This window comes from Chromobacterium sp. FG89 (assembly GCF_057808735.1).
The window spans coordinates 1-55,358 of record NZ_JBMDIQ010000022.1 but is presented as its reverse complement, the minus strand read 5'-3'; the positions used below and the strand labels follow the sequence as shown (position 1 = coordinate 55,358).

The window sequence follows — 55,358 nt, the reverse complement described above, 5'->3', positions numbered from 1 at the left end:
AGCGCTCGCGCTTGGCGCGCTGCGCCAAGGCGATGTCGTCCTCCGAGCGATCCAGCCGCGCCAGCAAATGCAGGCCGCAGGCCGGCACGTCGAAACTCATCCGCTCGCCGAACGCTTGCCGCAGACTGGCGATCACCAGCTCGCGGCGCTGCGCGTAGGCGGAGCGCATCTTGCGCAGATGGCGGATGAAGTGGCCCTCCTGCATGAAATCCACCACCACCCCCTGATTCAACAACGGGCAGCCGTCGTGCCAGGTATGGCAGGCGGCGTTGAAGCGCGTCAGCAGGGGCTTGGGCACCACCAGATAGGCCAGGCGCAGCGCCGGGCTCAGCACCTTGCTGAAGCTGCCGACGTAGAGCACGTTGTCGTTGGCCCCCAGGCTGGCCAGCGCCGGCTGCGGCCGGCCGTCGTAGCGGTATTCGCTGTCGTAATCGTCTTCGATGATGAAGGCGTTGTTGTGCTCGGCCCAGGCCAGCAGTTCCAGACGCCGCACCAGGGACAGCGACACTCCCAGCGGGCTTTGATGCGCCGGGGTCACCAGCGCGAAACGGGCGTGCGGCGCCCTCTCCTTGGCGACGGCCACCTGCATGCCGTCCCGGTCCACCGGCACCGGCACCAGCTCCGCGCCCATTTCCGCCATCAGGTGGCGGCTGGGCGGGAAGCAGGGATCTTCAATCCACACCTGGTCCAGCGGCCGCAGCAGGGTGCGGCCGATCAAATTCAGCGCGCCGCGGTAGCCGGCGGTGATGAAGACCTGTTGCGGCGAGCAGTCCAGCCCGCGCGACAGGTGCAGATAGGCGGCGATGGCCTCGCGCAGCGGCCCGTAGCCGGCCGGCTGAGGGTAGGACAGAAAACGGTTTTGCAGCCGCAGCTGGCGGGTGTTCAGGCTGGCCCAAAGCTTGCGCGGGAACAGGTCCAGCGCCGGCAAGCCCAGTTGATAGGGCAGGGGCTGCCAGTCGGAGGCGGAATCGAATAAGGACAGGCTGGCCGGACGCGGCGCCGGCGCGTCCGCCGGGCGGGGCTGCTGCATGCGCACTTCCGCCAGCCGCGGCGACACCACGGTGCCGGCCTGGCCGCGCGCCTCCAGATAACCTTCGCCTATCAATAATTCGTAAGCCAATTCCACGGTATTGCGCGACACTTGCAGCTCGCCGGCCAGCGCGCGTATGGACGGCACCCGTTGTCCCGGCGTCAGGCTGCCCTGGCTGATGGCCTGGATGAAGCGTTGATACACTTGGCGGTACAGCGGCAGCGCGTCGTCCTGACTGGATAGCTCCGGGGCGGCAAGGCCGGCGCTCACGTCGGCGCTCCCGCGCGCGGACAGGGGGATAAGAAGGGGGCTTGCGGCAACTGAGGCATGGCGGCTTCCTGAAAGCGGTTTAGTTTGAAAGTCGATAGCCGTTGCAGAATCAATTCTGACATTTGCTGTCATCATTAAAAACAAAACAATATGCCTATGTCAAATTAAGATTCCGCGGCCGCGCCCTCAGACCGGGGAAACATCCGCCCGGCGCGGCGGTCAAGCATTAGACGCGACGAATTCATTGAGGCAAGGAGAGCAGTGTGTTGACCATGGGGTTTCTGAGCTGGTTGTTCGGCGATGAGAATCTGATGTCCCTGCTGGCGCAGAACTGGGCGCTGGGGGTGTGGATCGTGGCCGCCATCGTGTTTTGCGAAACCGGCCTGGTGGTCTTGCCCTTCCTGCCCGGCGACGGACTCCTGTTCGCCACCGGCGCCTTGCTGGGCGCGCAGGGCGTGTCGCCCTGGTGGCCGATGGGGCTGATCACGCTGGCGGCCATCCTGGGGGATTTGTTGAATTACAGCATCGGCCGTTCCGCCCTGGGGCAGACGCTGATCCGGCGCGGCTGGGTCAAGCCCCAGCATCTGGCCAAGACCCAGGCTTTTTTCGACCGCTACGGCGCGCCCACCATCACCATTGGCCGTTTTGTGCCCATCGTGCGCACGGTGGCGCCGTTTCTGGCCGGCTTGTCCGGCATGTGTCCGCGCCGTTTCGCCTGCTACAACGTGTTGGGCGCGGTGATCTGGTGCGGCGGGCTGGTGTCCATGGGCTACTGGCTGGGAGCGATTCCGTGGGTGCAGGACAATATGCTGTGGCTGGTGCTGGGCATGGTCGCGCTGCTCTTGCTGCCGCCCTTGTGGCAGTGGCGGCGCAGCCGCCGGAACGGCTGATTCCGGCTCAGCGCGGTCCGAGCAGCTGTTGCAGCGCGGCCGCCGCGGGCGCGCCCTGGATTTTTTGCAGCCGGCCCTGGGCGTCGCGGTAGAAGGAGGCCGGGGTGGCGAACACGCCGAAGCGCTCCATCAGCCGCTGGTTGACCGCCAGTTTGGCGCCGACGGCGGCCGGCGGCTTGGCCAGCGGCCGCACCGAATCGCCGGCTTCGTGGCGCGCCAGCGCGGCGGCCGGGTCCGGCGCGGCCAGGAGGGCGGCGGCCTTGGCTGGGCTGTCCTCGGCCAGCAGGCCCACCAGGATGTGGCGGATCTGGACCTTGCCGGCCTGGACCCAGGGCCGGGCGTCCCGCCAGAGCTGCCGGCAATACGGGCAGTTGGGATCGGTGAAGGTGTAGACCACGCGCGGGGCCCCGTCCTTGCCGTCGGCGATCCAGTGGCTGCTTTCCAACTGCCGCCACAGCGCGGCGCCGAACTGCCGGTCCAGCAGCTCGGGTTTCCATTTGTCGCCGCGGGCGTCGGTGACGTTGCCGACGATGGCCTGTCGGCCGTCCGGGGTCAGGTAGACGGCCTGCGGCCGGCCCAGGTAGAGCGCGGCGTAGCCGGTCAGGCCGGAGGGGCCGGGAAAGCTGCTCAGGACTTCATAGCCCTGGGCTTCCAGCGCCTGAATGGGCGCCGGCCAGGCTTGGGGCGGCGCGGCGTGGGCGCTCAGGCTCAGCCAGAGCGCCAGCGGCGCCAGGCCGCGGATCAGCGGTGCGTTCATGTTTATTCCTTGGAAGCGGGCGCGCCGCCCAGCAATTGCAGCTTGCTGGCCAGAGTGGCTTCGGACAGTTCGCCCAGATGTATGGTTTGCAATTGGCCGTGGGCGTCGAAAAACAGCGTGGTGGGCAGCGCCGCCGAGCCGTACTCCCGGCCCAGGGCGCCGGCCGGGTCCAGCAGCACATGCCGGAGCCGAAGCGGCTGCTTGTGGAAAAACTCGCGCACCGCGACTTCGTCCTCGCCCTGGTTGGCGAAGACGAAGCGCACGTCGGTCCTTTGCCGCTGGGCGTCTTGCAGCAGCGGCATTTCCCGCAGGCAGGGCGGGCACCAGCTGGCCCAGAGATTGAGCACCATGGGCTTGCCGCCGGCCAGCGCCGGCAGCGAGGCCGGGGCGCCGTCCAGTTGCGGCAGCACGCGGGCGGACAGCGAGGCCTTGGTTCGCCCTTCTTGCAGCGCCGCGCCGCCGGCCCAGACCAGCGCGCCGCTCAGGATGGCGACGGCCAGCGGACGGCGCAGCTCCGGCCGACGCCAGCCGCGCCACGCGGCCAGGGCGAGCGCGGCGGCGACGCCGGCCCAGGGCAGGAAGCCGCCGTCGCGCAGATCCAGCACCGCCAGCGGCCGCTGCGAGTACAGCGAAAACCAGTACAGGACGAAGCCGACGCGTGCGGCGACGAAGCCCCACAGCAGCATGTCGTTGAGGTGGGCCGCCACGCTGACGCGGCGGCCGCGGCCGGCGAGCAGGCCGGCGCCGTGGGCGGCGAGCCAGGCGGCGGCGATGATGGCCAGGCTGACCGGAATGGCCAGCGGGCCAAGGTTGAAAGCAAGCATGGTTCAGTCCTGTGCCGCGCGGAGCGGGGTGGCGGAGGCTATTTTTTTAAACGTTTGAATAGACTGGGTCCTTTCCAAAAGATTCAGCGGGCCCGCCGCGCCTGGCTCAGGCGTTCGAGAAAGGCGTCCGGGCCCAGCGCGCCGACGATGCGCTGGGCGCGGCGCTCCTGGCCGTCCGGGCCGATCAGCAACAGCGTGGGCGGTCCTATCACCTGGCGCGAGGCCAGCAGCGCGGCGCTGTCCGGGCCGGATTCGGTCACGTCGGGCCGCAGCAGCGTCATGCCGGCCAGCGCTTGTCGCACGAGGGGATCGCCAAACACCTTGTGCTCGATTTCCTTGCAGGCCACGCACCAGTCGGCGTAGTAGTCCACCAGCGCCCAGCGGCCTTGGCGCGCGGCCTCGTCCAGGCCCTGTTGCAGCGCGCGGACATCGCGCACGGTGACGAAGCCGAGTTGTTCCATGTCGGTGGCGGGCGCGGCCGCGGAGGAGACGAAGGCGAGCGGCCGCAGCGGATCGCTTTGCCCGGCGGCCGCGCCGATCAGCATCGCCGCGGCCCACAGGCCCAGCAGCGCCGCCGCGCCGCGCAGCGTCCATTGGCCGGGGCTGGCGCGCCAGGGCCGGCTCAGCGTCAGCAGGCCGACGGCGACGGCGAACAGCCAGGCGCCCCACAAGGCCAGGCTGGCCGCCGGGGGCAGCACGCGGTCGAGGAACCAGATGGCCATGCCCAGCAGCAGGAAGCCGAACACCGCTTTGACCCGGTTCATCCACAGGCCGGGACGCGGCAGCAGTTTGGCCCCCAGCGCGCCCACCAGCAAGAGCGGCACGCCCATGCCCAGGCCCATGGCCAGCAAGGCCAGGCCGCCTTTGAGCACGTCGCCGCTGTCGCTGATGTAGAGCAGGGCGCCGGCCAGCGGCGCGGTCATGCAGGGGCCCACCAGCAAGGCGGACAGCACGCCCATCGCCGCCGCGCCGCCCAGGGTGCCGCCGCGCTGGCGCTGGCTGGCCATGGCCAGCCGGTCGCGCAGCGCAGCCGGCAATTGCAGCTCGTAAACGCCGAACATGGCCAGCGCCAGCAGGATGAACAGCGCGGCGAACAGGCCCAGCGCCCACGGCGTTTGCAGCGCGGCCTGCAGATTGGCGCCCATGCTGGCGGCCAGCGCGCCCAGCGCCGCGTAGGTCAGCGCCATCGGCAGCACAAAGGCCAGCGCCAGGACCAGGCCGCGTCGCGGCGTGGCGCCGCTGCCGACGATCAGGCTGCTGAGAATGGGCACCATGGGCAGCACGCAGGGGGTGAAGGTCATCAGCAGGCCCAGGCTGAAGAAGGCCAGCAAGACCCAGCCGACGCCGGATTGCGCCAGCCGCGCCGCCAGCGCCTGGTCTTCGCCCAGGGCCGGCGCGGCGGGGGCCGTGCCGACAAGCCCCGCCGTGGCGGTTTTAACGGCCTGGCCGCCGCCGGACAGCTCGACGACGCGATGCTGCGGCGGATAGCACAGCCCGGCTTCGGCGCAGCCCTGCCAGCTCAGCGCGAGGCGGCGCGCCTGGCCGGCCCGCACCAGCAGTTCCAGCCGCTGGTAATACACCTCGGATTCGCCAAAGAATTCATCATGGATGGTCTTGCCGGCCGGCATCGCCGGCGGGGGAACGCTGCCGGCGGGTTCGGCCGCGATCTTGATATTTTTGCGATACAAATAATAGCCGTCGCGGATGTCCCAGCGCAGGCGGACCTGGCCGTCGCCCAGCTCGCTGACGCTGAGGCGAAAGGCCTGTTCCGGCGGCAGAAAGCCGGTTTGCGCCTGGACGGCGGGCATCCAGAGGAAAAGCAGCAGCAACAGGCTGCGGAAAATAAGCGGCATTGCGGTCTCCATGGCGATGAATGCCCACAGCCTGGGCGCCGGGGATTAAGCCGCCGTTAACAATGGGATAATCCGTTGCCGGCAAGCTGGCGGCGACAAGGAGACGGGAATGCGGGTGTTATTGGTGGAAGACAATGAGTTGATCGCGCTGGGCATCGTCGCCGGGCTGCGCGCCCACGGCCTGACGGTGGACGCGGTGGGCAGCGCGGCCCAGGCCGAGGCGGCGCTGGCGACGCTGGACGCCGATTTGATGATTCTGGACCTGGGGCTGCCGGACGAGGACGGCATGCGCTTGCTGGCGCGCTTGCGCGCGCGCGGCGCGGCGTTGCCGGTGCTGGTGTTGACCGCGCGCGACGCGGTGGAAGACCGGGTGGCCGGCCTGCGCGCTGGCGCGGACGATTATCTGCTCAAGCCCTTTGATCTGGACGAACTGGTGGCGAGGCTGCACGCCTTGCGCCGCCGCGCCGCCGGGCGTTGCGTGGACGTGATCGAGGACGGCCCGCTGCGGCTGGATCCGATGCGCGGCGAAGTCTGGCTGCACGGCCGGCCGGTGGCGCTGGCGCGCCGCGAACTGGCGCTGTTGGCGGCCTTGATGCAGGCGCGGGAGCGGATTCTCAGCGCCGAGCAGCTAAAAGACCGGCTCTACGATTACAGCGAAGAAATCGAAAGCAACGCCCTGAACGTGCACATCCACCATTTGCGGCGCAAGCTGGGGCCGGCGGTGGTGGAGACGGTGCGCGGCCTGGGCTACCGCTACGGCAGGGCCGGCGAATGAGCTTGCGTCTGCGCCTGCTGTTATGGATAGGGGTGTCGCTGTGCCTGCTGTGGGGCGGCGTGGCGGCCTGGACGCTGCATGATCTGGACCGGCAGATGCGGCTGACGCTGGACCGGCGGCTGGCGATGTCGGCGCAGATGGTGGCCGGCCTGATGGAGCAATTGCCGGCGCCGCCGCCGCGCGCCGTGCCGCGTTTCGAGGGCATAGGCGCCGGCATCGCGTGCCAGATTGTTTCCGTGCGCGGCGAGGTGCTGGCGCGCACGCCGGGCGCGCCGGATACCCGCGCGGACCCGGCGCCGGGCTATGCCGAGCAAACCCTGCGCGGCGAGCGCTGGCGCAGCTATACGGTGGTGGCCAACGGCTTGCGGGTGACCACGGCGGACCGGCTGACCGAACGCGAGGCGATGTTGACGGATATCCGCTGGGCCGCCGCCGTGCCCTTCATCGCGGCCCTGGCCGGCAGCCTGGTGGCCTTGTGGCTGGGCGTGAGCCGGGGGCTGCGGCCGCTGGAGCGGTTGCGCCGCGCCTTGGCGCGCCGCGCGCCGGAAGCGCTGGAGCCGGTGGCCACTCAGGGTTTGCCGCGCGACGTGCTGCCGCTGGCGGACAGCCTGAATCAGCTCTTGCGGCGCGTTGGCGAAGCGCTGCAACGCGAGCGGCGTCTGACCAGCGACGCCGCCCATGAGCTGCGCACCCCGCTGACGGCGATCAAGACGCATCTGCAAGTGGCGCGCATCACCCAGGGGCCGGACGCGGCGCAGGCGCTGGCCCACGCCGCCGAGGGGGCGGAACGCTTGCAGAACACCCTGGGGCAGTTGCTGATGCTGGCGCGGCTGGAAGGGGCTTTCGATTGGGAGGAAGGCCCTCCGGCCTGCGCCGACGAGGTGGCGCGGCTGGCGATGCGCGACGCGGAGCCCGCGCCGCCGCGGCGCATTGTCTGCGCTCCGCTGCCGGAGGCCGCGCTGGCCTTGCCCCAGGCGCTGGCGGCCACCGCGCTGCGCAATCTGCTGGACAACGCCTTGCGGTATTCGCCGCCGGACGCTCCGGTGCGTTTGGAGGCTGCGCTGTGCGAGAAGGGCTTGCGCTTTGAAATCCGCGATCAGGGGCCGGGGCTGACGGCGGACCAGCGCGAACAGGCCGCGCAGCGCTTTTGGCGCGGGCGGCATGCCGGCGCCGGCAGCGGCCTGGGCCTGTCCATCGTCACCGCGATCGCCGGGCGCTTTGGCGGCCGCCTGGAACTGCTGGCCGGGGAGGAGGGCGGGCTATGCGCCGCCCTGACGCTGCCGGTGCTCAGAAGCTCTTCATAGCCTGCCGCGCTTCGCCGGACGCGACGCGGCGAGCGCCCCTTTAAAAATGCGCATGCGCCCCTTGAGCATCCCGCTGTCTTTGCGGTTCCCGCCCTGGCGCGCTAGACATTGAACAGGCGCTCAGGACGACGAATGCCGGAGCATGAACGGCGGCGCGGCCACCACGTCCGGCACGCTGCTGTTGACCGGGTTCCGCATCACTTTTTGCGCCACCAGCTTCAGCTCGTACATGATGCCGATGGCGGCGTCCAACTCCCGCGGCTGGCCGTTGAAGGTGCGGTCCAGCGCGGCCAGCAGGTTCTGGTAGGCCTGGTAGAACTGGGCGCCGCTGACGGCCGCGCCGCTGCCCGCCGGATAGTCTGACAGCGCGGCGTTGGGCAGCAGATTGAACACCCCGGTTTCGTCCAGCGGCACCGGCTCGCCGGTATAGGACCAGCCGGAGGGGCTGGAGTCGTCGCGAACCAGGCGCTTGCCGTAGTAGATCTCGCCAAACTTGAAATAATGGGCGTAGCCGCCGCCGGCTTCTTCCTTGGGGTTGATCCAGTCGTCCTCCACCTGCACGCCTTCGCCCTGGCGCACAATGGTGTCTATCACCGCGCGGGCGCTGGCCATGTCGTAGACCTTGCCGTCCGGACAGCCCGGCACCTCCTGCGGGAACCACTGGCTGACGTCCACCTGCTCGTCCAGCCGCGGCTGGGCGAAGCAGTCGTGACCGTGGTTTTCCAAATATTGCAGCCGCTCCAGGATGGCCTGGTAAAAGCGGCCGATGGAGTCGAAGCCGGGCTGGTTGTCGACCGAGGCCTGGGTCTCTCCGGGCAGGACGGCCTGGGTGTCCGGGCGTTCAATCTCCATGAACACTTCCTGAGCCTGCTGCCGGCTCAGCGCCTTGAGGGTGACGATCAGGCCGGTGTCCACGCACATCGGCAGCGGCCCCGGGTAGCTGAGTGCCCGGCCGTCTTCGATGACGCGCGGGTTGCCGCCGATGGCGATCAGGGTGTTGGCGGCCAGGGTCATGTGCAGCATTTCCTCCACCACCACGGATTGCACCAGCGCGCGCGCTTCCTGGTTCTGGCCGGGCTTGATGGAGAACAGCGCGGTCAGATAAGTGGGAATGGTGGACAGCTCCAGCCGCACCGCGCCGGCCAGCATGGTCCGCACATCGTTGATGTGCTCGGCCTGAAGCAGTTCGGCCATCAGTTCTTGACGTATCTTCAGCATGGCTTGGTTTCCTGGCTTGGTTTCCTTGAAAGAGGGGCGGTCTGGGCGCTCAGGCGTCGTTGCCCTTGCGGCTCTTGCTCGTGCTCAGAGAGCCGCGGGTGGCGGCGATGTCGGCCTCGCTGGGAGCCGCGCTCTGGCGCAGCGGGCAGCGCTTGCCGTACATCAGCTGGCGGTCGAAGGTTTTGCCGGTGCGGTCTATCACGTTCTGGAAATAGTTGATCAGCATGCGCCGCTTGCTGGCGGACAGGTCGCGCGTCACCGGCATCTGGTCGGGGTCTTCGATGGGCTTGTCGAACACGAAGCGCATGATGAAGGCGCTGGCGTCGGCCACCGCTTGCTTGGAAAAGTCGAACAGGCCCTGGCTCATCACCGGGTAGAGGTTGGCGTATTGCTGCAGGATGGGCTGCACGTCCTCCCAGCGCGGGTTGTCCAGGTCGATGTCCTGGCCCGGCTGCGGGAAGCTGCTGAAAACCACGACGGCGAAGTTGTCGAAGGGCTGTTGCAGCGCCGGATCGGAGCCGGCCAGATTGTAGTTGATGGTGAACAGCTGGCCGTCCATGTATTCGCGCGGGGTGCCGAAACTTTCCGGCCCGTGCAGGGTGACGGCGACCCGGCCGGCCTGATCGGTGACCGGTTCCGCCGGGCTGAAGCGGACGGCGGCGTTGGGCACGTTGTTGACCGGCAACAGCGCGCGCGGGGTGGTGCCCTGAGTCTTGTCGGTGGGGGTGTCGCCGTAGTCCAGCATGGGCGCGCCGGCCCAGAAGGCCAGCGCCGCGCCGGCCAGCGGCTGGCCGTAGCGCGCCGCGTAGAGATGGGTGTGCAGGTGGTTCTTGTCCGGGTGGTTGGGGTCCAGGCGGATGGCGAAGTCCTCGGCGCGGACCTCGTTGCCCAGCAGCGCTTCGCGCACGCAGACCACGGCGCGTCCCGCCGCGCCCACCGGCTGGACGATGGCCAGCGGCAAGGGCTGATTGGCCAGCCGCAGCTGCGCCTCGTTCAGCGGCACGGACTGGATGCCGGCCTGCTGGTCTTGCAGCGTCTGCGAGGTGTCCACGCCGGCGATGGCGGTGTAGTCGCCCGGCCCTATCTCCGCGTCCTGCGCCGTCCACTCATTGTGCAGGATCGCGTATTGCAGCGACGGCAGCGCCGTCACCTGATAACGGCTGTTCAGCGGCAGCGCGTTGCTCAGGTCCACTTGCAGGCTGGCGGTATCCTGATCCAGCCAGGAGGAGAAACAGCCGATGCCGTTCTGGCTGGCAAGATCGCTGCCCTGTTGCGTGGTGGGCATGAAGCGGCGGCCCAGGATGAAGGAGCGCGGCTGGCCGAGATAGGCCGGGCCGATGGCGCCGAGCACGGTGCCGTAGCCGAAGCCGGGGTCGCTGTAGGTGGTGCTGTAGCCGTAGGTGGTCAGCCGGATGGATAGCCGGTTCTGCTCGCTCAACTCGATCAGGCGGGCCAGCAGCGGGCTGTCGAAGCCGTCCAGATGCCACTGGATATTGGTGAGCACGGACTGAAAGACGGCGGAGGCGGCGCTGTCGCCCTGGCTGGCGGCGCGGGAGAACCACAGATCGCGGAAAGGGTTGCTCTGGTAGTCGGCGGTCATCAGCGGCGTGCCGTCCGGTTTGAGCAAGGACACCGCCAGGCCGTAGATGCTGGAGGCCAGCTGCCAGTCCGGGTCCAGGTCCACCATTTTGCCGGACGGCTTGCCGATGGCGTTGCCCACGCTGCAGGACAGCAGCGGGTCTTGCGCCGGATCGGTGATCAGAATGCCGCTGGGGCCGCGCAAGCTGCTCACCTGGCAGTTGGCGAAGCGCATGATGGCGGTGCCGGTGGGGTGCCACCAGCCGTTGTAGGTTTTGGTGCGCCCGTTGTCCCCCGCCTGCTGATATTCCTGAAAGCGCGGTTCGAAAGTGGCGTTGTCGTAATGGCGCGGATCGTTGTTGACGGTGGAGACGTCGGACTGGAACTGGCCGGAAAAGGCCAAGCGGGGGAACTGCAGATAGCTCATATGGGCTCCTTGCCGGCAGGAAAATCCGCTGACGGCTTTTGTAGGCGATTTAATTCCATCGGCATAGCGCGGGTATAGGCGGCGCTGGCCATAAGGGCAATGTTCTTTAGGCCAGGAGGGGGGCCGGGCCGGGGGCCGGAGGGAAAGGACAGGAGGCCGGCGCGTGTCCCGCGCCGGCCGGAGCCGGGCGCTTATTCCGCGCCCAGCGACATCGCGTGATTGAAGACATTGCCCGGGTCGTATTTGCGCTTGATCGCCGTCAGCTCCGGATACAGCGCGCCGTAATACAGCTCGCCCCAGCTATAGCCGGGCGTGCCCGGCTGAGCGCCGTTCAGCATGTCCACGTCCGGGTAGTTGATGTAGCAGCCTTCGTAGGGCGAATCCGGCAAGGCCGCCGAGGCCGGGTAGGGCGTGCCGTTGAAGCCGTCGGCGGCGTAGACGGCGTCGAAGAACTCGCGCATCCAGCGCACATGCTTGGCGTCGTTGGCCGGGTCGGTCCAGTAGCTCTGGTATTGCAGCTTCATCACCGAGGCGCGCTGCGGCACAGCGGTCTGGTTGTCGGCCGGATCGAAGCCGTTGTTGCCGGCGCCGCGGCGGTTGATCGCGCCGCCGTAGGAGTCCACTTGCAGCAGCGATTGGGAGAAGTCCAGATCGTGGGGATGGGTGTTCAGATGCCGGTGGATCGCCTTGCACTCGGCCTGGCTGAAGTTCTGTTTCATATAGGCGGATTTGTACTTGCCGCGCTGATTGTTGCCGGAGCCGTTCAGCGTCTGGGTGGCGTACAGCCAGTCCATCGCCTGCGCGTGTTCCGGCAAGGGCGCGCTGTTTCTGGGCGGCGAGCGGTGCGGGATGTGGGGCAGATGGCCGCCGCCGGGCAGATAGGTGTTCAGCAATTGCGGCGAGGCCACTTGCGCGATGCGTTGGTAAAAATCATTGAACGGCGCGGTGTCGTTCAGCTTGCCGTTCCGGTCCGTGTACTGCACCACCAGCCCCAGTTTTTTGGCGCTGACATGGGTGAGTTTGAGCAGGCTGAACAGTCCGTAGCCTTCGGGTTCGCTGTCCGCCTCCCGCCAGTATTGGCCGTAGGTTTGCAACAAGTCGGTGAAGCGGCCCAGGTCTTTGAAATCGTTCCAGTCGAATTGCAGGAATTGCACGCCCACCTGCTGCGGCGCCGGCGGCAGATCGTCGAAGTAATAGCTGGTGATCAGGCCGACGTTGCCGCCGCCGGCGCCCTTGCACAGCTTGAGCAGGTCGGCGAATTCATTGTCGGCGCGGGCGTGGACCTTGCGCGCCTTGCCGCCGTCCGCCAACAGAATGTCCACCGCGCTCAGCCAATCCACGGTCAGGCCTTGCAGCCGCGACAGCAGGCCGTAGCCGCCGCCGCTGATATGGCCGCCGGCGCCCACCGAGTAGCAAGAGCCGCCGGGCACGGTCTTGCCGGTGAGCTTGTACAGGCCGACATAGCCGTCCCAGTTCTGATTGCCGGCCAAGAGCTGAAAGCCGTAACGGCGGCCATCCGCCGTCACGTCGCGGCGCAGGCCGGAGAGCTGGCCGATGTCTATGATCAGGCCGCCGGGGTTGTTGCTGACGAAGCCCTCGTAGCAATGGCCGCCGCTGCGGATGGTGGGTTTGAGACGGTGGTCCAGCGCGTATTGCAAGGCGGCGGCGGCTTCGTTCTCGTCGCTGCAGACGACGATGCCGCCGGCGGCCTGGCCGGCCTCCGGCCAGCGCAGATTGAAGCCTTTTTTCAGCGTTTCGTAACGGGGGTCGTCCGGGGTGATGGCATTCAGGCCCATGCGCTCTTCTCCTTGTGCGGCCGCGACGGCGGCTATGCGTTTTGAATGACATTGTTTTATAGACGAGCGGTGAGAGGGCGAGGCTGGCAAATGCTGAGCTTGGCCTTGGGGCGGGGGAGTCGCCTGGCTTCGACGGCCGTCGCGGCGCGGCTGTCTTGGCCGTGTCGCGCGTCGACAATGACGGGCTGGCGCTAGCCGATGTCGGCTTGGGGCGCGGGCAAGCCCTCGGCGGCTTCTTCAAACAGCCAGTCGCGCAAGGCCCGCGCCGCCGGCTGGTTGGCGTCGCGTTGCGCGACGCTCAGGTAATAGGCCTGGCGGAATGGCGCTTCGCCGCGCAGCGGCCGCGCCAGACGTCCGGCCAGCAAATCGTATTCCACGCACAGCGCCTGTCCCAGGGCGACGCCTTGTCCGTCTATCGCCGCCTGCAACAACATGGATTCATCCGAAAAGCTCAAGCTCGGCTGCGCCTTGAGATCCAGATCGATCTGGACGTGATCCAGCCATTGCCGCCAGCCGGCGAACTGCCGCTCGTGCAGCAGCGTGCATTGCGCCAAATCCCGCGGCCGCCGCAGGCGCCGGGCCAAGTCGGGGCTGCAGACCGGAAAGAAGGCGGAGGAGGCGAAGGGCTCGGTGTTGAAGCGGGCCGGCCACGGCGGTCCCGTGCTGATGACGATATCGGCGGCGGAATATTCGGCCGCCGGCTCGGTATGGATTTCCACCGGCAGGCCGGGGTGCCGTTTCAAAAACCGGTACAGCCGGGGAATCAGCCATTTGCTGCCAAACAGGCGCGGCACATGGATATTCAAAGCCGGCGCCGTCTGCAGCATCAATCCGTCCGTGGCTTGTTGCAGCGTGCGGAATGATTCTCTGATTCTGGGTAAATAATGCTCGCCCGCCGTGGTTAATTTTAAACGATTGTTTTGGCGTTCGAATAAGGGCTGATTCAGAAATTGCTCCAGCTGTTTTATTTGATGGCTGACGGCCGCCTTGGTGACGAATAATTCTTCCGCGGCGCGGGTAAAACTCATATGTCGCGCGGCGGATTCAAAAACTCTCAAGGCATGCAGCGGTGGCAGGCGTTGGTACATGATTTCCCCTCGTGCAAATAAAGTCCGCCAGATCCATTCGTGTAATAAAACTAAACCGATGTCAAATATAACTGTCTTGCGATAAAAATTTAGCTCATTAACAATATCACACAAGTCCATTATTTAAAGCGTGGAAATGATATTGACCATTGATGCCGGCACCACGAATACCCGCGCCACCTTATGGCGCGATTCAGTGCCGATTGCGCGCGCGGCGCAGCGGGTGGGGAGCCGGGATACGGCGATGACGGGCAGCCGGAACGCATTGCGGCGGGCGGTGAGGGAAACGCTGGCGCAGGCGTTGAGCCAGGCCGATGTCGGCATCGACGAGCCAAGCCTGCTGCTGGCGACGGGAATGATCAGTTCGAATATGGGCCTGTTGGAGATTCCCCACCTGCTGGCGCCCGCCGGCCGCGAGGCCCTGGCCGCCGGGATGCGGGCCTGCGTGGTGCCTGAGGTGTGCGCGCGGCCGATCTGGTTTGTGCCCGGGGTGAAGAATCTGTCCGAGGACATCGGCCTGCACAACTGCGAGCGCATGGACATGATGCGCGGCGAAGAGGTCGAGGCGATGGCCTTGATCGACAGGCTGTCCATCCGCCAGCCGGCCATTCTGGCCATTCCCGGCTCGCATTCCAAATTCATCCATCTGGACGCGCGGCAGCGGATCGCCGGCTGCGTGACCACGCTGGCCGGCGAGCTCTTGCACGTGATTACCCACAACACCTTGCTGGCGGATGCGCTGGGCGGCTCGTTCGCCGCGGAGCTGGATGTGGAGATGTTGTTGGCCGGGGCCGAGCAGGCCAGCCGCATCGGCCTGGGCCGGGCCTGTTTCATGGTGCGCACGCTGGACCAGTTCACGGTGTACGACCACAACGCCAGGGCCAACTTCCTGTTGGGCGCGGTGCTGGGCGCGGACTTGCTGACCTTGAAAAACAGCCGCGCGCTGAATATGAGTCCGGGCACGCAATTCATCGCCACCGGCCGGCCGCTGCTGCGCGCGGCGCTGGGCTGCCTGGTGGCCGGCGATGAGTTCTTCTCCGGCAATGTGGCGATGGTGGACGAGGCGACGCAGGCGGATCTGGCCGGTCATGGAGCGATTTTGCTGGCGCGGACTCGGGGCTTGCTCTGAGAGCTTGTTCAAAGTCTCGCGGGCGGGGCGGTGGATTCAACAGGGAGCAAGAAATGGACAGCAAGCTGCCGCTGGTGGCGATTTTACGCGACATCCGGCCGGAGGAGCTGGAGCTGCACGTGCCGGCCTTGATCGAGGCGGGCTTCGAGGCGGTGGAGATACCGCTGAATTCGGAGCGCTGGGAGGCCGGCATTCAGCTGGCGGCGCAGCGCTATGGCGATCAGGCGCTGATCGGCGCCGGCACCGTGCTGCGGCCGGAACAGGTGCGGCGCTTGGCCGAGCTGGGCTGCCGCTTGATCGTTACGCCCAACGTCGATGCCGAGGTGATCCGGCAGGGCCTGGCCGCGGGCATGCAATTGCTGCCGGGCTGCGCCACGGCCACCGAGGCTTTCGACGCCATCGCGGCCGGCGCGCGCCGGATCAAGCTGTTCCCCGCCGGCGCGCTGGGGCCGGCTTATGTGGCCGCCTTGCGGACGGTGCTGCCGGAAGCGGTGGACATCTACGCGGTGGGCGGAGTGAGACCGGAGACGCTGGCGGATTATCTACGCGCCGGCTGCCGGGGGGCGGGGCTGGGCGGCGAGTTGTATCGCGCCGGCCAGCCGCCGGAGAGGACGCGGGCGCAGGCGCGGGCTTTCGCCCGCGCTTACCGGGAGGCAATGGCGGGATAGGAGAGCAATATGCGATACGACTACTTGTTCAAGGGTGCCTTGGTGGCGGACGGCAGCGGCGCGCCGGAGCGGCGGGCGGATGTCGGGGTGATAGGCGAACGCATCGCGGCGGTGGCCGCCGAGCTCGACGGCGACGCCGGACAGCGCATCGACTGCGCCGGCCTGGTATTGGTGCCCGGCTTCATCGACGTTCACACCCATGACGACCTGGCGGTGATCCGGCGCCCGGACTACCTGGAAAAAACCTCGCAAGGCGTGACCAGCATCATCGTCGGGAACTGCGGACTCAGCGCGGTGGGCGCGGTGCTGGGCGACGAGGTGCCGGCGCCGATCAATCTGCTGGGCGAATTGGAGGATTTCCGCTATCCGGACCTGGCCAGCTACCGCGCCGCCATCGAAGCGGCGCGGCCCTCGGTCAACGTCGCCACCTTGATCGGCCACACCACCTTGCGGCACCGCTGCCTGGCGTCGCAGCAGGGGCCGGCGGACGAGGCCGGCATCGCCGCGATGCGCGAGCATTTGATCCTGGCGCTGGAGCAGGGCGCGCTGGGCTTGAGCACCGGCCTGTCCTATGACAGCGCGGCGCAGGCGTCCACCGAGGAAGTCTGCCGGCTGGCCGCGCCGCTGGCCGAATACCAGGGCGTCTACGCCACCCATATGCGCACCGAGTACGACGGAGTGCTGGAGGCGATGGAGGAAGCCTTCCTCATCGGCCGCAGCGCCAAGGTGCCGGTGCAGATCTCGCACCACAAATGCGCCGGGCTGAAAAACTGGGGACGCTCGGCGGAGACGCTGGCGCTGATCGACATCCGTCGCCTGGGGCAGGACATCAGCCTCGATTGCTACCCCTACCGCGCCGGCTCCTCCAATCTCGACCCCGGCCAGGTCACCGCCGACTACGACATCCTGATCACCTGGTCCGCGCCGCATCCGGAGATGGCGGGGAAAACCCTGCAACAGATCGCCGGCCTCTGGGCGTGCGACATCCACCAGGCGGCCGGCCGCCTGCTGCCCGCCGGCGCCATTTACTTCCAGATGCATGAGGACGATGTGCGGCGCATCCTGAGCCACCCGGCGGCGATGGTGGGCTCGGACGGCCTGCCCTGCGATCCCAATCCGCATCCGCGGCTGTGGGGGACTTTCCCCCGGGTGCTGGGCCATTACAGCCGGGACTTGCAACTGTTCCCGCTGTCCACCGCCGTCCACAAAATGACCGGCCTGCCGGCGCGGCGCTTCGCGCTGCGCGACCGGGGCTTGATCCGTGCCGGCTATTTCGCCGATCTGGTGCTGTTTGACTACCAGCGGATCGACGACGTCGCCAGCTTCCAGCAGCCGCGGCAGGCGGCGGCGGGCATTGAGCGGGTCTTCGTCAACGGGGTGCAAACCTATGCTCAGCAGCGGCTGAGCGGAGTCCGCGCCGGGCGGTTCTTGAGCAGAAGCCGTCAGGCTGCTTAGAGCGTGTTTACGCTCTAGCGAGCAAGAGCGAGACAAGGCGAAAGCGGCTGAGAAAGCGGAATGTACATACGGTACATGAGCATTTCGAAGTTGTACTCGCCGTGCCACGCCTCACGACGCGCAGCAGATCGTAAACAGGCTCTTAGGGGGAGGCAGCATGATTAAACGTTATGGAGTAAGCGGCAGCGCCGGCACCGGCGGGCAAGCGCTGCCTTTCGCCGCGGCGGCGGCGGCGGACGGCTGGTTGTACGTGTCCGGACAAACCCCGATGCGGGACGGCGAAATCATCGCCGGCGGCATCGTGGAACAGTCGCGGCTGGCGATACAGAACTGCCTGGACATTGTGGCCGAGGCCGGCTTCGCGCCGGCGGACATCGTGCATATGCAGGTCTTTCTCAGCGACGCCCGTTATTTCCCCTCCTTCAACCGGGTGTTCCGCTCGTTCTTCGCCGAGCATCCGCCGGCGCGGGTGTGCTGCGTGGCGGAGCTGGTGGTGGATTGCATGGTTGAGGTGGACATGAGGTGTTTTAACGCCAAGTTCAAATATTAAGTATTTTGCGCCAGGCGCGGCAGCGCGGCCGATGAAAAGGAGAGGGCGATGGCGAATAGCGATTTTCTGACGTGGTTTCTGATCTACGCCGCCGGCATGATGACGTTGGGCTGGTATGTGACCCGGCATCAGAAGACCGGCGAGGACTTCATCCTGGGCGGCCGCAAGATGCCGATGCTGCTGACGCTGGGCTCGACGGTGGGCACCATGGTGGGCACCGGCTCCAGCATCGGCGCGGTCAGCTTCGGTTACGCCAACGGCTGGGCCGGCATGTTGTACGGCATTGGCGGCGCCACCGGCATCCTGTTGACGGCCTGGTGGTTCGCGCCGGTCCGAAACCTCCGCTTCATGACCATGAGCGAGGAGGTCTGCTACTACACCGGCGGCAGCAAGCTGGTCAAAAACCTGGTGGCCGTCATCATTTTCTGCGCCTCCCTGGGCTGGTTGGGCGCGCACATCCTGGGTGGCGGCCTGTACCTGGCCTGGGCTTCCGGCATCGATATCCGGGCGGCCAAGACCATCGTCGCCGTCGGCTTCGTGTTCTATGTCGGCATTGGCGGCTATAAGGCGGTGTCCTGGATCGACACCTTGCAGTCCATCGTGCTCTTCCTCGGCTTCATCGTGCTGGCGGTCCTATCGGTGCGCCATGTCGGCGGCTGGGAGACGGTGGTGAGCCGGACCGATCCGGCCGCGTTCACGCCCTTCGGCATCGGCAAGCTGGGCCTGCTGCCGGCCTTGTCGCTGGCCGCGGTGATCGGCGTGGGCGTGCTGGCCACGCCCTCCTACCGCCAGCGCATCTACGCCGCCGAATCCGCCAGCGTGATCCGCCAGTCCTTCATCATCACCGGCCTGCTGTATATGGGCTTTTCCTTCCTGCCTGCCATCATCGGCATGGCCACGCATGCGATGGAGCCCAATCTGGCCAATAGCAGCTTCGCCTTCCTGCACGCCACCACCGCCTTGCCGCAGGCGCTGGCCGTGGTGGTGCTGATCGCCGGCATGTCGGCCAATATGTCCTCCGGCAGCTCGGACGCGATTGCCGGGGTCTCCATCATCCTGCGCGATCTCTACGTCTGGCTCCGCGGCCGGATGCCGCCGCCGGAGCGGGCGATTGCGCTGTCCCGGCTGTTCCTGCTGCTGGTGATCCTGCTGGCCTATCTCTTCGCGCTGACTTCCAACGACATCATCGGCTACATCACCAAGATGATCTCCATGGTGATGTCCGGCATGTTCGTCACCGTGCTGCTGGGCCGTTTCTGGCCGCGCTTCAATTGGCAGGGCTGCATCGCCGCGCTGCTGGGCGGCAGCCTCGCCTCGCTGGCCGTCATCCTGTCGCCGTCGTGGCTGGCGCGGCTGGGTAATCCGGTGATTCCCGCGGTGCTGCTCAGCCTGCTGCTGGCCGTTGTCGTCACCTGGCTGACGCCGGCGAGCGCGCGTTCCCGGGAGGAGGTGCTGGAGATGATTACGACTGAGCGTGAAAGCCATGGCTGAGAACCTGTTCAATGTCTGCTGCGCGTCGGCGATACGGCGTTGAAAACAACTTCGAAATGCTCATGTACCACTTGTACATTCCGCTTTCTCAGCTGTTTTCGCCTTGTCTCGCTCTAGCTCGCGAGACTTTGAACAGGCTCTACAACTGGCGGATAGGGATACCAGGGAGAACAGGATGATGCTGAGCGAATTTGGAGCGGAGCCCGCGCGGCACAAGGCGGCGCTGATGTTCCGCGGAGAGGGCGGGGCCAATATCCTGCATGAGGACGCCTGCCTGCCGGCACTGGTGATCAAGGAGGCCGCGCTGGACGGCAATATCCGCTGGATGCAAGGTTTCGCGGACGCGATGGGGGTCTCGCTGGCGCCGCATGGCAAGACCACGATGACGCCGGCCATTTTCCGGCGGCAATTGGCCGCCGGCGCCTGGGGACTGGGCGTGGCCAGCGCGTTTCAGGCCCAGGCGGCGGTGGCGGCCGGGGCCGAGAACGTGATCATCGCCAATCAAGTGCTGGGCCGGGCGAATATGGATCTGGTCGCTGCGCTGCTGCGGCAAGGGCGCGCCGCCCTCCATTGCTGCGTGGACAGCGTGGACAATGCGCGGCGGCTGTCGGACTTTTTCGCCGCCCGGCAACTGCGGATGTCGGTCTTGCTGGAAATGGGCGCGCCCGGCGGGCGTTGCGGCTGCCGCACCGAGCGGCAGGCTTATGAACTGGCGGAGCACATCGCCAAGCTGCCGGGCCTGGCGCTGGCCGGCGTGGCCTTCTACGAGGGCGTGATCCATGGAGACGACGAGCAGGCGGACATCGCGGCGATACAGGCGCTGATTCAGCGCGCGGTCGCGGTGTGCGGCACGCTGCTGCGCAACGGCGACTTCGCCGGCGCGCCGGAAGTGTTGCTGACCGGGGCCGGCTCGGTCTGGTTCGATATCGTCAGCCGGCAGCTGCGGGACGCCGGCCTGTCCGGGGTGCGTCATGTGATCCGCCCCGGCTGCTATGTGACGCAGGACCACGGCATCTATCGGCAGGCTTACGCCGCGCTGCAAGCGCGCGAGCCGCTGGCGGCGCGGCTGGACGGTGGGCTCTCCCCAGCATTGGAGTTGTGCGCGCTGGTGCAGTCGCTGCCGGAGCCGGGCCTGGCCGTCGCGGGCTTGGGCAAGCGCGACGTGGCCTTCGACGCCGGCCTGCCGCAGCCGTTCGCGCAGTACCGCCAGGGGCGGCGCGTGGAATTCGCGCCCGGCGGCCTGCGCACCCGCGCCTTGATGGATCAGCACGCCTTGCTGGACCGCGGCCCCGGCCTGGACCTGCGGATAGGCGATTTGCTGGTGTTCGGCAGTTCCCACCCCTGCCTGAGCTTCGACAAATGGAAGCGCGTGTTCCTGGTGGATGAGGAGTACCGGGTGAGGGAGGAATGGGAGACGGTGTTCTGAAGCGGTTTATGCGCTGCTGAGCGGAAAACGCCTTGTCCCGCCCTGGCTCGCGAGACTTTGAACCGCGGCTAAGCGACGGGTAGGAAAATTTCAGCGCCTGACCCTAAGGCTTGGATAGGCTGGAAATCCTTTTCATTCTAAATGACATTTGGATTTTGTTTTGCTACGCTCCCTGCCAAAATCAGGAGCGAGCGGACATGATCAAGCAATGGATGGGCCTGGCCCTGCTGTTGGGCGGCTTGGGCGGCGCGGCGCAGGCCGGCGAGGCGTTTGGCGCGCCGGGACTGACGGCGGTGCGCGGCCCGGCGGCTAAGTCTTTCGTGGGCGTGGCGACGGAGGGGCCGTCGCGGGTGTATTTCACCGGCTATCGCGGCGTGGTGTCCGAGGTGTTCTACCCGGCGGTGGACACCCAGGCGGCGGTGGATCTGCAATTCCTGGTGGGCGACGCCGGCGGCGGCTTCGTCGACGAGGAAAAGCGGCAGGACTACCGCGTGCAGCGGCTGCATCCGCGCAGCATGAGCTGGCAGGCGCAGACCGGCAACCCGGCCCATCACTGGCGCATCAGCAAGCGCATCTTCACTGATCCGGCGCGCGACGCGCTGATCCAGCGCGTCACCTTCAGCGCGCTGGACGGCCGCCGCGTCGGCGATTTCCGACTTTATCTGCTGTTCAAACCCTATCTGGACAACGCCGGCGCCGGCAATAGCGCCGCCACCCTGGCGCGCGCCGGCGGCGGCGCGGCCTTGGCGGCCAGCCGCAATCAGCGCGCCTCGGCGCTGCTGAGCAGCCTGCCGTGGAAGACGCAGAACGGTCGCCGCATGCTGTCCAACGGCTTTGTCGGCCTCAGCGACGGCTGGACCGATCTGCTGGGCGGCGGTGCCGACAAGCGCATGGACTGGACTTTTGATTCCGCCGGCAACGGCAATGTGGCGCAGATGGGCTGGCTGGACTTGGGCGACCCGCGCGCGGCCAGCGTGTCCTTCGACGTGGTGCTGGGCTTCGGCGCCAGCCAGGGGCAGGCGCTGGACACGGCCGAGGCGGCGCTGGGCGGTGACCTGGGCGCGGCGCAGCGGCGCTACGACGCCGGCTGGCAGGCTTACGCCGCCGGCCTGTCCGATCAGGGCGGCAGCGCCGACGACGGCTACTACCTGGCGGCGATGACGCTGAAAACCATGCAGGACAAGGCCAGCGGCGCGATGGTGGCCGGTCTGGGCACGCCGTGGGGCGCCAGCCAGGGCGACGCCAACGCCGGCGGCTATCACCTGGTGTGGCCGCGCGACCTGTTCAAGTTCGCCAACGCCCTGCTCACCGCCGGCGACCGCGCCACCGCCGCGCGGGTGACGGATTATCTGTTCAACACCTTGCAGCAGCGCCGCGACTGCGGCGCGGCGGAATACGACGCCGCCGGCTGCCCGGACGGCTTCAGCCGCAACGGCCGCTTTCCGCAAAACGCCTGGGTCAGCGGCGCGCAGTATTGGCAGGGCACCCAGATGGACGAGCAGGCCATGCCCATCCTGCTGGCCTGGCGCCAGGGGCCGGCGGTGTATTCGCCGCTGTGGCCGCGCATCAAGCTGGCCGCCGACTACATCCTGAGCGCCGGGCCGTGGACCTACCAGGAGCGCTGGGAGGAGAACAGCGGCTATTCGCCGTCCACGCTGGCGGCGCAGATCGCCGGCCTGGCCGCCGCCGCCGACATCGCCCGCGCCAACGGCGACGACGCCAGCGCCGCGCGCTATCTGTCCGCCGCCGATTTCTGGCAGCAGAACGTGGACGCCTGGACCTTCACCCGTAGCGGCGGCTTTGGCGACGGCCGTTATTATCTGCGCCTCAATCCGTCCGCGCGCGCCGGCGGGGCCGGCCGCGCCGGCCAGGCGCCGGCGCTGGGCCCGGACACGCCGCAGGCGCTGGAAGTGAAGAACGGCGGCGGCGGCCGCGACGCGCGCCGGGTGGTGGACGGCGGCTTCCTGGAACTGGTGCGCATGGGCGTGAAGCGCGCCGACGATCCGGCGGTGCTCGCCACGCTGGGCATTTACGACGCGGTGTTGGGCCAGCGGCTGGAACTGCCCGGCGCGCCGGCGCTGCCGGTCAACGCCTGGTTCCGCTACAACTTCGACGGCTACGGCGAACGCAACGACGGCGGCGATTTCGCCGGCAGCGGCGTGGGCCGCTTGTGGCCCATCTTCACCGCCGAGCGCGGCGTCTACGAGATTGCGCGCCAGGGCGGCGGCGCGGCCGGCCAGCCCTATCTGGCCGCCTTGAAGCAACTGGCCACGCCGGAGGGCATGCTGCCGGAACAGGTGTGGCCGCACAGCGCGGTGCTGCCGGACGGCTGGGCGGTGGAGACGCCGGCCGGCAACCGCGCCGGCACGCCCACCCGCTCGATCGCGCCGCTGAGCTGGGCGATGGGCGAGTACATCAGCCTGCTGGCCTCCATCCGCGCCGGACGCGTCGTCGATCTGCCGGAAGCCGCCTGCGCGCGTTACTACGCCTGCCGGGTGGAACCCAAGGCCGGAGAGGCGACGGTGGAGATCCAGGCCGCCGCCGATACCCGCTGGGGGCAGCAGCTGTACGTGACCGGCGCGGCGCGCGCGCTGGGCAATTGGAACACCGATCTGGGCCTGCCGGCGGACGCGGCGGCCTACCCGCTGTGGAAGACCCGGGTCAATCTGCCGGCCGGCCAGCGCATCGAGTACAAGTACTACCGCAAGAACGCCGACGGCAGCGTGAGCTGGGAGCAGCGCGCCGGCAACCGGGTGTTGCAGGCGCCGGCCGGCGGGCTGACGCTGAATGATCAGGTGGTGTGGTGAGGCGGGCGGGGATCAAATGCTTATTGATTTATTTGGAATATTGAAAGCAAATTTAATTACTTTTTGATATTAAACATGGCTTTTATAGTGTGCTGAGTCCCCCTTGTTCAGGAACTCGCCATGTCCATGTTCATCGCCCGCCGTTCCCTGCTGGCGCTCAGCCTCGCCAGCCTGTCCTTCCTCGCCTTGGCGGCACACGCCGCTGAGGCGCCCATCGTCATCGGCTACCAGACCGGGGTTGATCCCTCCAAAGTGGCCCAGGCCGACGGCTTGTATGAAAAAGCCATCGGCCGGCCGCTGCAATGGCGCAAGTTCGAGAGCGGCGCGGAAGTGCTGGCCGCGCTGGCCTCCGGCGACGTGCATATCGCCGATCTGGGCTCCAGCCCGCTCAGCGCCGCCGCCACCCGCCAACTGCCGATCCAGACCTTTCTGATCGTCGCCGAGATCGGCAACTCCGAGGCCTTGGTGGCGCGCAAGGGCAGCGGCATCAAGACCCCGCGGGACCTGATCGGCAAAAAGGTGGCGGTGCCCTATGTCTCCACCACCCATTACAGCCTGCTGGCCGCGCTCAAACACTGGAAGCTGGACCCGGCCAAGCTGTCCATCGTCAATCTGCGCCCGTCCGAGATCAGCGCCGCCTGGCAGCGCGGCGACATCGACGCCGCCTATGTCTGGGACCCGGCCTTGAGCCAGGCGCTGAAAACCGGCTCGGTGCTGGTCAATTCCGAACAAGTGGGGCAGTGGGGCGCGCCCACTTTCGAAGCCTGGGTGGCGCGCAAGGATTTCGCCGCCGCCCAGCCGCAGGCGCTGGCCGCCTTCGCCAAGGTGACTTTGCAGGCCTTCGCCGATTACCGCGCCAAGCCGGCGGCCTGGAGCGCCGGCTCGCCGCAGGTGGCCAAGATCGCGCGGCTGACCGGGGCCGATCCGGCGCAGATTCCCGGCCTGCTGGCCGGCAGCCGCTTCCCGCTGGCGCAGGAGCAGCTGTCGCCGCGCTTGCTGGGCGGCGGCACCGCCAAGGCGCTGCGCGACACCGCCTTGTTCCTGAAGGAACAGAAGAAGGTGGAAGCGGTGCTGCCGGATTATCAAGCCTATGTCGAGCCGCGCTTCGTGCGGCTGGCGCAGCCGCGCTGAGCGCGAGGAGGCCGCGATGGCTAGCTTGATCGTGGAAAACGCCGGCGTCAGCTACGCCGGCCCGTCCGGCCCGGTGCAGGCGCTGGACCGGGTGTCGCTGGAGCTGCGTTCCGGCGAGATCGTGGTGGCCCTGGGGCCGTCCGGCTGCGGCAAGTCCACCTTGCTGGGGCTGATGGCCGGCTTCCAGACGCCCAGCCAGGGCCGGGTGCTGGCCAATGGCCGGCCGGTGCGCGGGCCGGGCGCGGATCGCGGCGTGGTGTTCCAGGACGACGCGCTGATGCCCTGGCTCAACGCCGAGGACAATGTCGCCTTCGGCCTGCGTCTGCGCGGGGTGCCGCGCGAGCAGCGGCGCAGCGAGGCGCGCCGCATGCTGGGCTGGGTGGGGCTGGAAGCCTTCGCCGGCCACGCGCTCAGCCAGATGTCCGGCGGCATGCGTCAGCGCCTGGGCCTGGCGCGCGCGCTGGCGGCCGATCCCGACTTCCTGCTGCTGGACGAGCCCTTGGGCGCGCTGGACGCGCTGACCCGGGAAAAGATGCAGTCGCTGATCCTCAGCCTGTGGCAGCGCAGCGGCAAGGGCATCTTCCTGATCACCCACAGCATCGAGGAAGCGCTGTTCCTCGGCACCGAGCTCTTGGTGCTGACGCCGCGCCCCGGCCGCATCGCGCTGCGGCAGAAACTGGGCTTCGCCCATCGCTACGCCACCGGCGAATCGGCGCGCTCGATCAAGGCCGATCCCGCCTTCATCGCCATGCGCGAGCATTTGCTGGACTGGATTTTCCGCGCCGAGGAGGCCGACCATGCCGCCGCTTGAACTGACTGAATTGGGCCCGGCCGCGCAGGCCGAGCTGAGCGCGCCGCCGCCGGCCCATGCCCCCGCACCGCTCTCCGGCCGCTTCGCCGCCTGGCGTCGGCGCTGGCCCAGCGTGCTGTCGGTGGGCGGCCTGCTGCTGCTGTGGTGGGCGGCCAGCGCCGGCGGCCTGGTGTCGCCGTTATTCCTGCCCGGCCCGGCCCAGGTGGCGACGCGGCTGGCGGACCTGGCGGTCAACGGCTTCATGGACGCCAGCCTGTGGCGTCACGCCGCCGCCAGCCTGGGCCGGGTGGGCCTGGCGCTATTGCTGGCCGCGGCCACCGCGGTGCCGCTGGGCATGCTGATGGGCCTGAGCCGGCGCGCGCATGCGGCGCTGGACCCGCTGATCGAGTTCTACCGGCCGGTGCCGCCCTTGGCCTATCTGCCCCTGATCGTGATCTGGTTCGGCATTGGCGAGGCCAGCAAGGTGCTGCTGATCTATCTTGCCATCTTCGCGCCGCTGGCCATCGCCACCGCCGCCGGCGTGCGCCGCGCGGACCCGGCGCGGCTGCAGGCGGCGCGCTCGCTGGGCGCCAGCCGCGGCCAGCTGCTGCGGCTGGTGGTGCTGCCCAGCGCGCTGCCGGAGATCCTGACCGGGCTGCGCATCGGCCTGGGCGTGGGCTGGTCCACCCTGGTGGCGGCGGAGCTGGTGGCCGCCACCCGCGGCCTGGGTTTCATGGTGCAGTCCGCCGCCCAGTTCCTGGTCACCGACGCGGTGATCGCCGGCATCCTGATCATCGCCTGGATCGCGCTGGCGCTGGAATTGGGGCTGCGTTGGGCGGAGCGGCGCTTCGCCGGCTGGGCCGCGCCGGAACGTTTTTGAGCGAGTTTTCAATTTTTTGGATTTGGTTTCCGCCGCGCGGATAAGGAGCACATTCATGAGCCTGCAACTGCAAGCCATCAGCCCGGCCCTGGGGGCCATTGTTTCCGGCGTCGATCTGAGCGCGCCGCTGTCCGGCGCCGAGCGCGACGCGATTGAGGCGGCGCTGCTGCGCCACCAGGTATTGTTCTTCGAGAACCAGCCGTTGACGCCGCGCCAGCAGCGCGACTTCGCTGCCCGCTTCGGCGATCTGCACCTGCATCCGGTCTACCCGACGGTGGCGGAGCAGCCGGAAATCATCGTGTTGGACACCCATGTCGACAATCTGCCGGACAACGACAACTGGCATACCGACGTCACCTTCATCGCCACCCCGCCGCTGGGCGCGGTGCTGGCGGCGCGGCAGCTGCCGGACGTGGGCGGCGACACGCTGTGGAGCAGCAACAGTGCCGCTTACGACGCACTGTCGCCGGCCTTGCGCGGGCTGCTGGACGGCCTTAGCGCCGAGCACAGCTTCGTCCATTCCTTCCCGGAAAGCCGCTTCAAGGACACGCCGCAATACGCGCGCTGGCAACAGGCCAGCCGCGACCATCCGCCGGTGGTGCATCCGGTGGTGCGCACCCATCCGGTCACTGGCCGCAAGGGCCTGTTCGTCAACGAAGGCTTCACCACTCGCATCCTGGAACTGGCGCTGCGCGAGAGCGATGCCTTGCTGGCCCTGCTGTTCGCCCACGCCGCGCGGCCGGAATTCACCGTGCGCTGGCGCTGGAAGGAAAACGATCTGGCGTTCTGGGACAACCGCGTGACCCAGCATTACGCGGTGGCGGATTACCTGCCGCAGCGGCGGGTGATGCACCGCGCCACCATCCTGGGCGACCGGCCGCGTTGAGCGCGGCGGAATGAGCAGGAAAAGGAAACCCGGCAATGCCGGGTTTTTTTTTACGGGGTCGTACAGCGTATATCTTCAAATGAAATGATATTGGCATCTTAATTTAACGGTTTTCGGGTAATATCCGTTCGCCATAAAAACGACGGGCGGCGCGCCCGTCTCGGCATATCACAATCACAAGAGAAACCGTCATGAAGAAATTTACGCTCGCCCTGCTGTTGTCCGCCGCTTTCGCGCTGCCCAGCGCCCAAGCGCTGGCCTGGGGCCAGGAAGGCCACCGCGTCACCGGCTACGTCGCTCAGCAATTGTTGAGCCCCCAGGCCAAGGCCGCGGTCAATCAATTGATCCCCAACGCGGACTTCGCCCAGCTGGCCTTGTACATGGACCAGCACAAGCAGGAATTGAAACAGCAGCTGCCGGGCTCGGATCAATGGCATTACAACGACGAACCGGTGTGCGACGGCGTGGAAGAGGACGATTGTCCCAGCGGCAACTGCGCGTCCAATCAGATTGGGCGCTACAGCAAGGTGCTGGCCGACAAAACCGCGAGCAAGTCCGCCCGCGCCCAGGCGCTGACCTTCCTGCTCCACATGATCGGCGACATCCACCAGCCGCTGCACGCGGCCGACAACCACGACCGCGGCGGCAACGACGTCAAGACGCGGCTGGCCGGCAGCAACAAGACCGGCAATCTGCATTCGGTGTGGGACACCGCCCTGGTGCAGCAGGCCTTGAGCGGCGCCAACGAGCAGAGCTGGGCGACGCAGAACCTCAAGTACTACGCGCGCAATATCGCCGGCTGGCAGAGCGGGCAGGTCAATGACTGGATCAAGGAATCCAATCAGTACGCGCGCAGCGAGGTCTACGGCCCGCTGTCCAACTTCAGCTGCGGCCAAGCGCCCAGCGACGTGGCCTACCTGGACCGCACCTACCAGACCGCCGGCGCTCAGCTGGTCAAACAGCAGCTGGTCAAGGCCGGCGCGCGCATCGCCATGGTGATCAACCAGGCGCTGCAGTAAAACGGCGCGTCCGCGCTAGAATGGCGGCTCCGTCGTCACCGGAGCCGCCATGTCCATTCACGAGCTCAGCCTCAAGGGTTTCCGTTCCATCCGTCAGCTGCGGCTGGAGCTGGAGCCGCTCAACGTCGTCGTCGGGCCTAACGGCTGCGGCAAATCCAATCTCTACAAAGCGGTGCGCCTGCTGCACGAGGCCGCCTGCGGCCGCCTGTCCGCGGCGCTGGCGGAAGAGGGCGGCATTCAAAAGGCGATGTGGGCCGGCGGCCTGCGCCGCGGCGACCGCAAGGGCGAGCCCAAGCGCATGGCGCTGGCGGCGCGGCTGGCCGATTACGACTACGAATTGCAGCTGGGCTACCCCGAGCCCAGCCGCAGCCTGTTCTCGCTGGACCCATTGGTGAAGGAGGAAACGCTGTGGCTGGCCGGCCAGGGCCGCCGCCCCTCGGCCCAGGTGCTGGAGCGGCGCAATCAGAGCGCCTTTCTCACCAGCGTGGACGGGGTCAGGACCACCTATCCCTTGGGCCTGCAGGCCGAGGAGTCGGTGTTTGGCCAATTGGCTGAGCCGCATCTTTATCCCGAGGTGTCGCAAGTGCGGGAGACGCTGCGGCGCTGGCGTTTCTACCATGAGTTCGCGGTGTGGCCCGGCTCGCCGCCGCGCGCGCCGCAAGTGGGCATCCGCTCGCCGGTGCTGGCGCACGACGGCGGCAACCTGGCGGCCGCTTTCCAGACCATTGTGGAGATCGGCGACGTCGAACTGCTGCACAGCGTGCTGGCCGACGCGTTTCCGGACAGCCGCTTCCAGACGGAGGCGCTGCATGGCCGTTTCCAGATGCTGATGCAGCGCGACGGCATCCTGCGGCCGCTGGAGGCGGCCGAATTGTCCGACGGCACCTTGCGTTTCCTATGCCTGGCGGTGGCCTTGCTCAGCCCGCGTCCGCCGGCCTTCATGGCCTTGAACGAGCCGGAAAACAGCCTGCACCCGGACTTGTTGCCGGCCTTGGCGCGGCTGATCGCCGAGGCCGGCCGCCACAGCCAGCTGTGGGTGACCAGCCATTCGCCGCGCTTGGCGGAGCTGATCGCGCGGCACCGGCCGCTGCGCCGTTTCATGCTGGCGCAGCGCGACGGCGAGACGGTGTTGGCGGACGAGGATTGAGCCGGGCCGCGAGGCCGGTTCGGCATTTTCGGAAAGTGAAAATGGATGGATGCGAGGCGGAATATTTGCATGTAGAATCCCCGCCGCCATACCATTTAAATATAAGAAAGAACTTTCCGTGAAAAAACTATTTGCCGCTGCTTCTCTGTTGGCCCTGCTGTCCGGCTGCGCTTCCACCACGCTGGCCACGCCCGAGGCGGACGCTCAAGCCAAGCAGTTCAACGCCCAGCCGGCCAAGGCTCGCGTCTACATCTATCGCAACGAGGCGATGGGCGCCGCCGTGAAAATGAATGTTCTGGCCGACAACAAGGCCTTGGGCGACACCGTGGCCAAAACCTACATCATGGCCGATCTGGAGCCGGGTTCGCACACGCTGGTGGGCAAGGCCGAGAACGATTCCAGTCTGACCCTGGACATGGTGGCGGGCAAGATTTACTACGTTTGGCAGGAAGTGAAGATGGGCGTGCTGTACGCTCGCAACAAGCTGCAGAGCGTTGACGAGGCTGAAGGTCAAAAAGGGGTGAAAGAGTCCCAACTGGTGCAGTCGCCGCAATAAGACACGGCGGCGGCGCGGCGGAGCCCGCCGCGTTCCCAAAAAAAGCCCAAGCAAACGCTTGGGCTTTTTTCATGGCTCAGACCACGTGCTCAGACCGGTTGCAGAAACAGCGCCTGCTCCGCCGCGCGGCGGCGGGTGAGGCCGGGCAGGACTTTGCCGCCGGCCTTGTTCCAGCGCGGAAACTGGGAGGCGGCGCCGGCGTAGTCGCGCTGATTAAGCAGGCGCAGCAGGGTGGAGTTCTGCAGCGACCCCAGGCCCAGGTTGTAGCTGAAGCTGAGCAGCGCGTCGAACTGGTTCTGGTTCAGCGGCACCTGAACCAGCCGGGAGACGCCGGTTTCGAAGCGGTTCAAATCGCGCGCCAGCAGCGCGTCGGCCTGGGCCTGGCTGATGACCAGACCCGGCGTCACGTCCGGACCGGTGTGGCCGTAGCCTATGGTCCAGACGCCCACCGCGTCCTGGTAGGCCTTGAGGCGCAGGCCTTCGAATTGCTGGATCAGTTTGACGCCGTTGGCGCTGATATTCATGTCGGGCTCCTGGGAAGGGCCCCCGGCGGACGCGGAGAAACGCTCGGAAGAATCTGAGGCGGGAGGAGAAGCGGGCGGGGGCGGGACCGGCCGCGCGGGGCGGTCCGGGTGCGTCGTTCCCATTATGCTCAGGGCCCGGAAACGGGCCGAGGCGACAGGCGTCAGTGGCGGGAAGGGGGGCCGACTGCGGCTCCCCCACCCTAGGAGCGATTGCTCGTTATAGGCAGGGTGGGTGGAGCGTAGCGATACCCACGCGGAAATCCCATCGGGGGATGGCTTCGCGGAGCGCAGCGGACTTTGAAGCGGCTTTTAGTACACAAAGCGCTCGCGCAGGTCTTCCAGGTTCAGCTCTTTCAGAATCGCCTCCTGGCGTTCGCGCGCGCTGTTTTTGCGCTGGCCGGTGTACTTGGCGATGATCAGCTCGTTCTTCATCGAGTGTTCCCAGCCCACCAGCTCGGTGACGGTGAGCTGATAGCCGCGCGCTTCCAGTTGCAGGCAGCGCAGCACATTGGTCAGATGGCTGCCGAACTCGCGGGTGTGGATGGGGTGGCGCCACATTTCGGACAGCGGGGTCAGGCCGAAGCTCTGGTTTTTCTTCTGGCGCAGTACGCCGGCCACTTCCGCCTGGCAGCAGGGCACCAGCACGATGTAGCGCGCGTTCTTGGCCAGCGCGAAGCGGATGGCGTCGTCGGTGGCGGTGTTGCAGGCGTGCAGCGCGGTGATGATGTCCACCTGCTCCGGCAATTGCTCCGAGGTGATCGACTGTTCCACGCTCAGGTTCAAGAAGCCCATGCGTTCGAAGCCGAGGCGGGCGGCCAACTCTTGCGAGCGGCTGACCAGTTCCGGCCGGGTTTCGATGCCGTAGACGCTGCCGGCGGCCTTGTCCTTCAGGAACAGGTCGTAAAGGATGAAGCCCAGATAGGATTTGCCGGCGCCGTGGTCGGCCAGGCTCATCTCGCCTTTTTCCGCCAGCACATCGGCCATCAGCGGCTCGATGAACTGGTACAGGTGGTAAACCTGTTTCAGCTTGCGGCGGGTGTCCTGGTTGATCTTGCCGTCGCGGGTCAGGATGTGCAGCTCTTTGAGCAGTTCCAGCGATTGCTGCGGTTTGATCTCGGGAATCAGGCTCATGGCGGCCTCCTGCGAAAAACGAATCGCCGGATTTTAGTCCAATTCGCGCCGGCGCGCTTGGGCGCTGGTTTCAATGCTCCTGTCTAACTGGCCGGCTGCGCGCTGATCCGCTCCAGCCAGCGCAGCATGTCCTGCTCCACTTCCACGCGGTTGGTTTCGTTCAGCATTTCGTGGCGGCCGCCGGGGTAGACCGTGGTCTGCACATCGAGCAGGCCGGCTTCGCGGTAGCGGATTTCCAGCTGGCCCAGGCCCAGCTTGCCCAGGCTGACCGGGTCGCGGCTGCCGGCCAGCAGCCAGACCGGACAGCGGCGCGGCAGGCTGTCGCCGCTCGCCTCGCCGCGTTCCATGGCGATGATGCCGCCGAACAAATCTATCCACAGGCCGGGGCAGGGGTCGAAGCCGCATAGCGGGTCCGCCAGGTATTTGTCCACTTCCGCCGGGTCGCGGCTCAGCCAGTCCATGCCGGTGCGGGCGGGCAGAAAGCCCAGGTTGAAGCTGCCGAAGACCAGCCGCGCCAGCAGCCGGCTGGGGCGTTCCGGGCTGCCGAAGCGGGCCACCAGCCGAGCCAGGCCGCGCAGCAGCCAGGCCAGCGGCCGCTGGCGGTAGCCGGTGGCGGACAGGATCAGGCCGGACAGCGCCGCGCCGTGGCGCAGGAAATAGGCGCGGGCGATGAAGGAGCCCATGCTGTGGCCGAACAGCGCCACCGGCAGGCCGGGATGGCGTTCCGCGGCGTGGCGGCGCAGGGTGTCCACGTCGGCCACCACCTTGTCCCAGCCGCTGTCGGCGGCGAAATGGCCGCGCAGCCGCGGCGCGGCGCCGTGGCCGCGATGGTCGTGGGCGTAGACGGCGTAGCCGGCTGCGCTCAGGGTCTGGGCGAAGCGGTGGTAGCGCACCGCGTATTCGCTCATGCCGTGGGAGATCAGCACCACGGCGCGCGGCGCGCCGTCCGGCAGCCAGCAGGCGGCGTGCAGGATTTCCCCGTCGTCGGCGTTCAGATGGAAGGTTTGCATGGTGTTGAGCCCTTTTATGGCCTGTTTTGACTGCGCCGCGGCATCAGGGTTGCGGCGAAGCAGCGGCTTCACAGCAGAACATGGCGCAAGGATGCTGGCAAGCGCTATCCAAATGTCCTGGCCTGTTCGCCGCCATGGGGTGGGGGCCGTTTTGCTAGGCCTTCCCGGACGCGCCGCGCTTGACCAGACCAAGCTGGGTGGGCACCATGAGCCGCGTGCCGTTTCATACAGCGCGGCATCAGGAATGGAAGCCTGAATTGAGTAGGAGGGATTCACCATCCCAATGCCACGCTATAGCTGCGCCCATCAGGGCAGGTTATGGCAGGGAGGCCTTTGGCCTGCTGGCTCCTACTCGCCTGTCTTCCAACCCTGCCATATGCCTGCCCATCTTGATTGGAAGCGGGGTGGCAGGCGCTCTGTTCAGTAGGAGCCCGTCATGCCGATATTGTCAGTTCTATCCCTGCTTTCCAAACCGCCTCCGCCCAAGGAGGCCGCTCAATCTCCAGCCGCTCTCCCAGCGGCCAGCCGTCTGATCAAGACCGTCAAACATCTGCAAGGTCTGCGTTCGGAAAATACTGCGCTTGCCGCCATCGATCCCGTTCTGATTCATTTAGCCCGTTGCTGCGAGCATTACGACGATATCGCCGAAGAGCTGCGTCAATGCAATGAGGCCTTGGGCGCGGTGCTGTTGATGCTGCGTCACACCGAAAACGCGCAAGTGCGCGGCAAGGCCTTGTGGGCCTTGCTGGAGCCTTTGCAGCAGCGTTTGCAGGGGGCGATGGAGAGGCTGGAGACGGTGACGTCTTAGAACCTGTTTACGATCCGTTGCGTGTCGCGAGCAAGGCCTTGTTTCGTTTTGGTTGGCGTGATCCTCAACCGCGGGTGCCGGTGGGTATCGCCTGCGGCTCCACCCACCCTACGCACGACCGTTTGCCAGGGGTAGGGTGGGTGGAGCGCAGCGATACCCACGCGGAGGTCTTGGAGAGCTTCGGATCGGCGGTGTCCTGTGCGCCAAGCCAGGGCCAAAACACTGAACAGGTCGTGCACAGGCTTTTAGCGTGGCTACTCGTCCTACTGATGCGCAGCGGATGGTGGACAGGCGCTCAGGCCAGCATGTGTTCCGGGTCGAAGTCCGGATTCAGCCGCGAGCTCAGCACGTGGTCGCGCCAGGCGCCGTTCAGATAGAGATAGTTTTTGGCGTGGCCTTCGATCTCGAAGCCCAGCCGCTTGAGCAGGCCGGCGCTGCGCAGATTGTGGGGCTGGTAGTTGGCCTGGACCCGGTGCAGCCTGAGGGTGTCGAAGGCGCAGCGTATCACCGCCTCCAGCGCTTCGCGCATCAGGCCCTGGCCTTGGCAGTGCTGGTCCAGCCCATAGCCCAGGTGACAGGATTGGAAGGCGCCGCGGCTGATATTGCTGAGGCCGACGCTGCCTATCACCCGTTCCGGCTCGGCGTGCAGCGCCAGCAGGAAGCGGCCGCCGCGGCCTTCTTCCCAGTCGCGCGCGCGCTGGCGCAGCTGCATGGTCCAGTACAGCTCGGTGAAGAACATGTCGCCGGGCTTGGGGTCCCAGGGTTCGAAGTGCTGGCGGTTGCGGACGTGGAAATCCAGCATCGCGCGCGCCTGCGCCGGCTGAGCCGGCAACAGCAGCAGGCGCGGCGTGTTGAGGGTGGGCTGGGCGATGGGCATGCGGAGCGGTCAGGCGCTGGCGGGGAAGGCGATCTCGGCCGCCGCGCGCAGCAGGATGGGCACGCCGAAGCTGCCCAGCTTGGGCAGGGTGGCGTTTTCATGGGCGCGGATCTGGGCGGCGCTGGCGTGGTCCTTGTCGTGGGTGGTGTGCGCGTCGCTGGCCAGGATGATGGCGTAGCCGTGGGCCGCCGCGCTGCGGGTGGTGGTGTCGATGCAGAATTCGCTGGCGTAGCCGGCGATGACCAGTTGGCCGACGCCCCATTGTTGCAGTTGCTGATGCAGGCCGGTGCGCAGGAAGGAGTCCGGCGTGGTCTTGCGCAGGTAGTGGTCGTCCGGCTGGGCGTCCAGGCCGCGGGCCAGTTGCCATTCCGCCGAGCCGTGGATCAGCGGCGCGCTGGCGCGTTCATGCTGAACCCAGACCACCGGCGTTCCGGCCGCGCGCGCGGCGGCGGCCAGTTGATTGAGGCGGGCGATGACGGCGTCGGCGTGGTCGGCGCGGGGTTCGTGGTCGAACATGCCGCTTTGCACGTCGATGATCAGCAGGGCGGTTTTCATCGGGGTTTCCTGTCGCGGGATTGAGTCGCCAATGTCATATGAAACGGCTTAAAAAGCAAGCCCCGCCGGGGCGGGGCTTGGTGCTGGCTCGGAGAATGTGCTTACGATTTTCCGGCAGTGTGTTGAAACATTATTCAATACTCAGGAAACCGCGTATTCGACGCGCCCCAACTCCCTTCAAGCCTGCCGATGGGTGGCAGGCCCGAGGTTTTAAGCGGCTGTTTGTTCGAGCACCGCGACGTTAGCGCGGTGCGAGTTCAGCCGCGCCTCGGGCCTGACGGGACCCGGCGGGAAGCCGTAGGCCAGGCTTGCAGGGCGGCCTTTAGGGTAAAGGGAGATTTGGCCGCGCAAATCTCCCTTTCCGTTTGCCGGGCGGAACCGGCCCTAAATCATCATCCGCGAAGCGGATTCGAAAGTACCCGGCAAGGTAAACAGGCGCTTAGGCGGTCAGCCTGTCCAGCGCTTCCTTATACTTGGCCGCGGTCTTCTCGCGCACCTCCAGCGGCACCGTCGGCGCCGGCGCCTGCTTGTTCCAGCCGGAGGCTTCCAGCCAGTCGCGGACGAACTGCTTGTCGAAGGACGGCGGGTTGCCGCCCGGCGCGTAGCTGTCCGCCGGCCAGAAGCGGCTGGAGTCCGGGGTCAGCGCCTCGTCCATCAGCGTCAGCACGCCGTTTTCGTCCAGGCCGAACTCGAACTTGGTGTCGCAGATGATGATGCCGCGGCTGGCGGCGAATTCGGCGGCGGCGCGGTAGAGCTTGATCGCGGTGTCGCGCACCTGGGCGGCCAGTTCGGCTCCGACGATTTCTTCGCAGCGCTGGTAGCTGATGTTTTCGTCGTGGTCGCCCACCGCCGCCTTGGTGGACGGGGTGAAGATGGGTTCGGGCAGCTTGTCGGCCTCGCGCAGGCCGGCCGGCAGCGCCAGGCCGCAGACGGTGCCGCTCTGGCGGTATTCCTTCCAGCCGGAGCCGGCCAGGTAGCCGCGCACCACTGCTTCGATCGGCACTGGTTTCAGGCGCTTGGCCACCACGGCGCGGCCGGTCACTTGCGGCAGGTCGGCGGCGGAGACCACGTCTTCCGGCGCGTCGCCGGTCAGGTGGCAGGGCACCAGCTCTTTGAGCTTGTCGAACCAGAAGTTGGAGATGGCGGTGAGGATCTGGCCCTTGCCGGGAATGGGATCGTCCAGGATCACGTCGAAGGCGGACAGCCGGTCGGTGGCGATCATCAGCATGCGCTGGTCGTCGATCTCGTACAGGTCGCGGACCTTGCCGGAGTAGATTTTCTTCAAGCTGGTCAGTTGGGTGGTGTTGAGTCCGGTCATCGGAAATCCTCGGTGGAGCGGGCAATGTGTTTCAAGGCTTCGCGCCGGCTGAGCCCGGATAGCGGCGTGGCCGCGACAAAGGCGCGCACGGCGCGGGCGTCGGTGTAAGCGTATTCGCGCAAGGCCCAGCCTATGGCCTTGCGGATGAAGAATTCGGCGTCGCCGGCATTGGCGGCGCAGTAGCGGAACAGGCGTTCGGCGTCGGTGTCGGTTTTCCAGCGCAGCTGGTGCAGGATGGCGACGCGGCGCAGCCAGAAGTCGGCGTCGCCGCTGAGCGCGTCCATATCGTGTTGCAGATCGCGGTGTTGGCGCGCGAGCGTGCCGACCACCCAGGCGGCCAAGCCGTCCACGCAGTCCCACCAGGGCTTGGCGGCGGCCAGGGTCAGCAGCCGCGGCAGGCTGGCGGCCGGCAGTGCCTCGGCGCGCGCGGTCAGCAGGTCCACCGCCGCGTATTGGAATTCGCGTTCCGGCTGCCGCCACAGTTGTTCGGCCAGTTCCAGGCAGTATTCCGCGGTTTGGGTCTTCAGCGCGCGGATCCAGGGCGTGGAGACCTTGCGGCGCGCCGGCGTGGGCACGCCGAGAAAGTCGAACTGCTCGCGCATATAGGCGCGCATCGGCGCGGCCTGTTCCGGGACGGCGGCGGCGCTCAGTCCGGCGCGCAGCGCGGCGATGTCGGCGTTCATGCCGGCGCCTCGTCGAAGAAGCGCATGCCGGCGTAAGGCCGGGCGCGGCAGGCGGCCAGCCGCGAGGCCAGCGTACCGACGTGCAGTTCCAGTTGATGGCCGTCCGGGTCCAGGAAGTAGAGCGAGTCGCCTTCGCTGCGGTTGTCCCGCCATTGGCGGACGCCGGCGGCGGCCAGGCGTTCGCGCCAGGCCGGGAAGTCGGCGGCGTCCACGCCGAAGGCGTAGTGGGTGTAGCCGGGGGCTGGTGCGGCGGCCGGGTCCAAGGACAGGCACAGCCACAGGCCGTCCAGGCTCAGGTAGCCGCCGCCGTCCCAGCGCGCATGGGGCTGGCAACCCAGGGTGAGGGCGTAGAAGTCCCAGGCGCGCTCCAGATCGCGCACCGCCAGGGTCAGGTGATTCAGTCCGTTCAGCTTCATGGCGAAAAAATGGCGAAGCCGGAAAGCTTCGCCATCTGCTTACAAGGTATCCTTCAAGGCCCGGGCCTGATCCAAGGCTTCGTCGGCCGTAGCCGCCATCACATTGAAGTGGCCCATCTTGCGGCCGGGGCGCGCGCTTTTCTTGCCGTACAGATGCAGTTGGGCGTTGGGCGCTTCCGCCAGCACGTCCCAATTGGGCTGGGCGCCGTTGTCCTTCCACACATCGCCCAGCAGATTGACCATCACCACCGGGCTGAGCAGGTCGGTGCGGCCCGGCAGCAGGCCGCACATCGCGCGCACCTGTTGCTGGAACTGGTCGGTCAGGCAGGCGGTGAGCGTGTAATGGCCGGAGTTGTGCGGCCGCGGCGCGATCTCGTTGACCACCAGGCTGTCGTCGGCCAGCACGAAGAATTCCACCGCCAGCACGCCAACGTAGTCCAGTGCCTCGGCCAGCCGCATCGCCATGGCTTGCGCTTCGGCCGCCAGCGCCGGCTTGATGCGCGCCGGCACGATGGATTCGTCCAGGATGCCGTCGGCGTGGATGTTCTCGGCCACCGGGAACACCGCGCTCTGGGTGGCGCTGACTCGGGTGACGATGGCGGACACTTCCAGCTGCAGGTCCAGCATTTTTTCCAGCACGCAGGCCTGTCCGCCCAGATTGGCGTAGGCGGCGCGCGCCTCGGCCGCGGTGCTCACCCGCACCTGGCCTTTGCCGTCGTAGCCCAGACGCGCGGTTTTCAGGATGCCGGGCAGATAGGGCGAGAGTTCGACCTGGATGTCTTCCACGCTCTGGATGGCCAGATAGGGCGCGGTGGGCAGGCCGGCCTTGGCGATCCAGGCTTTTTCCGCGATGCGGTCCTGGGCGATGGCGACGCAGTCGCCGGACGGGGACACGCGGGTGGTCTTGGCCAGCAGGCGCATCGCGTCGGCGTTGACGTTCTCGAATTCGGTGGTGACGGCGGCGCAGCTCTTGGCCAGGTCTTCCAGCGCGGCGGGATCGTTGAACGGCGCGCACAGGTGGCGGTCGGCGAAGTCCGCCGCCGGCGCGGCTTCGTCCGGGTCCAGCACGGTGACGCGGTAGCCCATGGTCTTGGCGGCGACGGCGAACATGCGGCCCAACTGGCCGCCGCCCAGGATGCCCAGCATCGCCGGGGGCAGGATGGCGGCCATTATTCGATCTCCGGCAGGGTCATCGCCAGCACGGTTTCTTCTTGCTTGCGGCGGAAGGCGATCAGTTGTTCCGCCAGTTCCGGGCGGGTGGCGGCCAGCATGGCCACGGCGAACAGCGCGGCGTTGGCGGCGCCGGCCTCGCCGATGGCGAAGGTGGCCACCGGGATGCCCTTGGGCATTTGCACGATGGAGAGCAGGGAATCCTCGCCGCGCAGGTATTTGGACGGCACCGGCACGCCCAGCACCGGCACATGGGTCTTGGCGGCCAGCATGCCCGGCAGGTGGGCGGCGCCGCCGGCGCCGGCGATGATGGCCTTCAGGCCACGCTCGGCAGCGGTTTCTGCGTATTGGAACAGCAGGTCGGGAGTACGGTGGGCGGAGACGACGCGGGTTTCACAGGCGATGCCGAAGTCTTTGAGCACGCGGGCGGCGTTCTGCATGACTTCCCAATCGCTGTTGCTACCCATCACGATGCCGACTTCAATCATGGCGGAGAAGCTCGCTGGTTGAGGCTAAAGCCGGGATTTTACCCGATTGGGGCCTGCTGCCGTTATGGTTTTTTATTTTGACATCAAGGTACTTAGGGCATATCACATCAGCCGCGGATAAGTGAACAGAATCAGGTGCACAGCGTTGAAGGCGACATGGGCCAGCACCGCCCACAAGACCTGGCGGGTGGCGGCGTAGACCAGGCCGTAACCCAGGCCGGCCAGGGTGGCGAGCCCCACCCAGACCCAGCCGCCGGCGACGTGGACCAGGCCGAAGGCCACCGCGGCGGCCATTAGGGCGGGAAAGGGTTCGGTGCGCAACTCCAGCCAGCGTTGCAGGCCGGCGCGGAAGAAGGCTTCCTCCGCCAGCGAAACCAGGAAGAAGTTGGCGAACAGCCAGGGCAGCAGCCAATGCGGCCATTTCGGCGCCCAGGCGATGACGCCGGCCACGCTGGCCAGGCCCAGCACGACCAGCAGCAGCAGCGCGCCGACGCCGGCCGCCGCCGGGCCCCAGCGCCGTTCCACTTGCGGGCTGGCGGCCAGCACTATCAAGAGCAGCCAGCCGGCGGCGCCCTTGTCGTAACTCCAGTACAGCCGGTAGGGCGCGCTGTTCGGCGTGCTCAGGCCCTGCCACAGCAAGGGGTTGTCGAAGCCGGGCAAGGCGTGCAGCGCCAGCGCCAGCAGCAGCGCGATCCAGACCAGCCACAGCTCCGGCCGCCGGTAGTGGCGCGCGGCCAGGCTGACGGCGAGGGCGGCGAGGAGGGCCGCGGCGCCCAAGGGCTGCACCAGGCCGCAGGCGACGGCGACGCCGGCGCTGCTGAGCGCGGCCAGGCGGGAGGGCCAGCGCAGGCGCAGGCTTTCGGCCAGCAGGGCCAGGGCCAATAGGAGGAAGGCGGCAAGGGATAGGGAATCCGGCAGGGGCGGGGTGGGCAGAGGCATGGCGGGCTCGCGGCGGGATGGGTTTGGATACTGAATGATACCTAAGAACCTGTTTACGATCTGCTGCGCGTCGTGAGACGTGGCACGGTGAGTATGGCATTCAAAATGCTCGTGTACCGTGTGCGCATTCCGCTTTCCCCGCCGCAACGCCATGTCATGTCTTGGTTCGCGAGATCGTAAGCGCGCCCTGAAAGCGTTGAGAAAAAAGCCGCCGCCGTCTGGTTTTGGGCCAGAGCCGCGGCGGCAGGCTCCCGGTGTGCAGGGAAAGGAAGCCGCAAGCGAACCGGCGGCCGGCGCCGGGGCGCCGACCGCCGGCCGGCTTAGTTGGCTTTGGCCGCGCGCACCGCCGCCGCCGCGTCGGTGATGCCGGCGGAGCAACCTTCGCAATCCGCCGCCGGTTGGCGGGCGGTCTTGATCAGGATGTTGCGCACCGCTTTCCAGTTGAGGCTGGGGTTGGAGGACAGCATCAGCGCCACCAGGCCGGCCACGTGGGGCGTGGCCATGGAGGTGCCCTGGAAGGCGGCGTAGCTGTCCGCGCCCGGCACGGTGGCGCCGCTGTTCAGCGTGGAGTAGATGCCGGGGTCGCCGATGTTGAGATCGCCGCCCGGCGCGGTGACGGTGGTGATCGCGCCGTAGTTGGAGTAGGAGGCGATGCCGCCGGACTTGCCGTTGGAAGCGACGGTGATCACGCCGGGGCAGCTGGCCGGGTTGGTGTTGCGCACGTTCTTCATCGCGTTGCCGGCGGCCACCACCACCACGCCGTTGCGGGCGTTGACCTGCTGGATGGCGTCGCGATAGGTGCGGCTGCACGGCTGGGCGCCGCCCAGCGACATGCTCAGCACCCGCGCCACATTGGCGTTGACCGGCGCGCCGGGCACGGTGGCGCCCACCGCCCACAGCATGGCGTCGGCGATGTCCGAGCTGGCACCGCCGCATTGGCCCAGCACGCGCAGCGGCAGCAGCTTGGATTTGGGCGCCACGCCGGTCAGGCCGTTGGCGTCGCCGGCGGCCGCGGCGATGGTGCCGGCCACGTGAGTGCCGTGCCAGCTGCTGTTGCCGGCGCGGCACAGGCTGCCGTCGCTGTAATCGCCCTGATCCAGGCCGTTGTTGGTGCGCGCGTTTTGCACCGGTTGGCCGTTGCTGTCCAGCAGCGGGCTGCCGTCGGCATTGGTCTGCGCCACCGCCGGCAGGCGCGCGCGCTTGGGATCGGAGATGAAGTTGTAGCCCGGTTCCAGCAGATTGGGCTTGAGGTCGGCGTGCGGACGATAGCCGGTGTCCAGCACCGCCACGGTGACGCCGGCGCCCAGCGACAGGTCCCAGGCGGCGGGCAGGTTCATCGCGCCCGGCTCACCGGCGCTGGCCTGCATATCCCATTGCTTGGCCGCGTAGAGCGGGCTGCTGGGCAGGTAGTTGGGGCTCATGACGAAGTCCGGCTCGGCGTATTCCACCGCCGGGTCTTGCTGGATCTTGCGCGCCAGGGTCTGGGCCTCGGCCACGCTCATCGCCTTGCCGCTTTGATAGACGTAGGCGCCGGTGCCCATCTGGTGATGGAATTGCAGCGGGCTGCCGCTCAGTTGCTGCACGCGTTGGGTGCGGGCGGCGAAATCCGCCGGGCGGCTGGACGGGGCGCGGCCGCCGTTGGCGATGCGAGCCTGGGTCAGTTGCAGCTGGGAGACGCTGTGGTATTTGACGATGATGCCGGTGATGCCGGCGGCGGAGGGCGCCGCGGCGGCGATGTCGGCGCCGGCGCCGGCCAGCAGCGCGGCGGTCAGCAGGGACAGCGAGGTTTTGCGGTTCATGTGTTATTGCTCCAATGCGGCGACGGCTTAGTTCTTGACGTAGGGGATGGCGGCGAGGCCGGCCGGGGCATTGCCGCCGGCGGACGGGCTGCCCCAGGCGACGAACTTGCCGTCCTTGGCCACGGCGAGGAAGCCGCCGAGCGGAGTGCTGTAAATGGCGCGGATATTGACCAGGCGCGAGCGGACGGCGGAGCTGTCGCCGCCGTGGGTGGGCGCGCCCCAGGTGACCACGCTGCCGTCGGCCTTCAAGGCGGCGAAGGCGTAGTCGTTGGCGAACACGGCCACCACATCGCGCAGGCGGTGCCGCACCGCGCTGCTGTCGCCGCCGCGCAGTTCGTCGCCCCAGGTCACGACGCTGCCGTCCTGACGCAGCGCGGCGAAGGCCAGTTCGGTGGAGGCGATGGCGCGCACGCGGTTGAGCTGGTGTTGCACGCCGCTGGCGTCGTTGCGGGCGCTGTCGCCCCAGGTGACCACGCTGCCGTCCTTGCGCAAGGCGGCGAAGGCGGTCTTGCTGGCGTAGAGCTTGGCCACGCCGGCCAGGTTGCCGGCCACCGGGCCGGTGTCGGCGCCGCGGTCGAAATAGGCGCTGCCTATGGTGGCCACCGAGCCGTCCTGCTTCAGCGCGGCGAAGACGTTGAGGTTGGTCTGCACGGCGCTGACGCCGGCGGGCATGGGCTCGCTGCCGTCGTAGTAGTCGCTGGTCTGGCCGTCCCAGTTCAGGCCCCACACCACCACGCTGCCGTCTTTTTTCAGCGCGGCGAAGTTGTAATCGGTGGCGGCGATGCTGGCCACATTGTTGAGTTTGGCGGCCAGCGGCGAGGCGTCGCCGCCGGAATTGGGATCGCCGAAGGCGAGCACGCTGCCGTCCTTCTTCAGCACCGCCACCGCGCCCAGATTGTGGCTGACGCTGGCGACGTCCTTCAGCGCGGCCAGTCGGGCGGCGTCGAAGTAGGAGGAGATGGATTTGGAGCCGCCGCTGCCGTCGAAGGTGGTTTCGATATTGCCCCAGCTGGTGGCGCTGCCGTCGCCGTTGAGCGCGACGAAGCCGCGTTTGGTGGGCCACAGCTTGGCGATCTTGCCCAGCGGCGCCACCGGGGAGGTGGCGTCGGCGCTGCCTACGCCCACCGGGCCGGCGAAACTGGCGCCGGAGCCGGCGCGGCCCCAGCCGACGACGGTGCCGTCGGCCTGCAGCGCGGCCATCGCGCGTTCATTGCCGGCCACCGCCACCACGTCCTTGGGTTGGGCGGGCAGGGCGGAGGTGTCGCCGCCCAGGCGGCGGCTGCCCCAGACCGCCAGCGTGCGGTCCGCCTTGAGCACGGCGAACACCGACGGCGCGCTGAACACGTTCTGCGGCACCAGGGTCTGGCTGGCGCTGGTCAGCGCGCAGCTGACGGTGGCGGTCAGCGGCTGGTCCGGCGCGCTGTCTTCGGCGCTGAAGCCGCGGGCGCCGTTGCTCCATTGCACGCGGGGCTGGCCCAGGCACAGGCCGCTGGGCACCGCGGTCAGCACGCCGCCGCGGTTGCCGAAGATGTCCACCGCCAGGCGGCCGCTGCCGCCATGATGGCTGGAGCCGTCGCCGGGCTGGCTGCCGCTGCCGTCGTCTTCGCAGCCGGACAGGCCGCCGATCAGCGCTACGCCCACGGCGATAGCGCCAAGCCGGAACCATTGGGTTCCGCTTGCTTGTGTGGTTCTCATCACGGGTAACTCCTTTGTAGATCTTGTCGTTTGTATTTTTATCCTGGGTTTAAACCCAGAACGAATATATTGTCATGCGATAAGCATGTTTGGTAGAGAAAACGCATGGATAAGGCAAGCGGGAGCGGAGGCGGCGGAGGGAGGGGGAGGCGGAGCGCTGCGCCATTTTGGTGCGGCGAGCGGATAACCATTGGTTATAATTATTTGTGTTTTAATTTTTTATTGAAAAATCAGCTATTTGCCGGCGACGGAAACGACGCGGAAGACAAAGCCAGCCGCGGCGGGCTGGCTTCAAAATGGGGCATGACGGCCGGAGGGGAGCCGGCCGGGGTGTTACATTTTTGCCAGTTGTTGGCGCGCTTTTTGGGCGGAGTCCGTCTTGGGATACAGTTTGATCAGGCGTTTGTAAGTGGCTTTGGCCTGGTCCATTTGGCCTAGGTCGCGCTGGCAATTGCCGATATTGCGCAGGGCTTCCGGCGCGAAGTGGTTGTCCGGAAACTGCTCGACGAAGCGGCGATGGATGTCGATGGCGGCGTCGTATTGGCGCAGCGCGGTGTGGGATACGCCCAGCCAGTAAGTGGCTTCCGCCACTTGCGGCGCTTGCGGGTTTTGTTCGATGAAGCCGCGCAGCGCGTCGGCGGCTTTGGCGAAGTCGCGAGCGCGCAGCAGGTTCAGCGCCTTGTCGTAATCCGGGCTGGTGGCGGCGCCGCCGTCCGCGGAGCCGGAGGCCGCGTCGCCGTGCGTGGCGGGCATGGGCTTGGCGCCGCTGTTTTCCAGATGGCCCAATCGGCCGTCCAGATCGTTGTACAGATCGTTCTGGCGCTTCTGCGTGGTTTGCAGATTGTAGTTCAGCACTTCCACGTCGCCGCGCAGCTTGGCCACTTCGGCCTTCATCGCTTCCAGCTGGCTGACCATTTCCAACAGCTTTTCATTGGAAAGCTTGCTTTCCACTTCATTGAGCCGGGTGGACGCCTGGCGGTTGACTTGGTCCAGCTGGCGGCGGGTTTCTTCCAGATCGCCGGTGGTGGCGCAGCCGGTGAGAACCAGCAAGAGCGCGCTGCAGAGGGTGAGCCGTTTCATGGTTGTCCCGGGATGTCCCGCCGTCCGGCCCGGAGGGGACGACGCTTGTAAGGTGGGTGGCAATGAATACAGCCGGATATCTTAACGGCAAGCGCGTGAAAACGCATCCGCCCGATGTCCGGCTGTAAAAGCCGGCCCTGAGTCGGGCCGGCGGTTTGGGCTTAGTGGCCTTGGTACACGATGTCGGCGCGACGGTTCTCGGCGAAGTCCGCGTCGGTGTTGCCGGTGGCGCGCGGTTTTTCCTTGCCGAAGCTGACCGCTTCCAGCTGGCTTTCCTTGGCGCCCAGCACTTCCATCGCCTTTTTCACGCTTTCGGCGCGACGCTGACCCAGGGCCAGGTTGTATTCGCGGCTGCCGCGGGCGTCGGTGTTGCCCTGGATGATGACTTTTTTGTCAGCGTTCTGCTTCAGGTAGGCGGAGTGGGTTTCCACTACCGGCTTGCCGCTGGCGTCAACGGAGGAGGAGTCGAAGCCGAAGTAGACGCTGCGCTTGGCCAGCGGGCTGTTGGGATCGTTCAAGGGATCCACGGACACCTGGTTCTGGTTGCCGCTGCCGGTGTCCACCGGCGCGGTGGTCTGCGGCGTGGTGGGCTGCTGGGTGCCGGCGGTGGTGTCAGCCGGTTTGGTGCTGGCGCAGGCGGCCAGCAGGGTAACGGTGGCGGTGCCGAGGACGAGTTGTTTCCAGTTCATATCAATAGCTCCAATTAAGGACGATTAAATGGGCCCCAAGCCGGGTCCTGTACATCGCCGTTGATCACGGCCAATTTCACTTTGCTGCTGCCATCCGTGGTGGCGGCGTACAACACGCTCTTGCCGCCGGCGTCGCTGGCGTACAGCACCATGCGGCCGTTGGGGGCGAAGCTTGGGCGTTCGTTGTAGCCGCTGTCCGACAGCGCGCGGCTGTCGTTGGTGGCCAGGTCTTGCGCCATCACGCGGAAGTTGCCTCCCTCGCGACGGATGTAACTCAGGGTCTTGCCGTCCGGCGACACCTTGGGCGACACGTTGTAGCGTCCTTCCCAGGTGACGCGCTGGGCGTTGCCGCCATCGGCGGACACGCGGTAAATCTGCGGGCCGCCGGCGCGGTCGGAGACAAAGTACAAGCTGCCGCCGTCCGGGCTCCATGTGGGCTCGGTGTCGATGCCGCCGTTGTACATCAGCCTGCGCGCGCCGCCGCCGCCGCCGTTGGCGTTGATCACGTAAATCTGCGAATTGCCGCTGGTGGTCAGCACCACCGCCAGCTTGCCGCCGTCCGGGCTCCAGGCCGGCGCGGAATTGCTGCCCTTGAAGTTGGCGGCGGCGAAACGCTGGCCGGTGGCCAGGCTCTGCACCCAGACCACCGGCTTCTTGCTTTCAAACGACACATAGGCGATGCGTCCGCCGTCCGGGCTCCAACTGGGGGAGATGATGGGCTCCCTGGAGCGCAGAATGGTCTGGGCGCGTCCGCCGTCCACGTCCGCCACTTGCAAGAGATAGCTGCCGCCGGTCTTCAGCACGTAAACGATGCGGGTGTTGAAGAAGCCTTTCTGGCCGGTGATCGCCTCGTAGATCATGTCGGCGATCGCGTGCGCCACCTGGCGTGTGCGGTCCGGGGTGACGGTGAATTCGCCGCCGGTCAGCTGCTTCTTCTGCGCGACGTCCATCAGCCGGAAACTGATTTTCAACTGTCCGCCGCTCGCCGCCTCCACTTTGCCGATGGCGACGGACTGCGCGCCGGCGGCCTGCCACAGCGGGTAGCGGATGTCGGCGGGCTCAAACGGCGTATTGGCCACGCCGGCGGCGTCCACCATGCGGAAGACGCCGGAAATCGTCAGATCGTTCTTGATCACCGGGCTCAGGCCGCCCTGGGCGTTGGCTTCGTCCTTGAACGGCGCGATGGCGATGGCGTGGCGATTGGCCCCGCCGCCGACGATCTCGATGGTCATTTCCGCTTGCGCGCCGCCTGCGGCCATCAGGCCCAGCGTGACGAGCAGCATATTCAACAGAGTTTTGAAGCTGGACATTAGTTCCCTCGAATCAGTCTATCGGCATGAGGCGACGCCGCAGCCGGTCCATCATGGCTTGTGTTTGGTCCGCCTTATGACTTGGGCCGGAACTCCATCTTGAACTGCCGGTAGCCATCGTTGAAATTGGCGCCGGGCGGCAGCGCCGGGAAGGTTTTCGCTTCCCAGATCGCCCTTTGCACCGCGTCGTCGTAAGCCTTGCTGCCGCTGCTTTGCAGCAGCTGCACCCGGTTCACTTCCAGCGAGGGCAGCAGGCTGACCTGCAACACCACTTTGGGGTTGCCGCTCAGTTCCGGCGGCACTTGCACCAGCGGGGTGACTTTGGCCTTGACCCGGCTGATCCAGCCGGCCTTGGCCGTCGACGAGCCGTTGGCCGCGCCGCCGGCCACGCCGTTGGGCGAACCGGCCTGATCGCTGCGCGCATTGGCCTTGCCGCTGGTGCGCGGGCTGTCCAGGCTGGCCAACAGGTCGTCGGCTTCCGGGTTGTAGGTTTTGGACGGTTTGGGCTTGGCCTGCGGTTTGGCGGCCGGCGCCGGCGGCGCTTTGGCCTCCGGTTTTTTCTCGGCGGGCTTGTCCGCTTTTTTCGCTTCGGGCTTCTTCGCCGGTTCCGGCTTGGGCTCCGGTTTAGGCTCGGGCTTGGGTTCCGGTTTGAGCTTGGGCGGTTCCGGCGGTTTCTTGTCGCGGCCCAAGTTGACGTCGGCCGGCGGCTCGGCCACGGCGGGGCGCGGCGGTTCCGCCACCGGCGCGGGCTTGGGTTCGGCCACCGCGGTCGGCGCGGGCGGTGGCGGCGCGGTGGTCCACAGCTCCAGCGCCACCGGCGCCTGTTCCTGCAGGGTTTGGGAATGGAAGCCGCCCCACAGCAGCAGGCCGACCACGGCGACGTGCAGCAGTACCGAAACGATCAGCGACCAAGGACGCGGCGAGGTGGACACTGCGGCCATCATCCCTGCTTCTGCTGCTTGACCGTCAGCGCCACGCGCTTGACGCCGGCCTGGTGGAGTTTGTCGGCGATCTGCACCACTTCGGCGTACTTGAGGTTGGCGTCGGCGGAGATGGCCACCGGGCGTTCGGCCGCGCCCAAGGCCTGGATTTGCACCGCAAGGTCGGCGACGGAGGCGACGTCGGTCTTGCGGTCGTTGTCTATCAGTTGGATCTTGCCCTGGGCGTCCACGGTCACTTCCAGCGGACGGGTGTCGATGCTGGCGGCCTGGGACACGCTGGGCACTTCGATCACGCCGGGCGTGAACATCGGCGCGGTCACCATGAAGATGACCAGCAGCACCAGCATCACGTCGATGTAAGGCACGACGTTCATCTGGTTCATCTGGCGGCGGGGACGGCGATTGAGCATGGAGCGTCTGTTAGCGTTGGCAAGCGGTCATGATACACCGGGCTCCGGTCTAGGTGTCCGGGGGAAGCGGATCAGACCGCGGCGGATCATGAAAAGTTCATGGCCACGGTCGCCTGTGGGGCTCAGGCCAGCCGCGTGCACAGGGTCAGCCCGTCCCCCACCGGCAGCACGCACATGCGGATGCGCGGGTCGTGCTTCAGGCCGGCGTTGAAGTCGTGCATCAGATGCACGCCGGGCGGGTCTTCCGGCTTGGGCTCCACCACGCGGCCGGACAGGAAAATATTGTCGATGGCGATCACGCCGCCGGGGCGCACCAGCTGCAGGCAGGCTTCGTAATAGTCGCGGTAGGCAGGCTTGTCCGCGTCGATGAAGGCCAGGTCGTACTGACCGGCCTGGCCGGCGTCCAGCTGCTCGCGCAAGGTGGCGAGCGCCGGTTGCAACACCAGTTCGATGCGCTCGGCGACGCCGGCGCGGGCCCAGTAGTCGCGGGCGACGGCGGTGAAGGTTTCGCTGACGTCGCAGGCCAGCGTGCGGCCGTCTTCCGGCATCGCCAGCGTCACCGCCAGCGCGCTGTAACCGGTGAATACGCCGATCTCCAGATAGCGGCGCGCGCCTATCAGCTGCGCCAGCCAGGCCATGAACTGGCCCTGTTCCGGCGCGATCTGCATTTTGGCCATGCGGTGGGTGGCGGTGAATTCGCGCAGATCGCGCATCACCGGGTGTTCGCTGAGGCTGATGTTCAGCAGGTAATCGTGCAAGGCGCCGTCTAGCGCCACGGTGCGGCTGGTCATGGGGTGTGCAGTGCAATCGGAAACGCCCGCGGCGCGGGCGTCGGGTCAGGCGGGGAGCCGGGCTTATTCCGGCTGGTAAACATAGGGCTGCTGCGGCACGCGGGATTCTTTCCAGCGTTCCTGGTCGTCGGCGTTCACTTGACGATCCCACAGGGTCAGGCGCAGTTCGCGGCGCTGGCTGTCCACTTCCGGATGTTCTTCCAGGAAGCCGTTGATGAATTGGGTGAAATCGGACTGATACATCGCATCGTTCCTTCTGGGGTGATGTCGTGATTTTAATCGATAAATCGCCGCGCAGTCAGCTTGAGCGCCCGCTTTACATTCTTTTTGACAACAGATTTCAAACTGTAACGCAAATCTGGTTGCGTCGGAGAAGCTTTGCTGCGATATTGCGTAAAAGATTTAAAGACATTTAAGCAAAATTTTAAACTGAAAAGGCGTTTTTGTTTAAGCAAATTAAACTTAACGGTTTATGTGATGCGAATTCGCAATGTGGACAGCTTGGTGCAGTTCTACCCCGAGACCTTGACCTATCTGCGGCTGCTGGCTCGGCTGACGCATTTGGCGATGGTGTTGGCGCCCGGCTGCGTTTTGCTGCTGCTTGAGCCGGTTTCGGCGGAGGCCCGCGGGCAGGCCGTACAGGTCTTGCTGCTTGCCGGCGTCCTGGCCTTGCTGTCTTTTCAGGCCTTTGGCGTCTACGGCGGCGGCATGTTTCTGCGTCAGTTGCGTTTGCGGCCCTTGGCCGCGGCGTGCGCGCTGCTGTTTGCGGTCTTGTGGCTGGCGCGCGGGCTGTCGCCGGCGCTGGCGGCCTTGCCGGACCGGCTGTGGCCGGTCTGGTTCGCGGCGACGCTGACGCTCTTGCTGTCGCAGCGCTTGCTGGTGCATGTCTGGTGCCGCCGGCTGGTGCGCCGCGGCGTGGGCCTGCAGCGCACGGTGATTCTGGGCTGTACCGCCAGCGGCCACTTGCTGGCCGGTTTCCTGCGGGAGAACGCGGACATCCGCGCTTGCGTGATTGGTTTTGTCGACGACCGCTCCGACCGTTTGCAGCACGCGATGGCCGGCCTGCCCTATTTGGGCGGCATGCAGCGGCTGGAGGCGATGGTGCGCGAGGGCGAGGTGCAGCAAATCCTGGTGGCGCTGCCCTGGGCGGCGGTCAAGCGGATGGGGGATTTGGTCAGCCTGCTGCGGCGCTTGCCGGTGACGGTGCTGCTGGCGCCGGACATGGCGGGCTTGCGGCACGCCCATCATCGGGTGAGCGCGGTGGCCGGGCTGCCCATGTTCAATATTTCCGAGCGGCCGCTCAAGGGCTGGTCGCCCTTGCTCAAGCGCTGCGAGGACGTGTTGCTGGCCGCTTGCGCGCTGACGCTGGCCGCGCCGCTGATGTTGTTGATCTCCGCGGCGATCAAGCTGGACTCGCCGGGGCCGGTGTTGTTCCGGCAGCGGCGCTACGGCTACAACAACCGCCTGATCGAGGTCTACAAATTCCGCTCCATGTACGTGGAGCAGGCCGACGCGGACGCCGAGGCGCAAACCACCCGCCGCGATCCGCGCGTGACCCGCGTCGGCCGTTTCATCCGCAAGACCAGCCTGGACGAGTTGCCGCAATTGCTCAATGTGCTGGGCGGCAGCATGTCCATGGTGGGGCCGCGTCCGCACGCCACCGCCACCAAGGCCGCCGGCGTCTTGTTTGAGGACGCGGTGGCGGAATATTCCGCCCGCCACCGGGTCAAGCCGGGCATTACCGGCTGGGCCCAGGTCAACGGCTACCGCGGCGAGACCGACACGCTGACCAAGATAGAGCGCCGGGTGGCGCACGATCTCGAATACATCGAGAACTGGTCGCTGTGGTTCGACGCCTACATCCTGATCCGCACCCTGCCGGCCGTGCTCTCGGCCGACGAAGCCTATTGAGGCCGCCATGCAAAGCCCAAGACCAGAACTGATTCCCTGCATCGTGTCCGGCGGCGCCGGCACCCGTTTGTGGCCGGTGTCCCGGCAAGCGTTTCCCAAGCCCTTCATCCGGCTGGCCGACGATCAGAGCCTGTTGCAGAAAGCCTTTCTGCGCGCCGCGCGCCTGCCGGGGGTGAAACGGGTGATGATCATCACCAATCAGCAGGCGCAGCTGCGCACCCTGGACGAATGCCGGGCGGTCAACGCCGGTGGACTGGCGCTGGAGCTGCTGCTGGAGCCGGAAGGGCGCAACACCGCGCCGGCGCTGGCGGCGGCCGCCGCGGACCTGCTGGAGCGCGAGCCGGAGGCCGATCCGCTGCTGCTGGCGTTGCCGGCGGATCATCTGATCGCCGACGAAGCCGCTTTCGCCGCCGCGGTGGAGAAGGCCGTGCGGCTGGCCGCCGCCGGCCGCATCGTCGTTTTCGGCCTGACGCCCAGCCGCGCGGAAACCGGCTTCGGCTATATCGAGGCCGGCGCGGCGATCGGCGTCGACGGCCAGGAGGTGGCGCGTTTCGTGGAAAAGCCGGACCGCGCCGCCGCCGAGAGCTATCTGGCCGGCGGCCGTCATCTGTGGAACAGCGGCATGTTCTGTTTTTCCGCCGCCGCGCTGTGCGCAGAACTGGCCGAACACGCGCCCCAGGTGCTGGCGGCGGTGCGGGACTGCCTGGCGCACAGCCCGGCGTCCCCGCACGCGGACCACAGGCTGCGCGCGCTTGAGCATGAGCGCTTCGGCCGCTGCCCGGATATTTCCATCGACTACGCGGTGATGGAGCATACCCGCGCCGCGGCGGTGGTGCGCTGCGAGCTGGGCTGGAGCGATATCGGCAACTGGGACAGCCTGGCCGAGCAGTTCCCGGCCGACGCGGACGGCAACCGCGTCAGCGGCGACGCCTTGCTGCGGGACAGCCGGGATTGCTTCATCCAGAGCCGCGGCCGGCTGATCGCGATGCTGGGCGTGGACAATCTGGCGGTGGTGGACACTCCGGACGCCTTGTTGGTGGCCAAGCGCGAGCGCAGCCAGGACGTGAGGGAGCTGGCGCGGCGGCTGCAGGAGCAGAACCACCCGGCCTGGCGGCTGCACCTGAGCTCGCAGCGGCCCTGGGGCCATTACACCGTGCTGGCGGACAGCGAGCGCTACAAGATCAAGCGCATTGTGGTGAAGCCCGGCGCGGCGCTGTCCTTGCAGATGCATCATCACCGCAGCGAGCACTGGATCGTGGTCAGCGGCACGGCGATGGTGACCCACGGCCAAGAAGAGCGCTTGCTGCACACCAATGAATCCACCTTCATTCCCGCCGGCGAAACCCATAGATTGAGCAATCCCGGCCTGATCGACCTGGTGTTGATCGAGGTGCAGAGCGGCGAATACCTGGGCGAGGACGACATCGTGCGCTTCGCCGACGACTACGGCCGTTCGGAGGCCGCGCCGTGAGCCGAACCGCGCTGATCCTGCCGGTGCGCAACGCCGGCCGCCATCTGGACCGGCTGCTGCCGGCGCTGGCGGCGCAAAGCCTGCGCCCGGACGAATGGCTGGTGCTGGACAGCGAGTCCAGCGACGGCAGCCGGGCGCGCCTGCTGGCCGCCGGCGCCAGCGTGGTGCCGGTGCGCGCCGCGGACTTCAATCACGGCGGCACCCGCCGGCTGGCCAGCGAGCTGACCGACGCCAAAGTGCTGATCTATCTGACCCAGGACGCCATTCCCGCCGGCCCCGACGCCCTGCGCCGCTTGCGCGACGCGCTGCTGGCGGAGGACGACATCGGCGTCGCCTACGGCCGTCAACTGCCGCAGCCGGACGCCGGCTTGCTGGGCGCGCACGCGCGCCGCTTCAATTATCCGCCGTTCAGCCGCACCAAGCGGCTGGCCGACGCCGCCGAGCTGGGCATCAAGACCTGTTTCAGCTCGGACTCCTTCGCCGCTTATCGCCGCGAGGCGCTGCGCGGGGTGGGCGGTTTCCCCGTGGACGTGATCGGCTCCGAAGACGCCCACGTCGCCGGCCGCATGCTGCTGGCCGGCTGGTCGGTGCGCTACGAAGCCGCCGCCTGCGTCCACCATTCCCACGATTACGGGCTGTGGGAGGAAATGCGCCGTTATTTCGACATCGGCGTGTTTTACGGCCGCGAGCGCTGGATCGCCGAACGCTTCGGCCGCGCCGGCGCGGAAGGGCGGCGCTTTGTGCGCTCGGAACTGGAGACGGTTCGCCGCGCCGGCCAGCCCTGGCGGCAGTCCGAAGTGTTGCTGCGCTGCGCGCTCAAGCTGGCCGGCTACCGGCTGGGCCATGTCGAACGCTGGCTGCCGCGCGCGCTCAAGCGCCGCCTCAGCATGTTCCCCGCTTACTGGAAATGAACGCGATGACCACCGCCAAGCTCGCCGCCGTCTTGTTGTCCGCCCTTTTGGGCGGACTGACGGCCTGTTCCACCCCCAGCACCATCGCGCTGCCGGACGCCAAGACCGTGGAAGCGCGGCGGCTGGCGCTGCGCGACATCAGCCAATTGCCGCCGCCGACGACGCGGGTGATGAACGGCGACACCCTGCGCATCGTCCGCGACGCGCAATCCCCGGCGGAAAAAGACGAGATGGCGCTGTTCTTCGTGCGCCCGGACGGCAGCTTTTCCTATCCCAACGCCGGCCTGGTCCGCGGCGGCGGCCGCACGCCGGAGGAGATAGGGGCGGAGATCACCGAGCGGCTGTCCGCGCTGTACCGCCAGCCGCAAGTCACCGTCAACATCGCCATCGCGCCGGGCAACCGCGTCTTCGTCGGCGGCGCGGTGCGCAATCCGTCCGCCTTCGAGCTGAGCGCCGCCGCCAGCATCGAACAGGCGGTGATAGGCGCCGGCGGCGTGCTGCCGTCCGCCGACAGCGAGCACGTGGCGCTGCTGCGCATGGACGAGACCGGCCTGTATCAGATTTATTTCACCGATCTGGCGCGGATGCTGGACCCGGCCGCCGGACGGCGCGGGGTGATGCTGCAGCGCGGCGACATCGTGTTCGTGCCCAAGTCCGCCATCGGCAAGGCGGTGGAAGGCGTGGACATGTACGTCAACCAGCTGCTGCCCTTCTCCAAGGCGATAGGCATAGGACTGAATTACGACCTGGGCGGCAAGGGCAGCAACAACGTCAACATCCAGAACAACCCCACCATCAAGGCCGGCGGCTAGCCCCTGGTCCGCACCGGCGATAGCGATATGATAGAAATCCGCTCCTTCCGCGACCTGGCCCGCCTGTTCTTCATCTTCCGGCGCGAGTTCAAATGGGCCTTCGTCGCCACCGTGCTGGTGGCGGCGCTGGGCGCCTTCCTGCTGCCGGCCCGCTACGAATCCGAAGCGCGGCTGCTGGTCAAGCCCGGCCGCGACACCAGTACGTTGCCGATCGAATACGCCGACCGTCAGACGCTGGTGGCGCCCAGCACTCAGCGCGACCCCATCGTCGACGAGGAAAAGCTGCTGACCGGCCGCCCCATCATCCACCAAGTGGCCGACTACTACCTGAACGAGATGCGTTCTCCGCCGCCGCAAGGCTGGTGGAAAACCGTCAAGCATCGGCTAAAGCAGGCGGCCGGCGCTGTGCTGGACGGCGCGCGCGACGCGCTGGCCCTGATCGGGGTGGTGGAAACGCAGACGCCGCAGGAGCGGCTGGCCGCCAAGCTGGAAAAGCAATTCAGCGTCAGCCACCAAAGCGGCTCGGCGGTGATGGAAATCGCTTTCAGCTGGGACGATCCGGCGGTGGCGCGGCAAGTGCTGAACAAATGGCTGGCGCTGTATATCGACGAGCGCAGCCGCGCGCTGGGGCGCAAAAGCCTGTACGCGTTTTACGAAACCGAAAGCGGCAAGCTGGCCGAGCAGATCGCCGGCTACAAGGAGCGGATCGGCCAGCAATTGCGCCAGATCGACGGCATCAGCTCCAAGGAGCGTCTGGACAGCCTCACCGACCAGCTCAACAAGCTGGAGGCGGCGCGCAGCGCCGATCAGGCGGAGTGGACGGCGATGCAGGGCGGCATCGCCAACGCCCAGGCCAGCGGCGGCAAGCTGCCGCGCGAAATCGTCAAGGAGCGCGAACTGAGCCTGAACCCGGCGCGGCAAGACCTCAAGCTCAAGCTCAACGGCCTGGAGCTGGAACGGCTGGACAAGCTCAAGACCTATCTGCCGGACGCGCCGCCCATCCGCGAACTGGATGAAAACATCGCCGCGCTTAAGAACTTGATCGCCCGGGAAAAAGACACGGTGCAGCGCTCGGAAAACCGCGCGCCCAGCGATCTCGTCAATCTGCTGGAGCGCGGCAAGTTGGAGCGCGGCATGCGCGCCGGCGAGCTGAAGGCCAAGGTGGCGGCTTACGACAAGGCCATCACCGAGCTGAAGGACGAGCGCGCGCGCATTCTCGGCGTGGAGCCGGAGCTGTCGCGGCTGGAACGCAATCTGGCGGTGGCGGAAAAGAACTACCTGCTCTACCGCGACAGTCTGGAAAAGGCGCGCATCGACCGTGAGCTGGACAACAGCCGCATCAGCAATATCGCGGTGATAGAGCAGGCCACTTTCAGCCCGGCGCGCGTGTTTCCCAAGAGCCTGGCCATCCTGCTGGCCGCGGTGCCGGCCGGCCTGGCGGTGGGCCTGTTCGCCCTTTACCTGTGCTATCTGCTGGACCAACGCATCCACGACGGCGGCGGCGTAGAGCGCCGTTTCGGCGTGCCGCTGTGGAGCACGCTGATGGAGCTGGAGCCGGGGCGGACCCTGCCGCCGGCCTTCGAGGCCAGCGTCTATCGCCTGTACAGCCAGTTGCCGGCCGACAAGCTGGCGCGGGACGGCCTGGTCATCGGCCTGGCGTCGTCGCGGCGCGGCGAGGGCGTCAGCTTCGTCGCCGGCCATTTTTTGCGGGTGCTGGCCGAGCGCGGCGTGCCGGCGCGGCTGGCCGCCGGGGACGCGCGCGTCGCCGCCGGCGAGGTGGCGCTGATCGAAGCGCCGGCGCTGCTCGACAATCAGCAGGCCTTCGTGCAGCTGAAGCGCGCCGATCTGATCTTGCTGGTGGTGGGGGGGGGGGC

The 55,358-nt window shown here is 67.2% G+C and carries 51 protein-coding genes (1 of these 51 running past the window's edge); 23 read left to right on the top strand and 28 right to left on the bottom strand.

The features are described 5' to 3' along the window. Positions 1-1,300: the 5' portion of a MocR-like pyridoxine biosynthesis transcription factor PdxR gene (gene pdxR, locus ACODRW_RS19220; protein WP_199225968.1), read on the bottom strand. The gene continues 158 nt to the left of window position 1, outside the view; the window shows 1,300 of its 1,458 coding nt (coding positions 1-1,300); it begins with the start codon at positions 1,298-1,300; its stop codon lies off the left edge, out of view. A gap of 272 nt (positions 1,301-1,572) precedes the next feature. On the opposite strand from pdxR, the gene ACODRW_RS19215 reads away from it, so the two are divergent. Beyond that, on the top strand, positions 1,573-2,190 hold the full coding sequence (locus tag ACODRW_RS19215) for a VTT domain-containing protein (RefSeq protein ID WP_227108502.1): 618 nt from the start codon (positions 1,573-1,575) through the stop codon (positions 2,188-2,190). 7 nt (positions 2,191-2,197) lie between these two features. Here ACODRW_RS19215 and dsbG read toward each other — a convergent pair whose 3' ends face one another. The 3 genes from dsbG to dsbD all read right to left on the bottom strand — a co-directional run bounded on the left by dsbG (position 2,198) and on the right by dsbD (position 5,624). Further along, positions 2,198-2,947 (bottom strand): thiol:disulfide interchange protein DsbG, encoded by a 750-nt coding sequence (dsbG, locus tag ACODRW_RS19210; RefSeq protein ID WP_107801439.1) that lies wholly within the window; start codon positions 2,945-2,947, stop codon positions 2,198-2,200. A 2-nt stretch (positions 2,948-2,949) separates the two neighbouring features. After that, on the bottom strand, positions 2,950-3,771 hold the full coding sequence (locus tag ACODRW_RS19205; RefSeq protein ID WP_488906474.1) for a TlpA family protein disulfide reductase: 822 nt from the start codon (positions 3,769-3,771) through the stop codon (positions 2,950-2,952). Positions 3,772-3,854: 83 nt separating this feature from the next. Continuing rightward, positions 3,855-5,624 carry a protein-disulfide reductase DsbD gene (dsbD, locus tag ACODRW_RS19200; protein ID WP_488906473.1) on the bottom strand — a complete coding sequence of 590 codons (1,770 nt, stop codon included), beginning with the start codon at positions 5,622-5,624 and terminating at the stop codon, positions 3,855-3,857. Between the two features lie 109 nt (positions 5,625-5,733). Here dsbD and ACODRW_RS19195 point away from each other — a divergent pair, with 109 nt between their 5' ends. Next, on the top strand, positions 5,734-6,399 hold the full coding sequence (locus tag ACODRW_RS19195) for a response regulator (protein ID WP_107801442.1): 666 nt from the start codon (positions 5,734-5,736) through the stop codon (positions 6,397-6,399). Beyond that, positions 6,396-7,703 (top strand): ATP-binding protein, encoded by a 1,308-nt coding sequence (locus tag ACODRW_RS19190; RefSeq protein ID WP_488878027.1) that lies wholly within the window; start codon positions 6,396-6,398, stop codon positions 7,701-7,703. The genes ACODRW_RS19195 and ACODRW_RS19190 overlap by 4 nt, the downstream gene beginning before the upstream one ends. Positions 7,704-7,823: 120 nt before the next feature. On the opposite strand, the gene ACODRW_RS19185 is transcribed toward ACODRW_RS19190, so the two are convergent. The 4 genes from ACODRW_RS19185 to gcvA all read right to left on the bottom strand — a co-directional run bounded on the left by ACODRW_RS19185 (position 7,824) and on the right by gcvA (position 13,930). After that, positions 7,824-8,921 (bottom strand): ferritin-like domain-containing protein, encoded by a 1,098-nt coding sequence (locus ACODRW_RS19185; protein WP_227106244.1) that lies wholly within the window; start codon positions 8,919-8,921, stop codon positions 7,824-7,826. A 49-nt stretch (positions 8,922-8,970) separates the two neighbouring features. Further along, positions 8,971-10,926 carry a hypothetical protein gene (locus ACODRW_RS19180; protein WP_488906472.1) on the bottom strand — a complete coding sequence of 652 codons (1,956 nt, stop codon included), beginning with the start codon at positions 10,924-10,926 and terminating at the stop codon, positions 8,971-8,973. Between the two features lie 191 nt (positions 10,927-11,117). Continuing rightward, positions 11,118-12,722 carry an FAD-binding oxidoreductase gene (locus ACODRW_RS19175; protein WP_488906471.1) on the bottom strand — a complete coding sequence of 535 codons (1,605 nt, stop codon included), beginning with the start codon at positions 12,720-12,722 and terminating at the stop codon, positions 11,118-11,120. Between the two features lie 191 nt (positions 12,723-12,913). Continuing rightward, positions 12,914-13,930: a transcriptional regulator GcvA gene (gene gcvA, locus ACODRW_RS19170; RefSeq protein ID WP_488906470.1), complete on the bottom strand. Its 1,017-nt coding sequence runs from the start codon at positions 13,928-13,930 to the stop codon at positions 12,914-12,916. 16 nt (positions 13,931-13,946) lie between these two features. Between gcvA and ACODRW_RS19165 the strand changes: the two genes are divergently transcribed. From ACODRW_RS19165 to ACODRW_RS19100, 14 genes are all read left to right on the top strand, one after another. After that, positions 13,947-14,939: a 2-dehydro-3-deoxygalactonokinase gene (locus ACODRW_RS19165; RefSeq protein ID WP_488878024.1), complete on the top strand. Its 993-nt coding sequence runs from the start codon at positions 13,947-13,949 to the stop codon at positions 14,937-14,939. A 53-nt stretch (positions 14,940-14,992) separates the two neighbouring features. Next, positions 14,993-15,607, top strand: coding sequence for a 2-dehydro-3-deoxy-6-phosphogalactonate aldolase (locus tag ACODRW_RS19160; RefSeq protein WP_488906469.1), 615 nt, complete (start codon positions 14,993-14,995; stop codon positions 15,605-15,607). A gap of 9 nt (positions 15,608-15,616) precedes the next feature. Further along, the gene (locus ACODRW_RS19155) at positions 15,617-17,062 is read left to right on the top strand and encodes an N-acyl-D-amino-acid deacylase family protein (protein WP_488878023.1); all 1,446 of its coding nucleotides are present in this window, start codon (positions 15,617-15,619) and stop codon (positions 17,060-17,062) included. A 157-nt stretch (positions 17,063-17,219) separates the two neighbouring features. Further along, entirely contained in the window at positions 17,220-17,612 is a 393-nt protein-coding gene (locus ACODRW_RS19150) for a RidA family protein (RefSeq protein WP_486636306.1), read from the top strand. 48 nt (positions 17,613-17,660) lie between these two features. After that, entirely contained in the window at positions 17,661-19,103 is a 1,443-nt protein-coding gene (locus tag ACODRW_RS19145) for a sodium:solute symporter family protein (RefSeq protein ID WP_488906468.1), read from the top strand. A 175-nt stretch (positions 19,104-19,278) separates the two neighbouring features. Beyond that, on the top strand, positions 19,279-20,529 hold the full coding sequence (locus ACODRW_RS19140) for an alanine racemase (protein WP_488906467.1): 1,251 nt from the start codon (positions 19,279-19,281) through the stop codon (positions 20,527-20,529). 197 nt (positions 20,530-20,726) lie between these two features. Next, the gene (locus ACODRW_RS19135) at positions 20,727-23,336 is read left to right on the top strand and encodes a glycoside hydrolase family 15 protein (protein ID WP_488906466.1); all 2,610 of its coding nucleotides are present in this window, start codon (positions 20,727-20,729) and stop codon (positions 23,334-23,336) included. A 120-nt stretch (positions 23,337-23,456) separates the two neighbouring features. Continuing rightward, positions 23,457-24,467, top strand: coding sequence for a taurine ABC transporter substrate-binding protein (gene tauA / locus ACODRW_RS19130; RefSeq protein WP_486636310.1), 1,011 nt, complete (start codon positions 23,457-23,459; stop codon positions 24,465-24,467). Between the two features lie 16 nt (positions 24,468-24,483). Then, the gene (locus tag ACODRW_RS19125; RefSeq protein WP_488906465.1) at positions 24,484-25,278 is read left to right on the top strand and encodes a taurine ABC transporter ATP-binding protein; all 795 of its coding nucleotides are present in this window, start codon (positions 24,484-24,486) and stop codon (positions 25,276-25,278) included. Continuing rightward, on the top strand, positions 25,265-26,137 hold the full coding sequence (gene tauC, locus ACODRW_RS19120) for a taurine ABC transporter permease TauC (protein WP_486636312.1): 873 nt from the start codon (positions 25,265-25,267) through the stop codon (positions 26,135-26,137). Before ACODRW_RS19125 ends, tauC begins: the two co-directional genes overlap by 14 nt. A gap of 55 nt (positions 26,138-26,192) precedes the next feature. Further along, on the top strand, positions 26,193-27,023 hold the full coding sequence (gene tauD, locus ACODRW_RS19115) for a taurine dioxygenase (protein ID WP_488906464.1): 831 nt from the start codon (positions 26,193-26,195) through the stop codon (positions 27,021-27,023). A gap of 191 nt (positions 27,024-27,214) precedes the next feature. After that, entirely contained in the window at positions 27,215-28,042 is an 828-nt protein-coding gene (locus tag ACODRW_RS19110) for a S1/P1 nuclease (RefSeq protein ID WP_227106258.1), read from the top strand. A 49-nt stretch (positions 28,043-28,091) separates the two neighbouring features. Further along, a complete protein-coding gene (locus ACODRW_RS19105; RefSeq protein WP_107801458.1) occupies positions 28,092-29,189 on the top strand; it encodes an AAA family ATPase in 1,098 nt (365 codons plus the stop codon). A gap of 118 nt (positions 29,190-29,307) precedes the next feature. Continuing rightward, positions 29,308-29,745 carry a DUF2846 domain-containing protein gene (locus ACODRW_RS19100; RefSeq protein WP_200123092.1) on the top strand — a complete coding sequence of 146 codons (438 nt, stop codon included), beginning with the start codon at positions 29,308-29,310 and terminating at the stop codon, positions 29,743-29,745. Between the two features lie 89 nt (positions 29,746-29,834). Here the strand turns inward: ACODRW_RS19100 and ACODRW_RS19095 are convergent, their stop codons facing one another. From ACODRW_RS19095 to ACODRW_RS19085, 3 genes are all read right to left on the bottom strand, one after another. Beyond that, positions 29,835-30,269 carry a lysozyme gene (locus ACODRW_RS19095; RefSeq protein ID WP_488906463.1) on the bottom strand — a complete coding sequence of 145 codons (435 nt, stop codon included), beginning with the start codon at positions 30,267-30,269 and terminating at the stop codon, positions 29,835-29,837. Positions 30,270-30,578: 309 nt separating this feature from the next. Beyond that, the gene (locus ACODRW_RS19090; RefSeq protein ID WP_107801461.1) at positions 30,579-31,400 is read right to left on the bottom strand and encodes a class I SAM-dependent methyltransferase; all 822 of its coding nucleotides are present in this window, start codon (positions 31,398-31,400) and stop codon (positions 30,579-30,581) included. Positions 31,401-31,483: 83 nt separating this feature from the next. Continuing rightward, the gene (locus ACODRW_RS19085) at positions 31,484-32,410 is read right to left on the bottom strand and encodes an alpha/beta hydrolase (protein ID WP_488906462.1); all 927 of its coding nucleotides are present in this window, start codon (positions 32,408-32,410) and stop codon (positions 31,484-31,486) included. 436 nt (positions 32,411-32,846) lie between these two features. Between ACODRW_RS19085 and ACODRW_RS19080 the strand changes: the two genes are divergently transcribed. After that, positions 32,847-33,218, top strand: coding sequence for a hypothetical protein (locus ACODRW_RS19080; protein ID WP_235085189.1), 372 nt, complete (start codon positions 32,847-32,849; stop codon positions 33,216-33,218). A 295-nt stretch (positions 33,219-33,513) separates the two neighbouring features. On the opposite strand, the gene ACODRW_RS19075 is transcribed toward ACODRW_RS19080, so the two are convergent. The 17 genes from ACODRW_RS19075 to ACODRW_RS18995 all read right to left on the bottom strand — a co-directional run bounded on the left by ACODRW_RS19075 (position 33,514) and on the right by ACODRW_RS18995 (position 48,622). Beyond that, complete coding sequence (locus tag ACODRW_RS19075) at positions 33,514-34,095, bottom strand: GNAT family N-acetyltransferase (protein WP_253315352.1); 582 nt, start codon at positions 34,093-34,095, stop codon at positions 33,514-33,516. Positions 34,096-34,104: 9 nt separating this feature from the next. Then, positions 34,105-34,650 carry a cysteine hydrolase family protein gene (locus ACODRW_RS19070; protein WP_107801465.1) on the bottom strand — a complete coding sequence of 182 codons (546 nt, stop codon included), beginning with the start codon at positions 34,648-34,650 and terminating at the stop codon, positions 34,105-34,107. 439 nt (positions 34,651-35,089) lie between these two features. Next, a complete protein-coding gene (locus ACODRW_RS19065) occupies positions 35,090-35,968 on the bottom strand; it encodes a phosphoribosylaminoimidazolesuccinocarboxamide synthase (protein WP_235085181.1) in 879 nt (292 codons plus the stop codon). Then, positions 35,965-36,651, bottom strand: coding sequence for a DNA alkylation repair protein (locus ACODRW_RS19060; RefSeq protein WP_488878011.1), 687 nt, complete (start codon positions 36,649-36,651; stop codon positions 35,965-35,967). The genes ACODRW_RS19065 and ACODRW_RS19060 overlap by 4 nt, the downstream gene beginning before the upstream one ends. Further along, on the bottom strand, positions 36,648-37,067 hold the full coding sequence (gene fos, locus ACODRW_RS19055; protein WP_486636321.1) for a fosfomycin resistance glutathione transferase: 420 nt from the start codon (positions 37,065-37,067) through the stop codon (positions 36,648-36,650). Before fos ends, ACODRW_RS19060 begins: the two co-directional genes overlap by 4 nt. Positions 37,068-37,106: 39 nt before the next feature. After that, entirely contained in the window at positions 37,107-38,237 is a 1,131-nt protein-coding gene (locus ACODRW_RS19050; protein ID WP_488906461.1) for a 5-(carboxyamino)imidazole ribonucleotide synthase, read from the bottom strand. Then, positions 38,237-38,725, bottom strand: coding sequence for a 5-(carboxyamino)imidazole ribonucleotide mutase (purE, locus tag ACODRW_RS19045; protein WP_191186231.1), 489 nt, complete (start codon positions 38,723-38,725; stop codon positions 38,237-38,239). The genes ACODRW_RS19050 and purE overlap by 1 nt, the downstream gene beginning before the upstream one ends. Before the next feature lie 102 nt (positions 38,726-38,827). Next, positions 38,828-39,664: a CPBP family intramembrane glutamic endopeptidase gene (locus ACODRW_RS19040; RefSeq protein ID WP_488906460.1), complete on the bottom strand. Its 837-nt coding sequence runs from the start codon at positions 39,662-39,664 to the stop codon at positions 38,828-38,830. A gap of 320 nt (positions 39,665-39,984) precedes the next feature. Next, positions 39,985-41,463 carry a S8 family peptidase gene (locus tag ACODRW_RS19035; protein WP_488906459.1) on the bottom strand — a complete coding sequence of 493 codons (1,479 nt, stop codon included), beginning with the start codon at positions 41,461-41,463 and terminating at the stop codon, positions 39,985-39,987. 27 nt (positions 41,464-41,490) lie between these two features. Next, positions 41,491-43,158 carry an RCC1 domain-containing protein gene (locus ACODRW_RS19030; RefSeq protein WP_146176773.1) on the bottom strand — a complete coding sequence of 556 codons (1,668 nt, stop codon included), beginning with the start codon at positions 43,156-43,158 and terminating at the stop codon, positions 41,491-41,493. 333 nt (positions 43,159-43,491) lie between these two features. Then, a complete protein-coding gene (gene ybgF / locus ACODRW_RS19025) occupies positions 43,492-44,238 on the bottom strand; it encodes a tol-pal system protein YbgF (protein WP_107801474.1) in 747 nt (248 codons plus the stop codon). Between the two features lie 161 nt (positions 44,239-44,399). Then, complete coding sequence (gene pal / locus ACODRW_RS19020) at positions 44,400-44,927, bottom strand: peptidoglycan-associated lipoprotein Pal (protein ID WP_107801475.1); 528 nt, start codon at positions 44,925-44,927, stop codon at positions 44,400-44,402. Between the two features lie 14 nt (positions 44,928-44,941). Beyond that, positions 44,942-46,237, bottom strand: a complete 1,296-nt coding sequence (tolB, locus tag ACODRW_RS19015) for a Tol-Pal system beta propeller repeat protein TolB (RefSeq protein WP_488906458.1) — start codon at positions 46,235-46,237, stop codon at positions 44,942-44,944. A 74-nt stretch (positions 46,238-46,311) separates the two neighbouring features. Next, entirely contained in the window at positions 46,312-47,181 is an 870-nt protein-coding gene (locus ACODRW_RS19010) for an energy transducer TonB (protein ID WP_488906457.1), read from the bottom strand. Then, complete coding sequence (locus tag ACODRW_RS19005; protein ID WP_227106289.1) at positions 47,178-47,588, bottom strand: biopolymer transporter ExbD; 411 nt, start codon at positions 47,586-47,588, stop codon at positions 47,178-47,180. The genes ACODRW_RS19010 and ACODRW_RS19005 overlap by 4 nt, the downstream gene beginning before the upstream one ends. 122 nt (positions 47,589-47,710) lie before the next feature. Next, positions 47,711-48,379 (bottom strand): class I SAM-dependent methyltransferase, encoded by a 669-nt coding sequence (locus ACODRW_RS19000; RefSeq protein WP_488906456.1) that lies wholly within the window; start codon positions 48,377-48,379, stop codon positions 47,711-47,713. Between the two features lie 63 nt (positions 48,380-48,442). After that, a complete protein-coding gene (locus tag ACODRW_RS18995) occupies positions 48,443-48,622 on the bottom strand; it encodes a DUF3460 family protein (RefSeq protein WP_235085168.1) in 180 nt (59 codons plus the stop codon). A gap of 234 nt (positions 48,623-48,856) precedes the next feature. Between ACODRW_RS18995 and ACODRW_RS18990 the strand changes: the two genes are divergently transcribed. From ACODRW_RS18990 to ACODRW_RS18970, 5 genes are all read left to right on the top strand, one after another. Beyond that, positions 48,857-50,290, top strand: a complete 1,434-nt coding sequence (locus ACODRW_RS18990) for an undecaprenyl-phosphate glucose phosphotransferase (protein WP_488906455.1) — start codon at positions 48,857-48,859, stop codon at positions 50,288-50,290. Between the two features lie 7 nt (positions 50,291-50,297). After that, complete coding sequence (locus ACODRW_RS18985) at positions 50,298-51,761, top strand: mannose-1-phosphate guanylyltransferase/mannose-6-phosphate isomerase (RefSeq protein ID WP_488906454.1); 1,464 nt, start codon at positions 50,298-50,300, stop codon at positions 51,759-51,761. After that, on the top strand, positions 51,758-52,672 hold the full coding sequence (locus ACODRW_RS18980; RefSeq protein WP_235085160.1) for a glycosyltransferase family 2 protein: 915 nt from the start codon (positions 51,758-51,760) through the stop codon (positions 52,670-52,672). Before ACODRW_RS18985 ends, ACODRW_RS18980 begins: the two co-directional genes overlap by 4 nt. Positions 52,673-52,677: 5 nt before the next feature. Beyond that, on the top strand, positions 52,678-53,484 hold the full coding sequence (locus ACODRW_RS18975) for a polysaccharide biosynthesis/export family protein (protein WP_227106300.1): 807 nt from the start codon (positions 52,678-52,680) through the stop codon (positions 53,482-53,484). A 27-nt stretch (positions 53,485-53,511) separates the two neighbouring features. Continuing rightward, positions 53,512-55,358: GumC family protein (locus tag ACODRW_RS18970; RefSeq protein WP_488906453.1), on the top strand; the 1,847-nt coding region annotated here is incomplete at its 3' end.

What these genes read in the sequence shown, in the direction of transcription:
- ACODRW_RS19125 (WP_488906465.1), top strand. Translation starts at nt 24,484, where the DNA reads ATGGCTAGCTTGATCGTGGAAAACGCCGGCGTCAGCTACGCCGGCCCG.
- fos (WP_486636321.1), bottom strand. Translation starts at nt 37,067, where the DNA reads ATGAAGCTGAACGGACTGAATCACCTGACCCTGGCGGTGCGCGATCTG.
- ACODRW_RS19140 (WP_488906467.1), top strand. Translation starts at nt 19,279, where the DNA reads ATGATGCTGAGCGAATTTGGAGCGGAGCCCGCGCGGCACAAGGCGGCG.
- ACODRW_RS18985 (WP_488906454.1), top strand. Translation starts at nt 50,298, where the DNA reads ATGCAAAGCCCAAGACCAGAACTGATTCCCTGCATCGTGTCCGGCGGC.
- ACODRW_RS19160 (WP_488906469.1), top strand. Translation starts at nt 14,993, where the DNA reads ATGGACAGCAAGCTGCCGCTGGTGGCGATTTTACGCGACATCCGGCCG.
- ACODRW_RS19180 (WP_488906472.1), bottom strand. Translation starts at nt 10,926, where the DNA reads ATGAGCTATCTGCAGTTCCCCCGCTTGGCCTTTTCCGGCCAGTTCCAG.
- dsbG (WP_107801439.1), bottom strand. Translation starts at nt 2,947, where the DNA reads ATGAACGCACCGCTGATCCGCGGCCTGGCGCCGCTGGCGCTCTGGCTG.
- ACODRW_RS19030 (WP_146176773.1), bottom strand. Translation starts at nt 43,158, where the DNA reads ATGAGAACCACACAAGCAAGCGGAACCCAATGGTTCCGGCTTGGCGCT.
- ACODRW_RS19065 (WP_235085181.1), bottom strand. Translation starts at nt 35,968, where the DNA reads ATGACCGGACTCAACACCACCCAACTGACCAGCTTGAAGAAAATCTAC.
- ACODRW_RS18995 (WP_235085168.1), bottom strand. Translation starts at nt 48,622, where the DNA reads ATGTATCAGTCCGATTTCACCCAATTCATCAACGGCTTCCTGGAAGAA.
- ACODRW_RS19095 (WP_488906463.1), bottom strand. Translation starts at nt 30,269, where the DNA reads ATGAATATCAGCGCCAACGGCGTCAAACTGATCCAGCAATTCGAAGGC.
- tolB (WP_488906458.1), bottom strand. Translation starts at nt 46,237, where the DNA reads ATGTCCAGCTTCAAAACTCTGTTGAATATGCTGCTCGTCACGCTGGGC.
- ACODRW_RS19070 (WP_107801465.1), bottom strand. Translation starts at nt 34,650, where the DNA reads ATGAAAACCGCCCTGCTGATCATCGACGTGCAAAGCGGCATGTTCGAC.
- ACODRW_RS19155 (WP_488878023.1), top strand. Translation starts at nt 15,617, where the DNA reads ATGCGATACGACTACTTGTTCAAGGGTGCCTTGGTGGCGGACGGCAGC.
- pal (WP_107801475.1), bottom strand. Translation starts at nt 44,927, where the DNA reads ATGAACTGGAAACAACTCGTCCTCGGCACCGCCACCGTTACCCTGCTG.
- ACODRW_RS19035 (WP_488906459.1), bottom strand. Translation starts at nt 41,463, where the DNA reads ATGAACCGCAAAACCTCGCTGTCCCTGCTGACCGCCGCGCTGCTGGCC.
- ACODRW_RS19175 (WP_488906471.1), bottom strand. Translation starts at nt 12,722, where the DNA reads ATGGGCCTGAATGCCATCACCCCGGACGACCCCCGTTACGAAACGCTG.
- ACODRW_RS19010 (WP_488906457.1), bottom strand. Translation starts at nt 47,181, where the DNA reads ATGATGGCCGCAGTGTCCACCTCGCCGCGTCCTTGGTCGCTGATCGTT.
- ybgF (WP_107801474.1), bottom strand. Translation starts at nt 44,238, where the DNA reads ATGAAACGGCTCACCCTCTGCAGCGCGCTCTTGCTGGTTCTCACCGGC.
- tauA (WP_486636310.1), top strand. Translation starts at nt 23,457, where the DNA reads ATGTCCATGTTCATCGCCCGCCGTTCCCTGCTGGCGCTCAGCCTCGCC.
- purE (WP_191186231.1), bottom strand. Translation starts at nt 38,725, where the DNA reads ATGATTGAAGTCGGCATCGTGATGGGTAGCAACAGCGATTGGGAAGTC.
- dsbD (WP_488906473.1), bottom strand. Translation starts at nt 5,624, where the DNA reads ATGCCGCTTATTTTCCGCAGCCTGTTGCTGCTGCTTTTCCTCTGGATG.
- ACODRW_RS19185 (WP_227106244.1), bottom strand. Translation starts at nt 8,921, where the DNA reads ATGCTGAAGATACGTCAAGAACTGATGGCCGAACTGCTTCAGGCCGAG.
- ACODRW_RS18975 (WP_227106300.1), top strand. Translation starts at nt 52,678, where the DNA reads ATGACCACCGCCAAGCTCGCCGCCGTCTTGTTGTCCGCCCTTTTGGGC.
- ACODRW_RS19005 (WP_227106289.1), bottom strand. Translation starts at nt 47,588, where the DNA reads ATGCTCAATCGCCGTCCCCGCCGCCAGATGAACCAGATGAACGTCGTG.
- tauC (WP_486636312.1), top strand. Translation starts at nt 25,265, where the DNA reads ATGCCGCCGCTTGAACTGACTGAATTGGGCCCGGCCGCGCAGGCCGAG.
- ACODRW_RS19205 (WP_488906474.1), bottom strand. Translation starts at nt 3,771, where the DNA reads ATGCTTGCTTTCAACCTTGGCCCGCTGGCCATTCCGGTCAGCCTGGCC.
- ACODRW_RS19215 (WP_227108502.1), top strand. Translation starts at nt 1,573, where the DNA reads ATGGGGTTTCTGAGCTGGTTGTTCGGCGATGAGAATCTGATGTCCCTG.
- ACODRW_RS19040 (WP_488906460.1), bottom strand. Translation starts at nt 39,664, where the DNA reads ATGCCTCTGCCCACCCCGCCCCTGCCGGATTCCCTATCCCTTGCCGCC.
- ACODRW_RS19000 (WP_488906456.1), bottom strand. Translation starts at nt 48,379, where the DNA reads ATGACCAGCCGCACCGTGGCGCTAGACGGCGCCTTGCACGATTACCTG.
- ACODRW_RS19165 (WP_488878024.1), top strand. Translation starts at nt 13,947, where the DNA reads ATGATATTGACCATTGATGCCGGCACCACGAATACCCGCGCCACCTTA.
- ACODRW_RS19080 (WP_235085189.1), top strand. Translation starts at nt 32,847, where the DNA reads ATGCCGATATTGTCAGTTCTATCCCTGCTTTCCAAACCGCCTCCGCCC.
- ACODRW_RS19195 (WP_107801442.1), top strand. Translation starts at nt 5,734, where the DNA reads ATGCGGGTGTTATTGGTGGAAGACAATGAGTTGATCGCGCTGGGCATC.
- gcvA (WP_488906470.1), bottom strand. Translation starts at nt 13,930, where the DNA reads ATGGACTTGTGTGATATTGTTAATGAGCTAAATTTTTATCGCAAGACA.
- ACODRW_RS18990 (WP_488906455.1), top strand. Translation starts at nt 48,857, where the DNA reads ATGCGAATTCGCAATGTGGACAGCTTGGTGCAGTTCTACCCCGAGACC.
- ACODRW_RS19110 (WP_227106258.1), top strand. Translation starts at nt 27,215, where the DNA reads ATGAAGAAATTTACGCTCGCCCTGCTGTTGTCCGCCGCTTTCGCGCTG.
- ACODRW_RS19145 (WP_488906468.1), top strand. Translation starts at nt 17,661, where the DNA reads ATGGCGAATAGCGATTTTCTGACGTGGTTTCTGATCTACGCCGCCGGC.
- ACODRW_RS19105 (WP_107801458.1), top strand. Translation starts at nt 28,092, where the DNA reads ATGTCCATTCACGAGCTCAGCCTCAAGGGTTTCCGTTCCATCCGTCAG.
- ACODRW_RS19050 (WP_488906461.1), bottom strand. Translation starts at nt 38,237, where the DNA reads ATGGCCGCCATCCTGCCCCCGGCGATGCTGGGCATCCTGGGCGGCGGC.
- ACODRW_RS19135 (WP_488906466.1), top strand. Translation starts at nt 20,727, where the DNA reads ATGATCAAGCAATGGATGGGCCTGGCCCTGCTGTTGGGCGGCTTGGGC.
- ACODRW_RS19060 (WP_488878011.1), bottom strand. Translation starts at nt 36,651, where the DNA reads ATGAACGCCGACATCGCCGCGCTGCGCGCCGGACTGAGCGCCGCCGCC.
- ACODRW_RS19150 (WP_486636306.1), top strand. Translation starts at nt 17,220, where the DNA reads ATGATTAAACGTTATGGAGTAAGCGGCAGCGCCGGCACCGGCGGGCAA.
- ACODRW_RS19085 (WP_488906462.1), bottom strand. Translation starts at nt 32,410, where the DNA reads ATGCAAACCTTCCATCTGAACGCCGACGACGGGGAAATCCTGCACGCC.
- ACODRW_RS19090 (WP_107801461.1), bottom strand. Translation starts at nt 31,400, where the DNA reads ATGAGCCTGATTCCCGAGATCAAACCGCAGCAATCGCTGGAACTGCTC.
- ACODRW_RS19075 (WP_253315352.1), bottom strand. Translation starts at nt 34,095, where the DNA reads ATGCCCATCGCCCAGCCCACCCTCAACACGCCGCGCCTGCTGCTGTTG.
- ACODRW_RS19190 (WP_488878027.1), top strand. Translation starts at nt 6,396, where the DNA reads ATGAGCTTGCGTCTGCGCCTGCTGTTATGGATAGGGGTGTCGCTGTGC.
- tauD (WP_488906464.1), top strand. Translation starts at nt 26,193, where the DNA reads ATGAGCCTGCAACTGCAAGCCATCAGCCCGGCCCTGGGGGCCATTGTT.